This window comes from Pseudoalteromonas sp. P1-8, from assembly GCF_001399985.1.
Lineage (GTDB): Bacteria > Pseudomonadota > Gammaproteobacteria > Enterobacterales > Alteromonadaceae > Pseudoalteromonas.
The window spans coordinates 57,672-115,342 of the sequence record NZ_LJSO01000009.1; the positions used below are offsets into that span (position 1 = coordinate 57,672).

46 protein-coding genes (2 of these 46 cut by a window edge) are annotated in these 57,671 nt (G+C 38.9%); 25 read left to right on the forward strand and 21 right to left on the reverse strand.

What is annotated here, in order from left to right; genetic code table 11:
* On the forward strand, window positions 1-307 hold the 3' end of the coding sequence (locus tag AN213_RS13635) for a peptidylprolyl isomerase (protein WP_374236548.1). It extends 401 nt beyond the left edge of the window; 307 of the gene's 708 nt are visible here — the last part of the coding sequence; its start codon lies beyond the left edge, outside the window; it ends in the stop codon at window positions 305-307.
* 55 nt (window positions 308-362) lie between these two features.
* Here the strand turns inward: AN213_RS13635 and AN213_RS13640 are convergent, their stop codons facing one another.
* A complete protein-coding gene (locus tag AN213_RS13640) occupies window positions 363-776 on the reverse strand; it encodes an MAPEG family protein (protein WP_055198871.1) in 414 nt (137 codons plus the stop codon).
* Window positions 777-942: 166 nt separating this feature from the next.
* On the opposite strand from AN213_RS13640, the gene AN213_RS13645 reads away from it, so the two are divergent.
* The gene (locus AN213_RS13645) at window positions 943-3,828 is read left to right on the forward strand and encodes an insulinase family protein (RefSeq protein ID WP_055198872.1); all 2,886 of its coding nucleotides are present in this window, start codon (window positions 943-945) and stop codon (window positions 3,826-3,828) included.
* 49 nt (window positions 3,829-3,877) lie between these two features.
* On the opposite strand, the gene AN213_RS13650 is transcribed toward AN213_RS13645, so the two are convergent.
* On the reverse strand, window positions 3,878-5,260 hold the full coding sequence (locus tag AN213_RS13650) for a Na+/H+ antiporter NhaC family protein (protein WP_055198873.1): 1,383 nt from the start codon (window positions 5,258-5,260) through the stop codon (window positions 3,878-3,880).
* Here AN213_RS13650 and AN213_RS20230 point away from each other — a divergent pair.
* From AN213_RS20230 to AN213_RS13665, 3 genes are read left to right on the forward strand one after another with little or no spacing between them, the layout of a single operon-like run.
* Window positions 5,145-5,531, forward strand: a complete 387-nt coding sequence (locus AN213_RS20230; protein WP_162491360.1) for a hypothetical protein — start codon at window positions 5,145-5,147, stop codon at window positions 5,529-5,531. The two genes, AN213_RS13650 and AN213_RS20230, sit on opposite strands and share 116 nt — an antisense overlap.
* A gap of 15 nt (window positions 5,532-5,546) precedes the next feature.
* Window positions 5,547-5,951, forward strand: coding sequence for an NUDIX hydrolase (locus AN213_RS13660; protein WP_054563077.1), 405 nt, complete (start codon window positions 5,547-5,549; stop codon window positions 5,949-5,951).
* Window positions 5,952-5,954: 3 nt separating this feature from the next.
* The gene (locus tag AN213_RS13665; RefSeq protein ID WP_055198875.1) at window positions 5,955-6,446 is read left to right on the forward strand and encodes a GNAT family N-acetyltransferase; all 492 of its coding nucleotides are present in this window, start codon (window positions 5,955-5,957) and stop codon (window positions 6,444-6,446) included.
* On the opposite strand, the gene AN213_RS13670 is transcribed toward AN213_RS13665, so the two are convergent.
* Genes AN213_RS13670 through AN213_RS13680 form a run of 3 tightly spaced genes read right to left on the reverse strand, consistent with a single transcriptional unit; the run spans window position 6,429 to window position 9,930 of the window.
* Window positions 6,429-7,040 (reverse strand): membrane integrity-associated transporter subunit PqiC, encoded by a 612-nt coding sequence (locus tag AN213_RS13670; RefSeq protein WP_054563079.1) that lies wholly within the window; start codon window positions 7,038-7,040, stop codon window positions 6,429-6,431. The two genes, AN213_RS13665 and AN213_RS13670, sit on opposite strands and share 18 nt — an antisense overlap.
* Complete coding sequence (gene pqiB, locus AN213_RS13675; RefSeq protein ID WP_055021213.1) at window positions 7,040-8,695, reverse strand: intermembrane transport protein PqiB; 1,656 nt, start codon at window positions 8,693-8,695, stop codon at window positions 7,040-7,042. The genes AN213_RS13670 and pqiB overlap by 1 nt, the downstream gene beginning before the upstream one ends.
* On the reverse strand, window positions 8,692-9,930 hold the full coding sequence (locus AN213_RS13680; RefSeq protein WP_054563081.1) for a PqiA/YebS family transporter subunit: 1,239 nt from the start codon (window positions 9,928-9,930) through the stop codon (window positions 8,692-8,694). The genes pqiB and AN213_RS13680 overlap by 4 nt, the downstream gene beginning before the upstream one ends.
* Window positions 9,931-10,070: 140 nt before the next feature.
* On the opposite strand from AN213_RS13680, the gene AN213_RS13685 reads away from it, so the two are divergent.
* Window positions 10,071-10,847 (forward strand): ABC transporter substrate-binding protein, encoded by a 777-nt coding sequence (locus tag AN213_RS13685; protein WP_236702929.1) that lies wholly within the window; start codon window positions 10,071-10,073, stop codon window positions 10,845-10,847.
* Here the strand turns inward: AN213_RS13685 and AN213_RS13690 are convergent.
* A complete protein-coding gene (locus AN213_RS13690; RefSeq protein WP_055198876.1) occupies window positions 10,836-11,636 on the reverse strand; it encodes a thioesterase family protein in 801 nt (266 codons plus the stop codon). The two genes, AN213_RS13685 and AN213_RS13690, sit on opposite strands and share 12 nt — an antisense overlap.
* 239 nt (window positions 11,637-11,875) lie before the next feature.
* Here AN213_RS13690 and dnaK point away from each other — a divergent pair, with 239 nt between their 5' ends.
* Both dnaK and dnaJ read left to right on the forward strand, forming a co-directional pair.
* Window positions 11,876-13,798, forward strand: a complete 1,923-nt coding sequence (gene dnaK / locus AN213_RS13695; RefSeq protein WP_055021216.1) for a molecular chaperone DnaK — start codon at window positions 11,876-11,878, stop codon at window positions 13,796-13,798.
* A 233-nt stretch (window positions 13,799-14,031) separates the two neighbouring features.
* Window positions 14,032-15,171, forward strand: coding sequence for a molecular chaperone DnaJ (dnaJ, locus tag AN213_RS13700; protein WP_054563084.1), 1,140 nt, complete (start codon window positions 14,032-14,034; stop codon window positions 15,169-15,171).
* A 75-nt stretch (window positions 15,172-15,246) separates the two neighbouring features.
* On the opposite strand, the gene AN213_RS13705 is transcribed toward dnaJ, so the two are convergent.
* From AN213_RS13705 to AN213_RS20185, 3 genes are all read right to left on the reverse strand, one after another.
* Window positions 15,247-16,377: an HlyD family secretion protein gene (locus AN213_RS13705; RefSeq protein ID WP_055198877.1), complete on the reverse strand. Its 1,131-nt coding sequence runs from the start codon at window positions 16,375-16,377 to the stop codon at window positions 15,247-15,249.
* Between the two features lie 3 nt (window positions 16,378-16,380).
* Window positions 16,381-16,725: a DUF3302 domain-containing protein gene (locus AN213_RS13710; RefSeq protein ID WP_054552213.1), complete on the reverse strand. Its 345-nt coding sequence runs from the start codon at window positions 16,723-16,725 to the stop codon at window positions 16,381-16,383.
* A 92-nt stretch (window positions 16,726-16,817) separates the two neighbouring features.
* Window positions 16,818-17,039, reverse strand: coding sequence for a hypothetical protein (locus tag AN213_RS20185; RefSeq protein WP_150114721.1), 222 nt, complete (start codon window positions 17,037-17,039; stop codon window positions 16,818-16,820).
* A 150-nt stretch (window positions 17,040-17,189) separates the two neighbouring features.
* Here AN213_RS20185 and ybaK point away from each other — a divergent pair, with 150 nt between their 5' ends.
* Window positions 17,190-17,651, forward strand: a complete 462-nt coding sequence (ybaK, locus tag AN213_RS13715; protein ID WP_055198878.1) for a Cys-tRNA(Pro) deacylase — start codon at window positions 17,190-17,192, stop codon at window positions 17,649-17,651.
* Here ybaK and AN213_RS13720 read toward each other — a convergent pair.
* From AN213_RS13720 to AN213_RS13730, 3 genes are all read right to left on the reverse strand, one after another.
* The gene (locus tag AN213_RS13720; protein ID WP_055198879.1) at window positions 17,648-18,904 is read right to left on the reverse strand and encodes a Y-family DNA polymerase; all 1,257 of its coding nucleotides are present in this window, start codon (window positions 18,902-18,904) and stop codon (window positions 17,648-17,650) included. The genes ybaK and AN213_RS13720 overlap by 4 nt on opposite strands.
* Window positions 18,892-19,305 (reverse strand): LexA family transcriptional regulator, encoded by a 414-nt coding sequence (locus AN213_RS13725; RefSeq protein ID WP_054552219.1) that lies wholly within the window; start codon window positions 19,303-19,305, stop codon window positions 18,892-18,894. Before AN213_RS13725 ends, AN213_RS13720 begins: the two co-directional genes overlap by 13 nt.
* A 63-nt stretch (window positions 19,306-19,368) precedes the next feature.
* The gene (locus tag AN213_RS13730) at window positions 19,369-19,803 is read right to left on the reverse strand and encodes a MarR family winged helix-turn-helix transcriptional regulator (RefSeq protein ID WP_054563088.1); all 435 of its coding nucleotides are present in this window, start codon (window positions 19,801-19,803) and stop codon (window positions 19,369-19,371) included.
* Between the two features lie 112 nt (window positions 19,804-19,915).
* Between AN213_RS13730 and AN213_RS13735 the strand changes: the two genes are divergently transcribed.
* The 5 genes from AN213_RS13735 (at window position 19,916) to AN213_RS13755 (ending at window position 25,490) form a co-directional block, all read left to right on the forward strand.
* A complete protein-coding gene (locus AN213_RS13735; RefSeq protein WP_055198880.1) occupies window positions 19,916-20,689 on the forward strand; it encodes a siderophore-interacting protein in 774 nt (257 codons plus the stop codon).
* A 67-nt stretch (window positions 20,690-20,756) separates the two neighbouring features.
* Entirely contained in the window at window positions 20,757-21,752 is a 996-nt protein-coding gene (locus AN213_RS13740) for an LLM class flavin-dependent oxidoreductase (RefSeq protein ID WP_055198881.1), read from the forward strand.
* 174 nt (window positions 21,753-21,926) lie between these two features.
* Complete coding sequence (locus AN213_RS13745; RefSeq protein ID WP_055198882.1) at window positions 21,927-22,883, forward strand: patatin family protein; 957 nt, start codon at window positions 21,927-21,929, stop codon at window positions 22,881-22,883.
* A gap of 120 nt (window positions 22,884-23,003) precedes the next feature.
* On the forward strand, window positions 23,004-24,413 hold the full coding sequence (locus AN213_RS13750) for a sodium:alanine symporter family protein (RefSeq protein ID WP_055198883.1): 1,410 nt from the start codon (window positions 23,004-23,006) through the stop codon (window positions 24,411-24,413).
* Between the two features lie 27 nt (window positions 24,414-24,440).
* On the forward strand, window positions 24,441-25,490 hold the full coding sequence (locus AN213_RS13755; protein ID WP_055198884.1) for a patatin-like phospholipase family protein: 1,050 nt from the start codon (window positions 24,441-24,443) through the stop codon (window positions 25,488-25,490).
* An 11-nt stretch (window positions 25,491-25,501) separates the two neighbouring features.
* On the opposite strand, the gene AN213_RS13760 is transcribed toward AN213_RS13755, so the two are convergent.
* From AN213_RS13760 to AN213_RS13775, 4 genes are all read right to left on the reverse strand, one after another.
* Entirely contained in the window at window positions 25,502-27,061 is a 1,560-nt protein-coding gene (locus AN213_RS13760; RefSeq protein ID WP_055198916.1) for a methyl-accepting chemotaxis protein, read from the reverse strand.
* Window positions 27,062-27,264: 203 nt separating this feature from the next.
* Window positions 27,265-32,505 (reverse strand): AAA family ATPase, encoded by a 5,241-nt coding sequence (locus tag AN213_RS13765; RefSeq protein ID WP_055198885.1) that lies wholly within the window; start codon window positions 32,503-32,505, stop codon window positions 27,265-27,267.
* A 163-nt stretch (window positions 32,506-32,668) separates the two neighbouring features.
* A complete protein-coding gene (locus AN213_RS20575; RefSeq protein ID WP_054563095.1) occupies window positions 32,669-32,986 on the reverse strand; it encodes a hypothetical protein in 318 nt (105 codons plus the stop codon).
* 369 nt (window positions 32,987-33,355) lie between these two features.
* Window positions 33,356-33,919 carry a YSC84-related protein gene (locus AN213_RS13775; protein WP_054563096.1) on the reverse strand — a complete coding sequence of 188 codons (564 nt, stop codon included), beginning with the start codon at window positions 33,917-33,919 and terminating at the stop codon, window positions 33,356-33,358.
* A 134-nt stretch (window positions 33,920-34,053) separates the two neighbouring features.
* Between AN213_RS13775 and AN213_RS13780 the strand changes: the two genes are divergently transcribed.
* Window positions 34,054-35,265 (forward strand): tyrosine-type recombinase/integrase, encoded by a 1,212-nt coding sequence (locus AN213_RS13780; protein WP_055198886.1) that lies wholly within the window; start codon window positions 34,054-34,056, stop codon window positions 35,263-35,265.
* Window positions 35,265-36,455, forward strand: a complete 1,191-nt coding sequence (locus tag AN213_RS13785; RefSeq protein ID WP_055198887.1) for a sodium:proton antiporter — start codon at window positions 35,265-35,267, stop codon at window positions 36,453-36,455. Before AN213_RS13780 ends, AN213_RS13785 begins: the two co-directional genes overlap by 1 nt.
* Window positions 36,456-36,490: 35 nt before the next feature.
* Here AN213_RS13785 and AN213_RS13790 read toward each other — a convergent pair whose 3' ends face one another.
* Complete coding sequence (locus tag AN213_RS13790; RefSeq protein ID WP_055198888.1) at window positions 36,491-39,535, reverse strand: FAD-binding and (Fe-S)-binding domain-containing protein; 3,045 nt, start codon at window positions 39,533-39,535, stop codon at window positions 36,491-36,493.
* A gap of 147 nt (window positions 39,536-39,682) precedes the next feature.
* On the opposite strand from AN213_RS13790, the gene AN213_RS13795 reads away from it, so the two are divergent.
* Window positions 39,683-39,892: a PGPGW domain-containing protein gene (locus AN213_RS13795; protein ID WP_054553331.1), complete on the forward strand. Its 210-nt coding sequence runs from the start codon at window positions 39,683-39,685 to the stop codon at window positions 39,890-39,892.
* Between the two features lie 80 nt (window positions 39,893-39,972).
* On the opposite strand, the gene ppsA is transcribed toward AN213_RS13795, so the two are convergent.
* Entirely contained in the window at window positions 39,973-42,348 is a 2,376-nt protein-coding gene (gene ppsA, locus AN213_RS13800; protein WP_054553332.1) for a phosphoenolpyruvate synthase, read from the reverse strand.
* A gap of 152 nt (window positions 42,349-42,500) precedes the next feature.
* On the opposite strand from ppsA, the gene AN213_RS13805 reads away from it, so the two are divergent.
* Complete coding sequence (locus tag AN213_RS13805; RefSeq protein ID WP_054563101.1) at window positions 42,501-43,310, forward strand: pyruvate, water dikinase regulatory protein; 810 nt, start codon at window positions 42,501-42,503, stop codon at window positions 43,308-43,310.
* A 64-nt stretch (window positions 43,311-43,374) separates the two neighbouring features.
* Here the strand turns inward: AN213_RS13805 and AN213_RS13810 are convergent, their stop codons facing one another.
* Window positions 43,375-44,724 carry a class II 3-deoxy-7-phosphoheptulonate synthase gene (locus AN213_RS13810; RefSeq protein WP_054563102.1) on the reverse strand — a complete coding sequence of 450 codons (1,350 nt, stop codon included), beginning with the start codon at window positions 44,722-44,724 and terminating at the stop codon, window positions 43,375-43,377.
* Between the two features lie 434 nt (window positions 44,725-45,158).
* Between AN213_RS13810 and AN213_RS13815 the strand changes: the two genes are divergently transcribed.
* A complete protein-coding gene (locus tag AN213_RS13815) occupies window positions 45,159-46,034 on the forward strand; it encodes a DNA replication terminus site-binding protein (RefSeq protein ID WP_055198889.1) in 876 nt (291 codons plus the stop codon).
* Window positions 46,035-46,092: 58 nt separating this feature from the next.
* On the opposite strand, the gene AN213_RS13820 is transcribed toward AN213_RS13815, so the two are convergent.
* Window positions 46,093-47,307, reverse strand: coding sequence for a hypothetical protein (locus AN213_RS13820; RefSeq protein WP_054563104.1), 1,215 nt, complete (start codon window positions 47,305-47,307; stop codon window positions 46,093-46,095).
* A 768-nt stretch (window positions 47,308-48,075) separates the two neighbouring features.
* Here AN213_RS13820 and AN213_RS13825 point away from each other — a divergent pair.
* The 5 genes from AN213_RS13825 (at window position 48,076) to AN213_RS13845 (ending at window position 56,525) form a co-directional block, all read left to right on the forward strand.
* Window positions 48,076-49,314 (forward strand): AAA family ATPase, encoded by a 1,239-nt coding sequence (locus tag AN213_RS13825; RefSeq protein WP_054563105.1) that lies wholly within the window; start codon window positions 48,076-48,078, stop codon window positions 49,312-49,314.
* A 14-nt stretch (window positions 49,315-49,328) separates the two neighbouring features.
* Window positions 49,329-50,291, forward strand: coding sequence for a hypothetical protein (locus AN213_RS13830; protein ID WP_054563106.1), 963 nt, complete (start codon window positions 49,329-49,331; stop codon window positions 50,289-50,291).
* Window positions 50,292-50,706: 415 nt separating this feature from the next.
* Complete coding sequence (locus tag AN213_RS13835) at window positions 50,707-53,850, forward strand: DEAD/DEAH box helicase (RefSeq protein ID WP_054563107.1); 3,144 nt, start codon at window positions 50,707-50,709, stop codon at window positions 53,848-53,850.
* 229 nt (window positions 53,851-54,079) lie between these two features.
* Window positions 54,080-55,546, forward strand: coding sequence for a DNA recombination protein RmuC (gene rmuC, locus AN213_RS13840; protein ID WP_055198890.1), 1,467 nt, complete (start codon window positions 54,080-54,082; stop codon window positions 55,544-55,546).
* A 1-nt stretch (window position 55,547) separates the two neighbouring features.
* Complete coding sequence (locus AN213_RS13845) at window positions 55,548-56,525, forward strand: hypothetical protein (protein WP_055198891.1); 978 nt, start codon at window positions 55,548-55,550, stop codon at window positions 56,523-56,525.
* A 30-nt stretch (window positions 56,526-56,555) separates the two neighbouring features.
* Here AN213_RS13845 and AN213_RS13850 read toward each other — a convergent pair whose 3' ends face one another.
* Complete coding sequence (locus AN213_RS13850) at window positions 56,556-57,260, reverse strand: hypothetical protein (protein WP_055198892.1); 705 nt, start codon at window positions 57,258-57,260, stop codon at window positions 56,556-56,558.
* 126 nt (window positions 57,261-57,386) lie between these two features.
* On the opposite strand from AN213_RS13850, the gene AN213_RS13855 reads away from it, so the two are divergent.
* Window positions 57,387-57,671: the 5' end (the start) of a DJ-1/PfpI family protein gene (locus AN213_RS13855; RefSeq protein ID WP_055021228.1), read on the forward strand. It continues 291 nt past the right edge of the window; only the first 285 of its 576 coding nucleotides appear in the window; its start codon is at window positions 57,387-57,389; its stop codon lies beyond the right edge, outside the window.

Here is a 57,671-nt window from a genome sequence, read left to right on the forward strand (position 1 = left end):
TGTACAGAGTATGGATGTTTTAGAACAAATCACCTCTTTAGTTCATTGTGGAGAAATCCCAGTAGTAAACCTTAATGAAGAGCAGTGCCCAGATACAACGTCAGGTTTCAGTGGTGAAAACTTATTTTACATTAACAGTGTGACTGTGATTGATGATGATCCTAATTCGTCTGCTTCTTTATCACCAAAAGAGAACACGCTAATTGATGAAGATAACTCTTCAGACAATGATGGTAGTAGCTCAGGCGGGAGTCTTGCGTGGATGCTATCTTTATTAGCTCTTGCAGGCTTTAGTCGTCGTAAATAATTCCAACCATTAATAAGGCGCTAAAAAGCGCCTTATTTCTTTGTATTGATGATTATTAGAAAATTCTAACTAAAATCAGCACCCACATTATTAGCATTATAAAGCTACTGATAACGAAACTATAATAGCGCGCCTTCAAGGTGTTTGAAGTTAAGTGTATTACGCTATGAATAATTCTTAATGCAACATAAACCCAAGCAAGGGCAACAAATACAGTACCTACAGCATTGACTTGCAGAGCTGTTAAACACGCAATAAAAAACAGCACAGGCATTTCGAATTGATTGATAAAGTTACGATCTGCTACGCGAACATTATCCCCAGCCTTTTCAAGCTCCATTGTTAAGAAGTCTTTCATCTCGATGGTTTTTTGTTTTGCAGCACGAAAACGACGCTTACCCATAATGTACATAACAGTAAAAGTCAGAAAGACTTGAGTGAACATTGCTACAATTAGCCACTTTTCCATAGCTCATCCTTTGTTATAGTTATTGCTATTAATCTTAACCGTAAGTATTGCATTTTCACAATGTGTTACAAAGTTTTGCTGTAACTTAGCTGAAAAGCATTGAATTGCGGCGCTCGAAAACACATGATAAATAAAAATTTATTCAATTTCTAATGGATACAAAATAATGAAAAAAATAATGGGACTCAGTGCAATCGCTTTTGCAGTGTTAGCTGGTTGTTCTTCTACTTCTACCACAACGCCTCCATCTGCTAATACTAACCTTATTCCTGACTCGTTAGTTATCAGCCCAAACGACACCCGTGAGTACAAAACATTAAAACTAGATAACGAAATTGATGTAATTTTGATTTCAGATCCTAGTGCTGAAAAATCAGCTGCTGCTTTGAGTGTAGGCGTTGGTTTATTGCACGACCCTATGTCGCAACAAGGCATGGCGCACTACCTAGAGCATATGCTGTTCCTTGGTACAGACCGCTACCCAGACACTAAAGGTTACAGTGATTTCATGACCAAAAATGGTGGCGCACATAACGCTTACACCTGGTTAGATATCACAAACTACATGTTCAAAGTAAACAATGATGCCTACGACGAAGCACTTGACCGCTTTGCTGATTTCTTTAAATCACCAAAGCTTTACCCTGAATACACAGACAAAGAAAAAAATGCGGTAAACGCAGAGTGGTCAATGCGTCGTGAAATGGACTTTTTTGGCCAATTTAAACTGGCACGTCAAATGATGGGCTCACACCCTGCAAACCGTTTCTTAATTGGTAACCTAGAAACTTTAGGTGACAAAGAAGGCAGCAATCTGCATAAAGAAACCGTTGCTTTCTATAACAAATATTATTCATCGAACATTATGAAAGTGGCGATGATCTCAAATCGTCCACTGGCTGAAATGGAAGCAAAAGCTAAACAGTATTTTGCTGATATTGAAAACAAAAAAATCGAAAAACCAACGGTGACTGATAAGTTAGACTTTTCTGTTGCTGGCGGAAAGCGTGTTTACTACTCACCAAATGAAGATGTAAAACAACTACAGTTAGAGTTCACAATTGCTGATAACAGTTCACAGTTTGCGGTTAAACCAAATCGTTTTGTTTCATACCTTTTAAGTAACGAAATGCAAGGCAGCCCAGCACAAATACTACGTGATAAAGGTTGGGTATCAGGTTTATCGTCTTCTGCTTCACCAACGCAATATGGGAACTACGGAAGCTTAACAGTTGATATTGAATTGACTGATGCCGGCATGCAAAACCGCGAAGAAATTGTTGCTATGGTTATGCAATATATTGCACTTATCAAAGATCAGGGTGTTGATAGCAAATACTTTAATGAAATTCGTACATCGTTAAACAATTCGTTTCAATTCCTCGAAAAAGGAGATGAGTTTGGTTATGTAAGTAACTTAACTGATAGCATGCAAAAGTTCCCTGTGAACAACGCAATTAACGCACCTTATTATTATGCAAAGTTTGATGCAGATGCGGTGCAAAATGTCCTTTCGCAATTAAACGAAGATACTTTACGTATTTGGTATATTTCAAAACAAGAAGAGACAGATTCACAGCTGCATTTTTACGATGGTAAATATCGTATTGAAGATATCAGTGAGTCAGAAGTTGCAAGCTGGAATAAACCAAGTGAATACGCGTTAGCATTACCAACAGTAAACCGCTTATTACCTGAAAGCTTTGCAATTAAAACAGCTGAGTTTAAACAACAAGCGCATCCTGAACTGGTATTTGATAAGCAGGGCGTTAAAGTTTGGCGTCAAGCAAGTCAGCAGTTTGCTGAGCAGCCTAAAGGTCTTGTTGAAGTTTACATTAATACGCCAGATGCCCTTGAGAATGTAAAATCACAGGTTCTTTACTCAATTTGGGCTGATCTTTATAACTTACAACAAAGTAAATTAAGCACAGAAGCCGCTGTTGCAGGTATGAGTTTAGGGTTACAGCCAAGTAATGGCCTTGTGTTATCGCTTAGTGGTTTCACTGATAAACAAGATGTACTTTTAGCTCAGGCCCTTGAAAATCTAACCTTAGAGGTGTCTGAAGAAGGTTTTGCCCAAGCAATCGATCGTTTTAAGCGTGATTTACTAAATCAGCAAAAACAGTTCCCATTCTATCAAGCATTCGGTGAGTACTCTAAGCTTACTCGTAGTGGTAAATTTGACACCGAAACCTTGATTGCAGCGGCAGATACACTAACCCTTGCTGATTTCGCGGCTATTAAAAAATCTACACTTGCTGGAAATGATTTACGCGTATTCACTTTTGGTAACTATAACCAAAACGATGTTGAATCTATTGCGAGTAAGCTAACTGCAATTTTACCTAAAGGTCATGAAGCGACTGAGTTTGCCAGAAGCAAAGCTTGGTTACCTCAGACAGGTGAACGTATTGTACTGCAAAAAGATATTGATGTAGCTGATGTAGCAATTATTGATATGGTTGTACACCCAACACCTGGCTATAAGCAAAAAGCGCAGGCACAAATCTTACAAAGCCACTTTAGAACTGTAGCGTTTGATAAGTTACGTACTGAAGAGCAATTAGCTTATGCGGTTGGTGCGTTAGCGCGTCCAATCGAAGATTATTCTGCATTAGGTCTTTACATTCAAACACCGGTCAAAGGCCCTAAAGAGATGCAGGCGCGCTTTGATGAGTTTAAAAAGCAATACGCAGTTGAGCTTGATAACATGACAGAAGAAACATTTGCACAACTTAAAAATGCAACGCTTGTGTCTTTAAAAGAGCAACCTAAGAATTTAAGTGATGAAATGTCGCCGCTTATTTCTGATTGGTACCGTGAAAACTTTAACTTCGATTCTAAAGAAAAGCTTATCGCTGAAGTTGAAAAAGTAACCTTGGCTGATCTGAAAGGTTATTACAAGAAAACGATGCTCAATAGTGAAGCTGCGCGTTTAAACATTCAAATGCGTGGTAGTAAGTTTGCAGACAAGCCATTTGCTGATCTGAAAGACCAAACAAAAGTCGAAAACTTAGAAAGTTTTTATAAAGGCATTAAATTCCAAAACTAATTTAATAGTTGATAAACAAAAGCCCAAGCTATTGCTTGGGCTTTTTAATTTATGCGATAAGCAAAAATCCTATAAATGCAGCAGTTGCGGCAAGTAAGGTATAAGGCAGTTGCGTGATAGCATGGCTGACTAAATCACACCCTGAGCCTTGTGCAGCAAGTACGGTGGAATCTGAATAGAAGCAGGCTTGACTACCAAACGATGACGCCGACAACAAAGCACCAATCACTAAAGGAATATTGGCATCAATTGCGTAAGCCAGTGGCATCACAATAGGGATAGTCACTGCGAAAATACCCCAGCTTGAACCCGTTGCAAAAGCAAGGACTGCCATTGCTAAGAATACTACCGCAGGTAAGTACTGTGCTGTCATATAAGGGCTTAATGTATTAATGACATATTGCGGTAGCATTAATTGGTCACACACATCTTTAAATATAAATGCAGCAACCACAGTCCCAATAGCGGGGATCATGCTTTTAAAACCATCAAGCATACGCTCAACGAGTTCTGACAATGTCATTAACTTTTGTAACATGTAAAAAGGTAAAACAACGGCAAAGTTTGCAAGCAACCCTTTAAATACGTCAATGTCAAAGTAAACAGTAAACGCAACAAGTAAAACTATCGGCACTAAAAAGTTATAGAGTTTGCCGTTTGATGCTGCTGTTTCAAAGTTTTCTTCCGCTGCTTTCACTGCATATTCATCTGCTGTTTGAATATCTGTGTATTGGCTACTTGAGATCTCGATTTGATTATTCATGGCACGTAGTTGTGCTTTTCTCATCGGACCAAAAACAGGGAACACATTTAAGCTAACCAGTAATACCACAATGACTGCAAACCAAGCATATAACATATAAGGGATTGCTTGAATGTAGACGGCAATACCTTGGCCTTCTGGTGCAACATTATTATCAACTAACAAGCCACCAAAAAAAACGGCCCATGTTGAGAGTGGTACAAGCACACAGATAGGTGCAGCCGTTGAGTCAACAACATAAGCGAGCATTTCACGGCTAATTTTAAACTTATCGGTGATACGTTTCATGGTTGCACCGACGGTTAATGCATTTAAGTAATCATCAATAAAAATAATCACACCTAGCACAAAGGTCATCACTAACGATGAGCGCTGGCCTTTGGCAAACTTTAAGGCTAATTCTGCGAAGGCACTTGCACCTCCTGTTCTCACTAATAAAGCGATTAATGCACCAAATCCACCACAGACTAAAATTAGCCAAGCAATGGTTTCGTCTTGCATTATTTTTAAAGAAATATCAGCAAAATCGGCTAACACAGCGGTTGGGCCTAGCATGGCTAAACCAAACAAAGATCCAATTAGTAAAGATAAAATAGGGCGGCGTAAAAATACGGCCAAAACCACCACCAATACTGGCGGCAGTAAACTTAACGCAGAAGGTTCTTGCATTATATTTTTCACACAGTTAAGCAATACGAGATTGCTTAGAGAAATCAAAAGTCTATTGACTCAATTAACTGCTTTACGCGAACACACTTTTATGGACCCTTTAGGGAAAGTGCCTGCGTTGGCTGGCGCCAGACAGTATAGAGGGTATACTGCTTTTGTTTTGCCCAAAACATCGCAAGAAAAAATAATCCTGAATATTAATTTAGTCAATAACAATTTTTATTGGAGTGATAATTACTTTACACTCATCAATAACGTCACTTTTTATTAATTGAGCAAAAGGGTTATGGCTTTTTCAGATACTTACAGACTCAGTAGCCATGCGGTTATCACCAATAACCAAGGTCAGGTGTTATTACTAAAAGCTGATTACGGTCAAAAAAGTTGGGGGCTACCTGGTGGAGCTTTAGATAAAGGTGAAACCATTCATCAAGCGTTGCTTCGTGAATGCCAAGAAGAGCTTAACTGTGATGTAGATATCGCTTATTTAAGTGGCGTTTATTATCACACAGCATTTAACTCTCATGCGTTTATTTTTCGTGCTTATATAGCTGATGACGCTGAGATAATGTTGAGTAATGAGCACACTGAGTATGGCTATTTCGATATTGACGAGTTATCTAAAGTACAAAAAGAGCGTGTTCTAGACTGCCTTAATTTTACCAATGATGTCGTTAGTAAGGTGTTTTAATACATGTTAGATATATATTTACGTGCCGGGCAGCCTGATGATGCGACTTTTATCGTTGAGCTTTTAAACCAAGCAACATTTTTGGAGCATATCGGTAATAAAAATATTAATACGCCCGCACAAGCTGAACATTATATTCAACAAACCTTTATAAATAGCCACCAGCAATTGGGCTGTGGCAGTTATATTGTATGTTTAGCTGATGATACACCTGTTGGAATGGTAGGGCTCTTTCAGCGCGACGCGCTAGCTATTCCCGATTTAGGATTTGCCTTGTTAGCTAAATATGAAGGCAAGGGTATTATTACATCTGCTGCTCGGTTATTGATGGCAAAAAAACACGTATTAGAGCTTGGTGTGCTTGCTGCAATAACCTCGCAAACAAATATTGGCTCACAGAAGGTGTTACAGAAACTTGGTTTTGAGTTTATAGGCGATGTCATCATTAACGATGACAATCAGCCTCTAAAACTCTTATTAAAGAGCAAGCTTTGATACTTCGTTTGCAACCTGTTTGTTGACCTTTAGCCACGTTGACTCAAGTGTTGCGACAAGCCCTTCGTAATCACTGTCTTGTAGTGGTGTAAGCTCATTAAAGTAATTGACCGCCTTTAACTTTCGGCCAGATTCAGGGTTTGTGTAGTACAAACGCCAAAGCCCTGCAATGTTGGCATTGCCTTGCTCATCGCCGTTGAAGTGATGTAGCTCATATTCTAATTCATAGAAACTTTGCTGATCTAAATCGGTGATCACCGGTAAACCTTTTATTACCATCCAATTATCAAGCTCAGTGTAAAGCTGTTGATGGGCACTGGCGGTTAACATTAAATCAGGTGATTCGCTCCATAAATGGTAGTTAGCAGCATTGACTCGGTTGTTGTCGAGAACCATAGCAATACCACGATTATTAAGCGCACCACGTAGCTGTACGGTATTAATTCTGAGCTGAGCTTGTGTATTCTCAGCTAAGCGCTGCATTGCAATAATTGGCTGCGAAAATTGATAATACTCAATAGTCGAGAATGACGTTTGACTGCAGGCCGAAAGTAATAGCGCTGATGCAACTGAAGCACAGAGTTTATAGTTCATTATTGTTTCCTCGGCGTTGGGTCTGCTGGTAGCTCTTTATCAAAGATCAACATATTAGGTTGCTGGTTTAAACCTCTTGTGAGTGGCTGCAGCTCTTCACTTAAACGTTTAAATTCAGATAAAGTTGTTTGCAACTGCTGGTGGAATGTTGAGCCTTGCTCATAACTTGCCATAGTTTTTTCAAATTGTTTCATTGTTTTATCGAACTGTTGCATGCTCTTAGTCATTTCTGCAAAGTTGCGATTAATATCACCCGGTAAGTCTTGTGTATCTTGCTTATTTAGTAGCTCTCTCATGTCATGAGCAAGCGCTTGGTACTCGGCAAAGGTGGTCTGCATTTGTGCCAAGCTATCTTCAATTTTAAGGTTATTTACTTTATTCAATACATCAGAGACTTGGTCGGCTATGACTGTAATACCGCTTGATACACTCGGGAATACGGTATATTCAGCTATCGTCTTTAACTCGGCGGGCTCTGCGTTATCGTAAATATCTAAGTCAACATACACCGCACCAGTGAGTAAGTTACCTGGCTTTAAAGAGGCTCGAAGACCATTTTTGATCCAGCCATCTAAACTTGAATACCAAAACTCGCGTGCTGCTGCACTGTCGTGGTAGAGGCGCCCATACTCAATTTTTATCAGGGCAGGTACTGCGGTGTTATCGGTTCTAAAGTGTGCAGGCTTACCATCTATTATCACACTTGCAGGTGCTTCAACTACACTACCGATGCGCATACCTCGGTATTCGACAGGAGCGCCAGCGCGTAAGCCGCGAATTGATTGCTCAAAGTCGATTAAGTAGTAGTCAAAATCGTAAAAGCGTTCTTCTAAGGCGGCTTTGTAGCTATTACTTAAAGAAAAACTATGGCCGTTACTGGCAACTTCACCGGGCGCTTGTTGCTCAGGAATACCAACAGAAATACCGCCTTTTAGCAATTTACTTAACGAGCCTGTATTAACATTAATACCATCTGCAGAGAGGTCTATTTCGATGCCTGAGTTTACCCAGAAAATAGAGTTTAAGGTGATCAAGTTTTGATATGGCTCATTGATAAAAATGCCATATTTCATCGCTTGATTCTTCCAATCAAAGGTGGCGGTTTCTATTTGGCCAATTTTGTAATCTTTAAAGTAAATACCGGTACTCACATCAAGCACTTCTGCGTTATAACTTAATAGGGTGAAGCGCCCACCTTTTACATCTTTACCAATTAGAGCCGGTTCATCTTGTAGCTCAAATCTTTCGGCCAGCTTTTTACTCTCTCCCGGTGCAAATTCTAAATATACACCAGAGAGTAGGGTACTCATGCCGCTTATGCCGGTATCGTCAATCCGTGGTTTTACCACCCAAATTTTCGCATCATCTGTGAGTAAATCGTCGTAATGTTTATCGATTTGCGCCCGTGCGATGACGCTATTTTGTTTATCTGATAAACGAACATGGTCGATTTGGCCAATCTTCACGCTACGAACTTTTATTTCTGTTTTACCAGCTACAATACCTTCTGCATGAGGCATTTTGATAAAAATGGTGGTGCCTTTATTTGCTTGATACTGGTACAACATCCATGCGCCGATTAATAAGGCAATAACTGGAATGATCCAGATTGCTGATATATTTGGCGCTGTTTTTATTTTAGCGGTTTCGCTCATGCCAAGGTCTCTTGTTTCGCAGTACTTAAGTTATCTGGGTTATCCCACAATAAACGTGGATCAAACGCATGGGCTGCCAACATCTGGCAAATAACCATGGTTGTAAAAAATATTGTGCCAATGCCAGGTGTTACTGACATTAAGTTTCCGAGTTGCACTAAGGCTACTAGAATCGCCACAACAAATACATCGATCATTGACCATTTACCAATAAATTCAGTCAATTGATAGATACGTGTATAGCTTTTAGTTTGTCTGTTTGCTGGCCTCATCACCATAAAACATAAAAAACTTAATATTAGCGCTTTGGCAAGGGGAACAACCACACTCGCTAAAAAGATGATCATTGCGATAGGGTACGAACCACTATTCCATAAAATCATTACGCCACCAATAATAGTTGATGGAGTTTCATCGCCAAGGCTTGTGGTGTACATAATAGGATAGACATTGGCTGGAATATAACAGGCCACTGAGGTTAATAACCACGCTGCGGCTTTTTGCACACTAAAAGGATTACGACTGTAAGTTTTAGAGTCGCAGCGTGAACAGATTTCGGTCGCACACAGTTGCCCACAAACATGACATGCTCTTAATCCTTGATCAATAGCACGCGTGTTTGGCTTTGTTTGCTCTATGTATTCAGGTTCTTTTAATTGTTGCCACAAGGTGTGCTTATTTAATTTTGCTGTGGCTGCCACATAACAAATAACAAAAGCGCTATAGGCCCAAAAGCTTACACCAAATTCAATATCGGCCATCGACATGATTTTTACCATACTGACCATCACGCCAATTAAAAAAATCTCTGACATGATCCAAGGTTCTAACGCAAAGGTGGTTTTTAACAGTCTTTTTCCCCATTGATATGGTAACGCTTTTAGTAAGCCTAGATGTAGTGGAATTATGAGTACTAATAAAAGAAGGGGCAGACCAATAATACTGGTGTCGATGAACAAACCTAAAAAGTCGTTGTCGTAATTAAAGAGAATACGAGCGGCATCGGGTAAGGTGATTGTTTGGGTAATACCACTACTGGTAAAAGACAGGAATGGATAAAACATACTACTCAGTAGCATAACAATAGCACTTAAACTTAGTGCGACCACCATACTATCTTGGTTAGCTTGCGATGCCGAAAGCTTTGTATTGCAATGAGGGCATATTGCCACTTGTTTTGCACTTAAGTGTGGGATCTCAATGACAAGATCGCAGCTAGGACAGGCTGTTTGCAAACTTTGGGTCTCTTAAACAAGAACTTAGTTAAGTTTGCATCAAATAGTGTATAAATTCAAATGCACCTTTGTTTAATATAAGCTAATATTTGTACAAAGCGATTACGCTTTTTAATACATTTAATTCTTTAAGGTGAGCAGTGAAGCAATTATTTATCCTTTTAATGTTGTTTGTTAGTGTTAAAGGTGAGTGTTTATCTGAGCCAAATACGCAAAAAACCATTGTTGTTGCTGCGAGCGCCTCTTTACCTCCTTATGTTATAGAAGACACTAACAGTGGCATTCAACTCGAAATATTGAAAGCTGCTTTCAAATCGCAAGGCATTTCTAATATCGATATCCATTACATGTCTAATAAGCGTGCTGAGCAGCAACTTATGCAGGGCAAGGTTGATATTGCGCTGAACTTTCCACCTGTACTTACTTCACATGTATATAAGAGCGATGAACTTCTCCGCTATCAAAATGTGGCGGTTAGCCTTGCTGATAAAGATCTTAAGATTAGTAGTATCTACGATTTAGCAGGTAAAAGCGTGCTTGCGTTTCAAAATGCGACTAATTTCATTGAAGCACCTTTTAAATCGGTTACTAACATTTTGCGTTCTTACGAAGAAGTAGTTAACCAAGAAGCGCAAGTTGATCACCTTATGAAAGGCTGGGTCGATGTAATTATCCTAGAGCGCCGAGTGTTTTTATACTATCTAGAAAAATACAAACAAAGCGCTGAGGTTAAACCTTTTATTGTGCATGCAATTTTTAAAGAAGCACCAAGACCTGCGTTTTTTTACAGTAAAACCTTAAAAAACACCTTTAATTTGGGTCTTGGTGAGATCATTGAGTCAGGCCAGTACCAAGCAATTATTCGCCTTGATGGGACTGAGTACGCGCAACTTTCAGAGCCTGAGTTACGCGAATAACGCGACGGTTTGGCGGCTCAGTGCAATTAGCTTTCCGCTTTCACTCCAAATACAACCATCTTCTAGCCCATAGCCATCTTTACTATGATGTGTAACTGCTTCGTAGCCAATCCAAGCATCATGGGCAATTGAAGGTTCTTCAACAAATTCTATGTACCACGACATGCTACTTGCAGGTGCGGGTTGCTTATACATTTGTAATAAGGTTGGTGGCCATGCATCTGTTAGGGCGATGATGTGGGCTTCAGTCATTTGCTCTGGTACATGTTTGAATTTCATCCAACCACCTAAATGTGAGGTATCTGCTCCAGAGAATGGCATATTACCGTCTTGTAAACACAGTGCCACATGTTGGAAGAATGCCGGCATCACGCCTTCTTTATAAGGTAGGATGAAACGCTCATCAACCGGTTTTAGCTGCATAGTTTTAGTGACATCTACACTAACATCGGACTGACGCTCAGCCCCAAAACAGGCTTGTGTAATAACACAAACATCGCCATTTTGAATCACTTTTGCTAGTACCTGCGCACTGTTTTTGCCTTCACGTAAGACTTCAACGTCGATTGAAAAATCATTGTCAGCGATTAACGGCCCAACAAAGTTAGTGCTTAAAGATAGTAAGCGGCGAGAGCTATCGATATGCTGACGTATAGCTTGATATAATAAAGCTGCAGATAATCCACCAAACGCTGTGCGGCCTTGGCACCAGTTTTCTGGAAACTGCATTACTTTTGTTTTGTCTTTGCCTAGTTCAGTTGCCATGGCGAGTAATTGTTCAAAATGCATAATTTTCCTTAACATTTATTGTTATGGTGTTTGTTATAGCATAGCCAAAGTCATCAGACCAGTTTGTTTATCCTGCAAGCAGGCTGAGAAAACAGCGCTTTTTGTGGAAAAAACGCCCATTTCGAAAATATTTCAAAAAAAAGTAATTTTTTTTCATTTTTACAGTTGAATTCAGTTTCCTGCACCCCTATCTACTAGTCATCGAACGTTTTAACGAATTTTGAAGTTGGAGAAGATTCATGGGTAGAATTATTGGAATCGATTTAGGTACTACTAACTCTTGTGTAGCAGTACTAGACGGTGATAAAGCACGCGTTATCGAAAACGCGGAAGGCGATCGCACAACACCATCGATCATTGCATATACGCAAGACGGTGAAACATTAGTTGGTCAACCTGCAAAACGCCAAGCAGTAACTAACCCAACTAACACATTATTTGCAATCAAGCGTCTAATTGGTCGTCGTTTTGAAGACGAAGAAGTACAACGCGATATCGGTATCATGCCTTTTAAAATTGTAAAAGCTGATAACGGTGATGCATGGGTTGAAGCACGTGGCGAGAAACGTGCTGCACCACAAATTTCAGCAGAAGTGCTGAAAAAAATGAAGAAAACAGCAGAAGACTTCCTAGGTGAAGCGGTTACTGAAGCAGTAATCACAGTACCTGCATACTTCAATGACTCACAACGTCAAGCTACTAAAGATGCTGGTCGTATTGCTGGTCTTGAAGTTAAACGTATCATCAATGAGCCAACTGCCGCTGCACTTGCATACGGCATGGACAAAAATAAAGGTGAAAACGTTGTTGCAGTATATGACTTAGGTGGTGGTACTTTCGATATCTCTATCATCGAGATTGATGAAGTTGAAGGCGAGCACACATTTGAAGTTCTAGCAACTAACGGTGACACTCACTTAGGTGGTGAAGACTTCGATAACCGTGTTATCAACTACTTAGTTGAAGAGTTTAAGAAAGATCAAGGTATCGACCTTAAAACTGATCCACTTGCAATGCAACGTGTTAAAGAAGCTGCTGAAAAAGCGAAGATTGAACTTTCTTCTGCACAGCAAACAGAAGTTAACTTACCTTACGTGACTGCCGACGCAACTGGTCCTAAGCACATGAACGTTAAAGTTACTCGTGCAAAACTTGAGTCACTTGTTGAAGACTTAGTAACTAAGTCAATCGAGCCACTTAAGCGTGCACTGGCTGATGCTGACTTATCAGTAAGCGACGTAAATGACATCATCCTTGTTGGTGGTCAAACACGTATGCCTCTAGTACAAAAAACAGTTGCTGAGTTCTTTGGTAAAGAGCCTCGTAAAGATGTTAACCCAGATGAAGCAGTTGCAGTAGGTGCAGCGATTCAAGGTGGTGTACTGGCTGGTGACGTTAAAGACGTACTACTACTTGACGTATCTCCGTTATCACTAGGTATCGAGACTATGGGTCAAGTAATGACAGCTCTAATCGAGAAAAACACGACGATTCCTACTAAGAAATCACAAGTTTTCTCAACAGCTGAAGACAACCAATCAGCGGTAACGATTCACGTACTACAAGGTGAGCGTAAGCGTGCAAGTGATAACAAATCACTAGGTCAATTTAACCTAGAAGGTATTCGCCCAGCACAACGTGGTACTCCACAAATCGAAGTAACATTCGACGTAGATGCGGACGGTATCTTACATGTATCTGCTAAAGATAAAGATACAGGTAAAGAGCAGAAGATCACAATCCAAGCTTCTTCAGGTCTAAGCGACGATGAAGTAGAAAAAATGGTTCGTGATGCTGAAGCGCACGCTGAAGAAGATAAGAAATTCGAAGAGCTAGTAGCAACTCGTAACCAAGCTGATGCAATGGTTCACGGTACACGTAAGCAAATCGAAGAAGCGGGTGATGCATTACCTGCAGAAGATAAAGAAGCAATCGAAGCTGCGCTTACAGAGCTAGAAGCGGCGATTAAAGGTGACAACAAAGAAGAGATTGAAGCGAAAACGCAAGCTCTTGCTGAGAAGTCACAAAAGCTAATGGAAATTGCACAAGCTAAAGCACAGCAGCAACAAGGCGGTGCGGATGCCGGTGCTGAGCAATCTTCTGCAAAACAAGACGACGATGTTGTTGATGCAGAGTTCGAAGAAGTGAAAGACGACAAGTAATTGCTTGTTTCGCTTCTGCCTAACGCAATAATGGCTGCTTTGTTTAGCCAATTAAGTTAGGATGAAATGATTGAGGCGCGCCAGCGATTTCGCTTGACGCGCCTTTTGCATGTATATAAACGGTAAATTGATAAGTTGCTAATCATCTTAAATGGTTATGACCATAATACGATTTGTATCAGTCGATTTACCTTACGCAGTGTAGCTGCAGTAAAAAGAGTAGTGTGATAGATATGTCAAAAAGCGATTATTATGAAGTTCTCGGCGTGAGCAAAGATGCCAGCGAACGAGACATAAAAAAAGCGTATAAGCGCTTAGCGATGAAATATCATCCAGACCGTACCGCAGGCGATAAAGACCTTGAAGCTAAATTTAAGGAAGTAAAAGATGCCTACGAAGTACTAACTGATCCGCAAAAGCGTCAAATGTATGATCAGTACGGCCATGCAGCCTTTGAACAAGGTGGTGGCGGTCATGGCGGTGGCTTCGGCGGCGGTCATGGTGATTTTGGTGATATTTTCGGTGATGTGTTTGGAGATATCTTTGGTGGTGGCGGTGGTCGTCGTCAATCGCGTCAACAACGTGGTTCGGACTTACGTTACAACATGGACTTAAGCCTTGAAGAGGCTGTTCGTGGTAAAGATGTCGAAATTAAAGTACCAACCTGGGTTAGCTGTAAGCCATGTGACGGTAGCGGTGCAAAAGCAGGTTCTAAACCAAAAACATGTACTACCTGTCATGGTGCAGGCCAAGTACAAATGCGCCAAGGTTTCTTCGCGGTTCAGCAAACTTGTCCTACGTGTCAGGGCACAGGTCAAATTATTTCTGATCCATGTGACAGCTGTCATGGTCAAGGTCGCGTAGAAAAAACTAAGACCTTATCAGTTAAGATCCCAGCAGGTGTTGATACAGGTGACCGTATTCGTCTATCGGGCGAAGGTGAAGCGGGCATGCATGGAGCACCAGCAGGTGATTTATACGTTCAGGTTTCTGTACGTGAACATCCGATTTTCCAACGTGATGGTAATAACCTGTATTGTGAAGTGCCTATTGGCTTTACAACAGCAGCCCTGGGCGGTGAAATTGAAGTTCCGACACTGGATGGCCGTGCAAAACTGAAGATCCCATCAGAAAGCCAAACGGGCAAGATGTTCCGTATGCGTGGTAAAGGCGTTAAGTCTGTACGTAGTGGCGCTCAAGGTGACTTGATCTGTAAAGTGGTTATTGAAACGCCGGTTAATCTTAATGATCGTCAACGTGAATTGCTTGAAGAACTTGAGCAAAGCATGGGTAAAGATGGCTCTAAAAACCGTCCAAAAGAAAAAGGTTTCTTTGACGGTGTTAAGAAGTTTTTCGATGACCTAACTAAGTAACTCTAGTTAAGTAACTTTAGTTAGAGAGTAAAAAAGGCGCTAATAAGCGCCTTTTTTTATTGGTAATTGCCTACTTTAGTGATCTAAGAATAGGTAGTTTTGCCAACTTTTCATTCTGATCAATACTTTACGCATTACTGATACGTGCTCGAAGTGTTCTGAATAAACAGCGACTTCTGTGCTTGTCCCCTGTGGTAGGTGATATTCACTCATGTCGTCTGTGATTTTTAAGGTGACAATTGCGCGGCCTTGGCGAGCAAAAAACTCAGTGCCCATCAGTGTGCCTTGTGCTTGTACTTGTCCTTCACCAATAGCAGGTAATACATCGATTACTTCACCCGCAAAGGTTTTGCCAGGAATAGCTTTAAAGATAAAGTCTGCTTTGTAGCCTGGTTCAAGTCTTAATAGTGAATTTTGTCTAAATGCAGCGACGTAAACTGTATCTTCTTTGTGCACAAAGGTCATTACTGGGCGTAGTGGCATTGGTACTGCAATCATCCCAGGGCGTAATGTTAGTTGTGTAACATAGCCATCGGTAGGTGCATAAACGCTTGTGCTGTCTAAGTTAAATTGAGCTTGCTCTAAATTAGCGCGAGCTGCGGCAATTTTAGTTTGTTCGCCGTTTATTTCAGACTCAAATGCAAGTTTTTGACGTAACTCTTCGGCCTGTGCTGCTTCGTAACTTGCCTTTGCTGCTAAGTATACACCTAATTTATTATCAACTTGGCCTTTTGAGTAAGCACCGCTTTTTGCGCCTTTTTCATAACGTTCGTATTCTTTCTTACTGCGATCATATTCAGCTTTAGCCATTAGGGCACTGGCTTGTGCTGATTTATAGGCCGCTTCTAAACCGAGGACTGACTGTTTTGCATCTTGTAAAGCGGCAATCGCTTGATTTAGTTTGGCTCGATATAAGGTATTGTCTAGGCGAAACAGTAAGTCTCCTTTTTTAACAGGCTGATTTGGTTTTACTGCAACTTCTTCAACGGTACCGCGTACATTTGGCACAATAGGTGTTGTGACATAGGCACTGCTGGCCATATTTGAATGTGGGTGGTTATAGTTCATTAACAGGATCAAAGCGCCGATCAGCACCACACCACCAAGTACCGCGGTGGGTACCGTCCATTTATTAAGTGGGATTTTAAAAACTTTAAAGATACCAATGCACAATGCGGTATAAGTGAGTATTAATAACAAATCCATAGTTTATTTCTCTTTATTATTCGATTGAGCATTTATTTGTGCTTGTAGCGCTGCCACTGTGGCTGTCAGGCTAGCTACTTTCTCTGCTAAGTCTTCCTGTTCCTTTTGGATCTGGTTAAAACCCCAACCGCGGTCATCACGCCATAATGTCGCCCAAACCCATAAAAACGGCCACAGCACGTGTAGGGTGAATAGGCTAACCCAGCCTGCATAATGGATGGCATCTTGATGAGGGTGATTACGTTTTTTGGCAATTTCGTAGGGAATATCGTGAATGGCAATAACACCATAAAATATTACTACCGTTACAAACACTAGCATGACCAGCGCAAAGTAGTCTAAAAACATGTACTTTCCTTTGTTTAACTTATAATCAATTTAATAATACGTGAAATTTACCTAATTCCTAGTCGGTATTTTCAGATTTAGTTCAGCACAACTTAGTAGTCGGTATCAGCAAGACAACGACATAAAGTCACATCCTCTGAAAATGTAGTGTTTTGTATTCGGCCTTTTTCTAAGCCAAGCGTATGGCATTTGCTTTGACAATCCATGTAGGCATTCCATGCTAGGTATTCGTTGCACACAAAATTCACTGCATACAATAGGGTGAGTATGATAAATAATTGTTTGGCTAGATAGAGCCCTGTGTGTCTAGACATGCTTGTTACCCTGCCCAGGATTCATTACTTTAGTGTAGTCGAATTAGGCCTATTTAGTGTGTTTTGTAGCGGTTTTTCTATTGCCTTATATTCCTTGTTCACGGTATGTTTTATAAAGTGACTGCTAATTAATTAGTTATAGGAAAATCAATGACGCCGGCTATAAACTTACTGAAGAAGAAAGGTATTAGTTTTGATGTGCTTAGTTATCAGCATGAGCCTTCGCAACAACAGTTTGGCCTTGAAGCGGTTGAAAAGCTTAAGCTGCCCGCTGAGCAAGTATTTAAAACCTTAGTACTTGAAGATGCTGACCACCAGCTTTTGGTTGCTATTGTGCCAGTTAGCCAACAAGTTAACCTGAAAATGCTGGCAAAGGCGGCAAAGGTTAAAAAAGTACAGATGGCTCCACAACAAAAAGTCGAAAATACCACAGGTTATATTTTAGGGGGAGTGAGCCCGCTAGGTCAGAAAAAGCGCCTTAATACCTATGTGCATCAATCTGCAGATAGCTTTGACGTGATGTATGTTTCAGCTGGTAAGCGAGGCCTTGAGATTTCGTTGGCCCCTAAGGATTTATGCAGTTTATTAAATGCTAAGCTGGCAGACTTTTAACAATGTATTTTTGGTAGGTTATGCCAGCGGGTTGTGTAATGAGGCGATAAGTACGCGCGTTTCATATGCCAACGGGTCGTAGGAGTTTCGCTGGCTATGGCAAGGGTACCCACGCCATAACGGGTGTTAATGTTATCAAGACACTTCATCAGTTTAGGGTTATCGATAGGCGCTTGAAATAGATCAGGTTGCTGAAATATGTGGCTTGATAACTCAAGAGCACCTACACCACATTTATAAAATCGTACCCCAGGTTTATAGAGATGATCAAATACCTCGCTGATAGCATTGGCAAACACGCAACTATCGGCGGTGGCGACACTAAACTCATAAATATAGGACTTTTTATAATAGCCATCTTGGTGAGGAGAGCTGGCCACAAACATTAATAAACGTTGAGTCTGTGAGCCTTGCGCACGTAGTTTTCTTGCTACAATCACACAATGATTGATCAGTGCTGTTTTCAGCGCTGTGGCGTCAGTGATACGCTCTCCAAAACTACGGGTCGAAAAAATCTCTTTTTTGTCTTGGCGTACTTCATCCCAGGCTAAACAGCTTTTACCGCGTAACTCGTTCACTGTGCGCTCTAATACAATACTAAAAAGGCGCTTTATTTTTCGTGGTTCTTGTTCGGCTAAATCAAAGGCCGTATTGATATTCATTGCTTTGAGTTTTTTAGCTAAACGCCGACCAACGCCCCAAACATCTTGTACGTCCATGGCTTTTAGAATGGCTACCCGTGAAGTTTCTGAGTCAATCACTGCAACGCCATCAAAGCCGGGGAGTTTTTTCGCTGCATGATTGGCGGCTTTGGCTAGGGTTGCTGTTGGGCCAAATCCAACACCGACTGGCAGCTTTGTTTCGCGCCATACGGTACGGCGAATATCATGGCCATAACGATGCCAATCGTGAATAAGCTTGTTGAAACCAGTAAAGTTTAAAAATGATTCATCAATAGAGTATATGTGCTGATTATCGCAAAAGCGGCCAATCACGTTCATCATCCGCTCGCTTAAATCCGCATACAGCTCATAGTTAGATGAGCGGATCACCACTTGGTTATCTTCGAGTATTTTCTTTACTTGAAAATAAGGCTGAAATTTTGGAATAGCCAGCTTTCGTGCAATAGGGCACACGGCACAAATACAGCCATCGTTGTTAGTAAGAACCACAACCGGTTTACTACGAATAGCCGGATCAAATACTTTTTCGGCGCTGGCATAAAAGGCAACCGCATCGACTAAGGCGTACATGCTAATAGCTCTTTACTACTGCGATGTAAGCGAATTGAGCGAGTGACTACGCCTTCTAATTGAAATTCATCAGATTGGCGTAGTTGCACTGCGGGGTATTTAGGTGAGGCTGATAATAACTGGGCATTGTGTTTATCTAATAGCTTACAAACAAATAAACCATTTAGATTCGCGACAATGACATCGCCATTTTTAACGTCTTCGGCGCGATCAACCAGTAATAAATCACCATCAAAAATCCCCACACCTTGCATTGATTCGCCAGAGGCAATACCAATAAATGTTGCATCAGGGTGTTTAATCAATAGCTGATCTAATGATAAGCCTAGCTCTTTGTATTGTGCTGCCGGTGATTCAAAACCACATACGCCAGCTTCGATATAAATAGGAATAACACGCATAACAAAACCACTATACTGTACGTTTGTACAGTATAGTGGTTTGTGGTTATCTTGCCAATAAGATCACGGGGTGTTGTGATTGATATTTTCGATCATGGTTGTGGCAATAGCGATAAAATCACGTACTTGCTGATCAGTTAAACCGTGGCAAAGTTTGGCATCAACCTCTTGCTCTGCAACTTCTAAACGCGAGAATAGGGCGTTACCTTGATCAGTAAAGGATAAAATTAAACAGCGCTTATCGTTTTCGTCGGCACATTTAGAAACCAGTTCAAGCTTTATAAGCTCTTTTACTAAGCGTGCTATTTGTGCTTTATCACGACCAGTTTTGGCAACAATATCATTGGCAGTACAGTGCTGTGTTTCGGCAATAATATGTAAACAGCGTACATGCAGTGCGTTAAGACCAAGCTCGTTGGCGTTAATGGCTTCGCGTACAGTGACACGGTAACTTTGTGCCAGTGTAAATAAAGCTGAAGAAAGAGAGGTTTGTGGCATGATTCACCTAAGTTAAGCAAGTTTGCATTAGTTGACAAAGTCAATTAAAAGCGTATAGTTGACTATATCAACTATTGGGGCGTTGTGCAATTTAACCAGCTAGGAGACTAAGATGGCTAGAAAAGTTCGTCGTGCAAACGTATTAAGTACTACACGTATTTCCCCGCATCTACAAAGAATTGTTGTTGGCTCAAACGAGTTTGCCGATTTCCCACAAGATGCAAAAGGTGCGTACGTAAAGGTATTACTCCCGCATGCCGGTGAATCTAAGGTTGAACTTGATTTACACGCTGAGCACCCAGCATTAATGCGCTCTTACACTATTCGTGATATCAACCCCATTAGCGGTGCAATTACCCTCGATTTTGTGGTTAACCAGCATCAAGGTGTGGCAACCAACTGGGCACAAAATGCATGTGTAGGCGACGAGGTAGGTATAGCAGGCCCAGGCCCTAAAAAACTCACTGATTTTACGCAAACACATTATTTAATGCTGGCAGATTTAACCTCTGTAAATGCGATCAATGGCTACTTACAAGCCCTGCCACAAGATGCCACTGTCGATGTCATTATTCATGTTGCTGATAAAGCCGACATCATTGAACTTGAGCAAATTAAAACACATACCCAACACAGTGTTGAATGGTTAGTTACAGATGAGCCAGAAACAGATTTACTCGACCAAGTAACACGCTTATGTGCTGGCTATAACACGCAACCTATGGTGTTTATGGCATTAGAAGCAAACTTGGTGAAGGCAATTCGCCGTTTAATAACAAGCAGTTTTGAAATTGATCGTGAACACATTGTTGCATCAGCTTATTGGAAGCGTGGTATTGATGCCGATGGCCTAAAGGTGGAAAAACAGCAACAAAGCCGTGCCTAATTAGCATTTGAAAAATAGCCATTCGCTCTCATTAACTAATTATAAAGAGTTAAATTTTGGAGAGCGAATGTCAGATCTTAGCAACACACCATTTTCATTGCTTGAATTGAGCCCAATGAAAGAGCACGAAACCGTTTCGCAAACACTAGCTAACACTGTTACCTATGCACAAACAGCCGACAAACTGGGTTTTAATCGGTTTTGGATGGCAGAGCATCATAATATGCGCGGTATCGTGTGTGCCGCAAGTTCAGTACTGATAGGTCATATCGCAGGTAAAACTCAGAATATCCGCGTAGGTGCAGGTGGGGTGATGTTACCTAACCATCCACCGCTGGTGGTTGCTGAGCAATTTGGCACCCTAGAGAGTTTATACCCCGGTCGCATTGATTTAGGTTTAGGCCGAGCCCCAGGTAGTGACCCAATTACCAGCCGTGCTTTACGCCGTGACGAACAACGCGCTGAACACTTCAATGATGAGGTAACGGAGCTGCAAGCTTTACTTGGCCCATATAAAGGTGACTCTCCAGTACGCGCAATCCCAGGTGAAGATACAAATGTACCAATCTGGTTACTGGGCTCAAGCCTTTATAGTGCTGGGCTTGCTGCTAAAAAAGGTTTGCCATACGCATTTGCGGGTCATTTTGCGCCGCGCTTTGTTGAAGATGCCATTGCATTGTATCGCAGAGAATTTCAACCATCTGAGCTATTAGATAAGCCATACGTCATGCTTGGCTTACCTGTTGTTGCAGCTGACACCGACGAACAAGCACAGTTTTTAGCAACCACAGCGAAACAACGTATCTTAGCACTTATGCGCGGCAAGCCACTTTGGCTTAAAGAGCCTGTTGCAACAATGGAAGGATTGTGGACAGCGCAAGAAAAAATGCAAGTTGAAAGCTTTTTAGGGCTTTCTGTTGTTGGCGGTCAAGCGAGCGTTAAGCATAAGCTGAGTATGATTAAACAAACGCTACAGGTTGATGAGTTTATTTTTACAAATGACCTGTATGAATTGAGTGACAGACAACATGCGCTGGAAATATTAGCAAGCATCATGCACTAATACGGTTTAGCAAATAGTGAATGCGTGTAATGAGTTTTTATGCGCATTGCTTAAGCCCTGACACTCATTTATTAAACGGTTTTATAGATTAAATCAATTTATATAATCCGTTTTAAGGATTGAAATTAACTTAATACAATACATATATTAACCATAACCCTAGGAAGGTGCACCGTGAAATCTCAAACAATTGCCGCAGTAGAACCACAAACAAAAACAGCATTAATCGCTGAGGGTGGTGGGCAACGAGGGATTTTTACCGCAGGTGTGCTCGATGCATGGTTAGAAAATAATTACGATCCATTCGATTTATTCATTGGCACATCGGCAGGCTCACAAAACTTAACAAGTTATTTAGCGCGTCAAAAAGGCTATGCAAAACGTTTGATCAGAGGCCTTTCTCGTCATAAACGTTTTTTCCAACTTGGCCGCGGGCTGTTTGGTAAAAGCATTGTTGACCTTGATTGGTATTTTGATAAAACCAAAGAGGTAAACCGTGCCCTTGATTTTAAAACAGCAACGCAAAGCCTAGGTAAACGCGAACTGTTGATCACAACTACAAACGCGGCTGACCGCAAACCGTATTATTTGAGCCCAAATGGTGAAGATACGCAATGGTTGGCCTTGTTAAAAGCATCAAGCGCATTACCCTTTTTATATAAAGACGGCGTTAACTTAACACCTTGGTTAACAACAAAGGCCGCAAACGATGCCATTATTCAAAGCTCTAATACTGATTTAGTGCATGATATGTATTTAGATGGTGGTTTAGCTGCACCTTTACCTGTGAAAGAAGCCTATAACCGTGGTGCTCGTGATATTGTGGTTATTAGAACTGTTGATGAAAACTTTCAAGTACAATCTGAATGGGTAAATAAGATAAAGTCACTAGTTTGTGTATCAGGTTATTGCCCTAAAACCATTGATTACTTGGTTCAACACGAACAAGCTTATAAAGATGAACTCGATTTCATTGCCAACCCACCAAGTGATGCCCGTATCACACAAATTTTTGCAGGCGATAAATTACGCAGTAAGCTACTGGGTAGTACAGATTCAGATCTGCGCTATGATCACAAATTAGGTTTAGCGGCAGGTCGTGCCTTTTTACAGCAACAACTGCTAAATTAGTTGGGAGCAGGCTCGGGCAATTAATCCCATTGCCTACTTGAGATATTTGTAAATAGAGTTAAAGTGGTTAGCTATTCACTTTTTGTGATTTTTTATCTACAAGAACAATAAAGGCTTGCCATGTTTAACAGTGCTGTATCGACAATCAATGGTCTTCTTTGGGGAGAAGGCCAAATTCTTATCTATATTCTTCTGTTTGCTGGCATCTGGTTTTCGGTCAGGTTAAAAGCGATTCAATTGGTTAAGTTTCGCCATATGTTTAGCCTGTTGAAGTCGAGTAGCAGCACCGATAAAAACTCAATTAGTTCGTTTCAAGCTTTATGTACAGGTCTTTCAGCACGTGTAGGTACTGGTAACCTTGCAGGGGTTGCCGTTGCAATTTCGTTAGGGGGCAGCGGTGCAATATTTTGGATGTGGGTGATTGCCATTTTGGGCATGGCCACTGGTTTTGCCGAAAGCGTACTTGGGCAAGTCTATAAAGTTAGGGATGCCAATGGCGAGTTTAGGGGCGGGCCTGCTTATTATATTCAGCAAGGCTTGGACAGCAGAGCGCTTGCAGTGTGTTTTGCTTTTTGCTTGTTTCTTGGTTATGGCTTTACGTTTAGTGCCATGCAAACGAATACCATTACCGACGCCCTCAATTACGCATTTGAAATTCCAACACTCTATTCAGGTATTGTGATCACGATACTAGCAGGCTCTATTATTTTAGGTGGCTTTAAAGCTATTGCCCGCTTTGCTGAACGCATTGTGCCAGTTATGGGCATATTATTTGTACTCGCAGCCATCATTATTACTTTATTGAATATCGGTAAAGTGCCTGTGATGATTGAAGATATTTTACTTTCTGCCTTTGGCTTACAAGAAGCAGGCGCAGGGGCAATGGGCGCCGCAATTAAAAATGGTATTCAGCGAGGGCTTTATTCGAATGAAGCCGGAGCGGGGAGTGTGCCACATGCATCTGGCTGTGCATCACCCGTACCAAATCACCCAGTCACTCAAGGCTATATTCAAATGCTAGGGGTGTTTTTCGATACCATTGTGCTGTGTAGTTGTACGGCGGTGATTATTTTATTGGCTGATATTGATATTAGCGGCGAAATGGAAGGGATCCGCTTAACTCAATCTGCGATGACAGCGCATATGGCTGCTGGTGGCATTTACTTTGTAGCGGCAGCAATTTGTTTATTCGCGTTTACTTCTGTGGTTGCAAACTATGCCTACGCAGAAAGTAACCTACATTTATTTAAACTAGATAATAAACTCGGCCGAGGTATTTATACCTGTTTATATTTATCAATGATGATTTGGGGTGCATCGGCCACCATTAAACAAGTGTGGGATCTTGCAGACATTGCTTTAGGTTTAATGACAGTGGTGAACGTTATCGCTATCATACGCTTAACGCCAACCATCTTATCTGTGACAAAAGACTACCATAGTCAACGTGAAGCAGGGCAAGAACCGAGTTTTGATTCTGAAAAAGTGCAGGTTCAAGGTCAAACAGAACAAGGGATTTGGCGCAAATAATCAAAAACAATAACGAGAAAAGTGACCATGATAGATATTTACGCAGGGCCTAGTGCTGCAAAAGTAATTCAAGAGCAAGGCCTGTCTGCCGATTTGTTTAATACCTTTTTAGGAGCAAGCGGCGGGCCCAAGTGGTTTACATTATTTGGTTTGGATAAATATCTATTTGGTGAATTTTTTAAAGACCGTACCACACCTTTAAACTTATTAGGGTCAAGTGCTGGGGCATTTAGATCTGCCTGTTTTGCACAAAATGACCCTATTGCTGCGATATCTCGATTAGCAAAGTCTTACTCTGAAACACGCTATTCATCGAATAAAGCAAAACCAGAAGAAATAACAACAAAAGCGCGAGAGTTATTAAGCACAGTTTTTGCTGAAAATGGTATTCGAGAAATCATTAACAACCCTATTTTCAAAGCCCACTTTATAGTTGCAAAATCGAATGGCTTTACAGCATCAGAAAATAAAGTGATGCAGTTAATGGGGTTATCTAAAAGCTACTTAGTCAATCGAATGAATAGACGCTTGTTAAGTAAGCAATATGAACGTTATGTATTTCAGCCTGCGGATAGTCAGTTATCTTTTTCCGATAATAATACCTTTAATACCCATACTATTGAGCTAAGCGAAGATAATTTAGCGGATGCGTTACTTGCTTCAGGTTCTATTCCATTAGTCATGCAGGGTATTAAAAATATAACAGGAACACCGCCTGGTATGTATCGCGATGGCGGTATTATCGACTATCACTTTGACTTAAGTATTCATAATGACGGGCTTATTTTATATCCGCATTTTAATAACAGCCCTAAAGCAGGTTGGTTTGATAAGAGCCTAAAGCGTGGAATTACCCCGAGTAACTATGATAACGTAGTGATGATCACTCCATCAGCTGACTTTGTTGCTTCATTACCTTATGGCAAAATCCCTGATCGTAAAGACTTTACAGAACTTGATGCTGATACACGCATTAAATATTGGCAGCAGGTATTCAAAGAAACAGAACGGCTAGCAGAAGCATTCGATGCGGTGTGTACTAATAAGCACACACCGAAAATAAACCTTATTAAATAGTATTGCTTTCGCTACTTAAACTGATTAATCAAGGAAGTTTGCTCTGTCACTTTACTGAGGAGCGCTTCGCAAAGTTGCTGCGAAGTATGGCCAAGCTCTGTACACTCATGAGCAAAGTCTTGTGCTGACGTTAAGTTGGTAGCAATAACTTGGCTTGCTGTTAGTTGTTCGTTCATTGCATGCGCTATGATGCTATTGAGTTCACTTAGTTTGATAGACTGAGCTTTAATATGGTCTAAACTATCACCACTTTGATGTGCAAGCTCAACACTTTTAGCCGACAAATTAAGTCCATCTTTCATGGCAAGTTGTGCTTGTTTCGAAGCGTGAGTGAGCTGATTTAATACATTGTTTATTTCTTCTGTAGATTGCTGAGTTCGTGAGGCTAATGCACGTACTTCACCAGCAACAACGGCAAAGCCACGGCCATGATCACCCGCACGGGCAGCTTCGATGGCCGCATTTAAAGCAAGTAAATTAGTTTGATCAGCAATCGCATTTATCTCAGATAAAATTGCCACAATGTGTTGATTGCCTTCAATTAAGTTTTCTACTTGGCTACTCGCTGCTTTGAGTTTTTCATCAAGCTCACTGATTGAAGTTACCGTTTGCTTGACCGCAAGTGAGCCTTCTTCGGTTGCTTGGTTTGACTCTTCAGCAGCTTGATTAGATTGCATTGTGCTAGATGAAAGCTCATTGATTGAGGCCGTCATTTGCTCTGTGGCAACAACAATTTGAGAGACTTCATCTGTTTGTTTATTTAAAAGTTCAGTCACGTTATGACCAGACTCAGCACATTGTTGCGCGTTGTGATTAACGCCCATAGTCACATCATTTACACGACCAACAACCGCTTTTAATTTAGCTTGTTGCATCTCTAAGGCAAGATGTAAAAAGCCAGATTGGTCATTAGTACCAGAATACAGATAAGCCATTAAAGGGTTATCAAAAACTTGTTTTGCTTTGCTTATAAGCGCTAAATATTTTTGACGCCAAAAATACATAAGCCCATTAGCTGATGCTAAAAATAGAACTAGTAGACAATTAAAAATATCAAACCCAGAACTAAAAGCGGAAGCCAGCGAACCTAAAAAACTTATGAATAATAGGGCACTTATGTACAGAGTGGCATCGAACTTAGCTGCTGTAGCATGAGATTTTTGATTATTGTTTATTTTTGCATATTCAGCGGTAGCTCTTTGTACGACCTCATCACTTTGTTTAGTTCTAACTGATTGGAACTCAAAAGTACGACCACTTTTATCTTTAATCGGTGTTACAAAGGCATTAACCCAATAATAATCACCATTTTTACAGCGATTTTTAACAGGCCCCATCCAAGATTGACCATTTTTGAGATGTTGCCATAAATCTGCAAAAGCCAGTTTCGGCATATCAGAGTGGCGAACAAGGTTATGAGGCTTACCTACCATTTCGTCTAGCGTGAAACCAGCTATTTTGCAAAATTCATCATTGGCATAGGTAATATGGCTTTGCAAATCAGTAGTCGATAGGAGGATGTCAGATTCAGAAAATTTAACTTCGGTATCGGTATTAATTCTATGTTTCACGTTAAAATCACCCAAGTACAGCTTTAAATTCAGAAAGTAAATTAGCGGAATAAAAACAGTCTGAACCAGAAAGAGGTAGTGTTAATTTGATCACTAATGTTTATAAACAATTTAGCGATAAATTCGTGAAAAAGAACTAGGAAAATTCAGGTTTTATGTTAAAAAAGTTAATACCTTTTAACTGAAATAAGCTAGATGGCGGGTTAAAGGTTAGAAAAAATTGTAAATTTAGTGCCATTTCCAACCTCAGAGTGACAACTGATTGTACCTTTTAGCTTCTGAACGATAAGGTTATAAACAATATTCATTCCAAGACCACTACCGCCAGCCCCACGTTTAGTCGTGTAGAAGGGTTCAAATATCTTACTCTGTACTTCTTTCGTCATGCCTTTACCATTATCTTGAAAATCAACTCTAAGTTTTGAGCCTTCAAGGTCTGCAGTAATCGTTATCTGACCTTCTTGTGTATCTTCAAAAGCATGTATTAAAGAGTTTAAAATAAGATTGGTGAATATATGTGCGATAACACCAGGGTCAACCTTGATCACTAAGTCATCGCTACAATCAATTTGGATAGTATGATGACTCTTTTTAAGAGCAGGAGATAAACTGCTGACTAAATCTGTTAAGTATTCTTTTAGATTAATTTCACGCTCTTCATCGTTACTGGTATCAACAGCGACTAATTTAAAGTTGGCAACCAGTTCGGCTGCTCTATTTAAGTTACGGTAAACAATAGAACCTGCCTCATTGATATTCGTAATACTAGAGACAAAATCTTTTCGAGTCAGAGTTTGTGCTTCGAAAGCGATACGGAGTTGTTCGATTAATTCAAGTAGATTTGAAGAGGCTGTGACACTCACACCTAAAGGGGTATTAAGTTCATGGGCAACACCTGCAACTAATCGACCTAATGAAGCCATTTTTTCTGATTCGACTAAATGATTTTGCGTTTGTTTTAATTGTTTTAGTGATTCTTCTAAATCATTAGTTCGTGCAATGACCTTTTCTTCCATTTGGCTATACAGGACTGAATTTTCGATTGAGATTGCCATTTGACCAATCAATAAATTGAGCATGTCTAAATGGTTTTGGCCAAAGGCATCAGTAGTGAGTTCATTCTCTAAATAGACAATGCTGTTGATTCGATTCTTGTAGATAAGTGGTAAGCATAAAATAGATTTTGGTTGATGCTTCTCAATGTAAGGGTCGTTGGTGAAAACCGAATCGACAGACACATTACCAATTAAAGCCATACTTTGTGTGCGAATCACATATCGTATAACACTAGCAGGTATATCAGTGGATTTAACGTAAGGTGAAGGCTCAAATTGGTAATTTTGATTATTCAAAATACCAATATTTTCTACCCACCATTTTGAATTTTTCTTAAGTAATAAAGCAACTTTTGAGGCGCCAGAAAACTCCATAACAATGGCAATTAATTTATTCAGTAATTTATCTATAACCATTTCTTCTGAAAGTACATTAGCTGCCTGCATCATAGAATGAAGCGCAATTGAACTAGTCGACACTTCTAAAGATGCATTAGTGGGTAGCATAGAAATTCCATCGTTTATTGAAGATGAGTTTGCTGTTTTTACATTGACTGATAAATGATTATATATAGTCTGAGAATTTTGCTGGTGGTGCATGACATATTCAAGTTTACTTTGCTTCATTAGGTAATTTGCGAGTAACTCATTTGCTAATGCCTCAATCAGTTTGTAATCGGTAGCTTTAGCAAGCTCGATTGCTTGATGGTAAAGAGCAAATACCTCATAGAAAGGTAGGTTATTCAAACTTGCTAATTCAGCCTCTATCAATTTTACCTTATGAAGAAAGTTACCTTCACACGAGTAACTCCACGTTTTCAAGCGTTCAAACATGTGCTTAAACATGCCCTGATATTTACTCGAATCTAAATAAGTTTCTGGTTTAGCGAGCAGAACTAAACACGAATAAAAATAAGCTTCAGGTGTTTTTATTTGTCCTGGCACACCCATTGGGATGATATGAATATGGTCAATAATTGCTAGAGCTTCGTCATATAGGCCAATTAAATAGAGCGCTCTGATTTTTGCATAATAATACCAAGCTTGAATAATCGGTGAGTCTTTGGCATAAAGTTGGTGTTCCTGTTCATCAAAAACATCACAGTCAAAGCTATTATGGCTATCACATTTACCCATTAAGTGCAGTAATGGGACATATGCACCAGGTATGAAAAAGCTTTTAGTTGATTCTTCATTTTTTTCTTTTAAAAAACTTAAGTACTTATTGGCTTCCGTTAAAACGTCATCACAGGGCAGGCCTTCTATTATTAAGTTTGAAATAATATTAACTGCTGCGTAGCTTGCGTATGTCCAATCTCCAGCTTGACAACTGAATTGATAGCTTTGCCGAAAGCTTTTAGTAGAGAAGGAAAGATGATTACTCCAATGGCAAATTGTTAAGCCATACATAAAGTACACTTTGCCGCGTAACGCTAGGTTTGGATAGTTATCAGCAATTTTTAGTGCAACTTTGCCAAATTCATCCGCTTTTTTGAATTCATTCAGCCGATTAACACAAACAAAACCATAAAGAATATAAGCAAAGGAAGATTGTTCGCACCTACCATGTTCAAGGCAAAGGCTACACATTTTTACTGATGCCCATTGCACAACATCCTCATCAGATAATAAATATGCTGTGATCCAAAGGCTGGTCAGAATATCGAGTAATAATAAAATCTGTTCATCTTCTAAGTTATTAGAATCATAGAGACTATCAATAGAATGCTGTGCAAGGTATGTATCTATGAGCGTAATCTCGTTAACAATTTGAGCATCTAAGTTCTCTAACTCAGAAGGCGGCGTTAGATTTAATACTTTTAACGCTAGATATTGTGTATCTAGCGCTTCTTGATAGAGACCTTGTTGGTGGAAATCATCCATTTTCACCAGCAGTACCCGCGCATGATCTAAAGCTGTATGTTTATATTTTAGTAATAGAGTATAAAATTCATCGGATTCATTATATTTATTTAAAATACAATTTACTTTACATAACAACAGTAAGGTCTCAAACGTTACACTATAGTTAACTTTAAAATTTTCTATTTTTAATAATCTCTTAGCAAAGATAAGATAATTATAAGCGGAGCTATATGCCGCCGAGTCAAACGCTTTTCTTGCAGCTAAATAGTTGACTTCAATAACTTGCTTTATTTCAAGAGGGTTACATATAAGCTCTATTGCTTTATTAAATTGGTTTGCTAGATCAAATAAACTTTTATCTAGAATGTTATTGTTAAGTGCATACTGATAAAGCAGTCTGGCAATATTAATATGAACTTGCTGACGCTCATTTTCAGGGATAAGTGAGTATGCGGCTTGCTGCACACGGTCATGTAAAAATTTTAATTGCACATTTTCATCAACGGCCACTTGTGAAGGAATGACATGTGAAATCGATTGCGGAGTTAAAATAAGTTCTCTATCGATAGCAGGGATCAAATTATTAATTATCTGCTTGGCTGTGTATTGATTATCAGAAAGCGCTACTAACATATTAGTGTCGAATGTATTACTAACACTTGCAGCATACTTAAGTAAATCACAGGCTTGATTTGGTAGCTCATTAATTTTTTCTGCCATAAAATCAACAACATTATCGGTGATGTTTTCTGCCAAAATAGTTTCTTTATCCCAGCACCAACAATCTTTTTCTAGGTTGTGATATAGAAGACCTTTTTCATATAACTCTGTCGTAAATTGTAAAACAAAAAAGGGGTTTCCTAATGTCTTCTTAAATATTAGTTCACTTAAAGGAATACATTCTATTTCAGGGGTGTTTATTGTGTCACTGATTAGAGTATTTATTACATCTTGTGGTAAGTTATTCAAAAAAGCCTGGTTTACAGGTACGTTTTTATCTTTAATTTCGGTGATAAATTTAGTGAATGGGTGTTGGGTGTCAACCTCATTATCTCGAAATGCTTGTATTATTAATAAATGATGTAATTTTACATTATCAAATAAAGATGCTAATAACTCTAAAGATGCTAAGTCAGCCCATTGCATATCATCTAAAAATAAAATTAAAGGGCGGTTTCTACTGCAAATTGCAGTCATAAGGCTTAAAAATAAACTGTGTAATAGACTTTTATCTATGTTTTTTTTCGGTATATCTACATCTTTAATTTTCAGAATTTGGTTTAAGTCAGAAATTATATTACACAAATATACTGCTTTATCGGTGAGGTGGTTGTTAAAAATATCGCGCCAAAGAATTAATTCATCATTAGGTTCTGTTAAAATGTAACGACAAAATTTATTTAAGGCATCAGTGATGGCAGAATAAGGGATATTTCTCTGATACTGATCGTACTTACCAGAACTAAAATATCCATATTCTCCAGTCATTGGTTTATAGACTTCTTTCACCAGAGCAGACTTTCCGACACCAGAATAACCAGATACTAAAAAGATTTCACAACTACCTTGGGCGACTCGCTCGAAAGACTGCAATAAATCATCTATTTCTTTGTCACGACCATATAACTTCTGCGGAATATTAAATTGCTCTGATGCTGAGAAGTTTACATTTGGTAATTCAAAGTTAGTGAGAGATGGATCATTCTCAAACTGAGCTGAAATTAGTTTCAAATCTTTAGCTAACCCCCAAGCTGATTGATAACGATCTTCTGCATTTTTTTGAAGTAGGTTACTAATAACATCAGCAATAACATCGGGAATGTTTGTATTAATTTTATTAACTGGCACAACTTTTTTAGCAATATGACAGTGCACAAGTGCTAGTTGATCCTGTTCACTAAAAGGAGGTTTACTAGTTAGCATTTCATAAAAACTGGCGCCTAAAGAATAAAGATCACTGCGGCAATCTATTTTTCGATTAATACGCCCGGTTTGTTCTGGTGATAAATAAGCGAGGGTACCCTCTAAAACTGCTGGGCTAGTTAAGTTTTGTGAAGACTTCGAAAGTGAGGTCGCAATATGTAAACCAAATAATTTAAAGCTACATAAATCATCACTAATCAAAATGTGATGGGGGTTAATATCTTTATGAATTAATTTTTTAGAGTGCAAATATTTGACTGTTTCTGCCAGCTTAACAGCTAATGGCAGAAACTCATTTACTGAAATAGGGGCTTTTTGTAAAAGTTTAGAAAGAAGTTTGGCAGGAAAATATTCATAAATGATGGCTGTACAGTCATCTTCGTTAATGAAATTAATAGGTTTTAAAATATTAGGATGGTCTAATTTATCTGAAAATGCATGCTCAAGTAAGAGCTTGTTTATTGTATCTTTGTCTCTACTTACTTCTTTTAGTGATTTTATAAGAACTAAGTCACCGTTTTTTAGTGACTTAGCACTATGAAGTAAGAAGTAACCACTATTGTCGATACAATCAACTAAACTATATCCTGGAACCGGCAAGAGAACTCCTTACTAAAAAGAAACAAGCTACATATAGCTACTACTAATTTAGTATAGTCAAAACTTACCTATCTTCCATCTTATTTATTAGGCTGATTCATGTGTTAAATCAACAAATTAGTGTATATAAAAAACTACTATTTCACATAAGGATTTATACAATCTAATCACGTAATATGAAATCACTCTGGCAGGGGGCTTCTCCAGGGCTTTGATCTAATTTTGTGTTAGGGCAATTTTTAGTAAAAAATAACGCTTCTTCTAGAGAGTTCATTTGGCTGCAATATTGACGGCCATCACATTCATACTCTGGCTTTTCATAATCAGATATTGTGATATCTCGATTATGGCTATAATTTGATTTTACGGGATCAATAATTTTTGTTTGAAGCGTTTGTGTTGGTGAGATACCCCCATAATTTACTGCATAATAATCCCATGCGAAGTAGCCAATTATGATGATTAGAAAAAACTTCCTCATGATGAATCCTTGTTATTATTGTTTAGACTAATGTGAATCGTGAGCGGTATTGAGGCCTAAGCCTTATGGCCCAACCCGAAAGTCTTACTATAATAAGGTGAAGAAATAATATTAAGTAAAATTAGTGGCTTATGAATGAAATACGAAATTTCTGATAGCGAAGATAAATCAAAAGTTTGAAATGAACAGAAGTTTTAAGTATTAAATTATTAGAGGTGTAGATTAGAAAACTAGCTAATTTAATAGTCTATACTTAAAGATTAAAATATAACAACTACCCATAAATTACGTTATGTTAAATTAGTTAAAATAATTAAAAGTGGGAGTTAGGTTGCTAACTAGCCCACTTTTAGAAGGGTTTTAAGTAGCTTAATTTAGCTCAGAATCTACCCAAAACTTAGTGCCTTTCAGTACCGCTTGTAGTGCAAGGCCATTTTCGGTCAAAGAGTAAACAGTTACTTGGTCGGCAATAGCTTCGGCAACTAAAGCGCCACCTTTATCTTCATATTTTGCTGCTGCATCTGCATTTCCTCCGAATGCCCAACCATGTTCAATAAAGCGATTTACTGCTGCTTGGTTATGAAAAACCATCACAACATTAAAGTCTTTAACACCTAAACCTAGACCTAAACCCGCTTCACCCATATTCATGTAAGTTGATTTACCGGTTAGGTTGTTTTTAACAACACCATAACCACCGCCAAAACTGGCTAAAACAACATTTACATTGGCATTATCAAAAACCGCATAACCAGCAGAGTTAGCAATTTGTTGTTTAACATCAGGTTTTTGAGTGTAAAGCTCACTTAATGTATTGTTTTTCATGCTTTGTACTAAAGCACGTTTTTCATCGGGAGATGCACTGCCTGTTGTAGCACAACCGGTTAAAATTGTAGTGATTAAAACTAAACTAATAGCGATAAACTTTTTCATACATATTCCTTGAATATTAGTATGGCAATCTAGTTAATGCTGCTAATACTATAGATATATTAAGTCCAATACTAGACAGTATCGGACTTTATGGTAATCTTATAACTAGTTATTTTACAAGATATTACATCATTATGCTCGTTGCTCTCGTTGATACACTTAAACAACTGCGTTACCAAATTGCCCATCTTGAAGATGATACTCTTGCAACAGAATATCCAGAACTTGATAACTTTATACATCATGTTGGATTGACTGTTGCTGAATCAAAAAATGACTTAGGTTTTCTTTATCAGTTTTTATATGTGTATGGCCGAAAATCAGAAGCTACATTTAATCGATTTCGAAATGAGCTTGAGCGGTTCTGTTTATGGTCATGGTTAGTTGCTGAGAAATCAGTTTTTGATCTAAAACGTGAAGATATTGAAGCCTATGTTGATTTTATGGTTGAACCAGATTCGGCCTGGTTATCAAGTTCAGTGCAATGGCGTTATAAAGATGAACAAGGCATAAGACAGCTCAATACAAATTGGCGCCCTTTCATCAATAAAGAAAATATAGCTAGCCAACAAACACTCGCCGCTATGTTTACAGCGCTCAATGTTTTTTATAAGTTTGCAATTTTAGAAGAAAAAACCTTTGCTAACTTTGTACCGGTTGTTAAAAAGAATAGCCCTTACTTAGTTGTGCAATCGCAAATTAAAATCCCCGATACACTCAGTGATATTCAATGGGAGTATGTATTTGGCGTTACTCGAGATTTATGTGAGCAACAACCTGATTTAGAAAGAAATTTATTCACTCTCGCTTGCTTAAAAGGATTGTATCTACGAATTTCTGAGTTATCCGAGCGCCCTCAGTGGTCGCCGGTTATGTCACATTTTTGGCAAGATAATGATGGTTTTTGGTTTTTAAGAATTATGGGTAAAGGTAACAAATTACGTGATGTTACCTTAAGTGAAGATTTTATATCTTATCTAAAACGTTATAGGCTTTACCGAGGTTTACCTGCCCTGCCCCGTGTTGATGAAGCTGAGCCGCTAGTTCACAAAATTCGTGGCAAAGGGGGAATGACTGTTCGTCAAATTCGTCGTTTGGTACAACAAAGTTTTGACTTAGCAAAACAATCTCTTTTACAAGACGGCTTTAAAGATGATGCAGAACAACTTGAAGCAGCTACTGCTCACTGGTTAAGGCATACTGGTGCAACACACGATGCTCAAACAAGACCGCTAAAACATTTATCTGAAGATTTAGGTCATGCAAAAATTGCTACGACAGATCAAATTTATATTCAAACAAATATAAAAGAACGTGCAAAGTCTGGAATAAAAAGGAAAGTTTAATGGAATATACAATACTGGCGTTAGTCGGTTTAGCTTTATTATTTTACTCACTGACGATTCGGCAATTAGAACGAACAGAAATTACCGGGCCAATGTTTTTTGTGTTGGTCGGAATTGCAATGTCTTACTTTTTGCCGAGTGAGTTTAAGTTAGGCGAAGCCGGACTCAGTGACATTTTACCTTTGGTTGAATTAACCTTAAGTATTTTTTTATTTACCGATGCCGCAAAATCAAAACTTCCCGTATTAAAACATAGTTATCAGTACCCTAGCCTGTTACTTTTTGTGGCTTTGCCGATGACATTAGTGTTAGGTGTAGCTGGTGGGTTGTTTTTCTTTTCGGAGTTATCACTTTTTCAATCTGCCTTGATCGCGATTATTTTAACACCAACGGATGCTGCGCTTAGCAAAGGAATTTTAGAATGCACATCGGTTCCAGAGAAAGTTCGCGAAGGAATAAATACGGAAAGCGGGTTGAACGATGGCCTTTGCGTACCTATCTTTTTAATTTTACTTTTATTAGCTCAAAATCCAGAAAGTGCTGTAACGACAATTGATACTTTACTTGTTTTTGCAAGAGAGTTAGGTGTTGCACTTGTTATTGCAGGCGTGTCGATGGCCGTGTTTATTCCATTTTTAAAAATAGCATTAGCACGTCATTACTTTGCAAATAATAGCAGTCCATTTTTATTGATTGGATTAGTCATGGCTATTTTCTCTTTAACACAAAATTTTCATGGCAGTGGTTTTATTGCTGTTTTTGTTGCGGGACTCTTATTTGATTATTTAGCACCTAAAAAAATACGTTCAACATTAGTTAAAGACTCTGAGCATATCGCCGAATTTGTTGCGCTACTAATTTGGTGTTTATTCGGTTTTGTATGTGGTCACTTAATTGTGAATGATATCACTTGGCCAATTGTTTTTTATGCGTTATTAAGTGTGACGATTTTTAGAATTGTGCCGGTACTACTTTCACTTATGTTTACTAATCTAAATTTTAAAGACAAGTTAACTTTTGCCTGGTTTGGCCCAAGAGGTTTGGCGTCTATCGTTTTCACTTTAATGGTGATGGATACAGCAATTGCAAACAAAGAACAAATTGCCACGGTAACATTAACAACCATTTTATTTAGTGTTTTCATTCATGGCATGAGTACCAAACCCATCGCAAAAAGTTACCAAAAATAAAGGCGCGTTAAGCGCCTTTATAATTTTCAAAAAAATTAAAGTAACTCTGCAATTAATTGCAGTGGGTGCTTTGGTTTAAATTTTTCATAGCGTTTCACTTGGCTACGACAAGAAAAGCCAGTTGCTAAAACAGTTTCAGGTTCATTATCAGAAATAATTGGTTGCCAACTCATTTCATAAAGAGCCCGTGAATTTTCTTGGTTTTGCTTTTCGTGGCCGTACGTTCCTGCCATACCACAACAACCCGTACTGGTAGTTTCAAGCTGTAAATTTAGATCAGCAAAAATGGTTTGCCAAACTTTAGAAGCATTCGGCATTGCTGTTGTTTCAGTACAATGACTTAACAATTTAAATGGCGAACTCGTTTTAGTGTTAAGAGTAACTTGTTTAAAGTTTTGCGTTTGAAGCCATTCATGAGCTAATTCAACTTTAAAGTCACCACGCTCATCTTTTAATATTGAGACATACTCATCTCTGTAACACATAACCAAAGATGCATCGAGCCCAACTAAAGGAGCGTTAATTTCACTCAGTGAATTTAAAAACTCAGCTGCATTTTTTGCTGTTGTTTTAAATTCATTTAAAAAACCTTTTACATGCTGAGCTTTACCATTTGGTTTGAACGGTAATAGCATTGGTTTTTTGCCTAGCGCTTTAATCACTTTAATAAAGCTTTCTACTAATTCAGCTTCGTAAAAACTAGTGAATGGATCTTGAACTATTAGTACATACTCGGCTTGTTGTTCTTTTGAAAGCGAATTAAGTAATTCAAAATTAAATTGCTGATCTTTAGAAATACGTTTAGAAAGTTGGGGTACGCTTAAGCTTGGCGTATCCACATAACCAATGGTATTTTTAATTAAACCTGAAACAAGCTTTGTATTTACAATTGGATTTACCACTTTAGCAAACTTTGCCATCACCGGCGCAGTTTGTTCGATGCCTGCAACTAAGTAATCTTTAGCGGGACGAGCATAATAACTGTGGTAGAAATTTAAAAAGCGTGAACGGAATGTTGGTACATCAACTTTAATTGGACATGCAGTAGTACATGCTTTACAAGCTAAACATTCATCCATTGATTCTTTCACTTCGTGAGAGAAGTCATAAACACCTTTTTTCTTATCGCGACTATGTTGATAGCGCTCCCACCAAGTGATTACTTCACCATTAACTAATTCTTTTTCGACATTAAGTAAATCAATATTTTCAGACTCTTGAAGTCGCAACCATTCGCGCATTAAACTTGCGCGACCTTTTGGTGAATATCGGCGGTCACCTGTTACTTTATAAGATGGGCACATTGGTGATTTTTCATCGTAGTTAAAACACAGACCATTACCATTACAGGTCATCGCGTTATTAAATTCTGTTTTAACATCGATAGAAATTTGTTTGTCGAACCAGGCACGCTTTTGATCGTCAACAGAAACGAGAGAGTCTTTACTTTCAATTGGCGTACAGATTTTACCTGGGTTTACTCTGTTATTTGGATCAAATGCTGCTTTGATTTTTCGAAGTTGTGTAAATAAATGCTCGCCGAAAAACTCAGGGCCATATTCACTTCGATAACCTTTGCCATGCTCTCCCCACATCAATCCGCCATATTTTGCAGTCAGTTTAACGACTTCATCTGAAATATGGCGAAGCAATTTTTCTTGTTCAGGGTCACACATATCTAGTGCAGGTCGTACGTGTAAAACACCAGCATCAACATGGCCAAACATACCATATTGAAGGTTGTGGTTATCGAGAAGTTCACGAAACTCGACTATAAAATCTGCTAAGTTTTCTGGTGGTACTGCAGTATCTTCAGCAAAAGCTAAGGGCTTTTGACTGCCTTTTACATTACCTAAAAGGCCTACTGACTTTTTTCGCATTGCATAAATTTTTAAAATATCAGCTTTGTCATTTGTTAACTGATAACCGATCACCCCATTAGTTTGTTTTTCAACACATTCATCGAGTAGCTTACAAAGAGTGTCTACTTTATCTTTAATGTCTTCAGGTGAAACCGCATTAAACTCAACCATGTTGAGCCCTTGCATATCTTTATTCTCAACATCGGTTATTAAGTCCGATACTGAATGCCAAATGATATCTTCTCGAGCAAGGTTAAGTACTTTGCTATCGACTGTTTCTACAGAAGTTGCATTTGCTGCAACTAGAAATGGTGAATGACGAAGTGCAGAATCAAAGCTATCGTATTTAATATTTATTAATGTTTTAAATTCAGCAATCGGCGTAATATTTAGTTTTGCTTCAGTTACAATACCTAATGAACCTTCAGAACCAGTAATTAATCGGCTCATATCAAAGGTTTGTAAATCATCAGAAAGAATATGTTCTAAATCGTAGCCGGTCAGAAAACGGTTTAAACGTGGGAATTTTTCTAAAATAGCGTCTCGATTCTCAAGGCCAATATCAAGAACTGTTTTATATAACTTACCTACAGTCGTGTTTTGTTCAGCAATTACTTTTGCTTTTTCAACAGGCATAGGGGTTGTTGACATTTCAGTGCCATCAACAAGATAAGTTGTTAGGCCTAAAACGTGATCACTTGTTTTGCCATAAACCAAAGAGCCTTGACCTGATGCATCTGTATTTATCATTCCACCGATTGTTGCACGGTTACTTGTTGATAAATCGGGCGCAAAGAAAAAACCGTAAGGACGCAAAAAGTCGTTTAATTGGTCTTTTATTACACCCGTTTGCACGCGCACCCAGTTTTCTTCGACATTGATTTCTAAGATTTCACGCATGTAGCGAGATAAATCAACAACTATACCCGGGGTTAGCGATTGTCCATTAGTACCTGTACCGCCTCCGCGTGGACCAAAAGTCAGTGATAAAAACGGATCACGAGAAGCAATTTGCATAGCAAGTTGTATGTCTTTTGCTGACTTTGGAAAGATGACACCTTGAGGTACCTGTTGGTAAACGCTGTTATCGGTCGATAAACTTAAACGTGTAGAAAAGCTTGCATCGGTATCACCACTAAAACCTTGTTTTTGTATTGTATCTAAGTAATTAGAAACGAGTTCTGTGGTGGCTTGTTGTTGGCTTATTGTTGCTATCATGACGGTGATAAATTAAGGCATTTTGCAAATTATATCATGCTAATAGCTAAGATAAATTGAAGATTTTACAGTTTGTAACACTCTTTTTATCGATTTCGGGGGCAATACTTTTATACTGTGTATGAAAGCAGCAAATGAGATAGTCAGATGAAAAAAATTGCATTAATCAGTTTAGGTGCCTTGTGCATGTTATTGGGTTTAGTTTTTGTCATTATTCCCGGACCGTCGCTGATCTTCTTTATTGCAGGACTTTTCTGTTTATCTTTTTACTATCCTAAAGCGCGTGATTATTTAACCTTGTGCCAAAAGGCTCTGACTAAGTCATGTGCTTATATCGATAAAAAACTTGCTCGCTGATTTCTAATTGAGTTACAAAAATGCCAGCTAAGTGCTGGCATTTTTTATATCAGAATCTTTATTTTAATTAAATAAAGTACTTAGTCGGCTAATTTCTTAGCAAGATATAACCAAGTTTCTAATACTGTATCAGGGTTTAGAGAAACAGAATCAATGCCCTGCTCAACTAACCAAGCTGCAAAGTCTTCATGATCTGAAGGACCTTGACCACAAATACCTACATATTTGCCTTTTGCTTTAGCAGTTTGAATAGCCATTGATAATAGTTTCTTGATTGCAGGGTTACGCTCATCAAATAGATGCGCAATTAAACCTGAGTCACGGTCAAGACCTAATGTTAACTGAGTTAAGTCGTTTGAACCGATAGAGAAACCATCAAAATATTCTAAGAACTCATCTGCAAGTAACGCGTTTGATGGTAATTCACACATCATGATTACTTTCAGACCATTTTCGCCACGTTTAAGGCCATGTTCTTCAAGTAATTCAATAACGCGCTTACCTTCTTCAAGCGTACGAACAAATGGGATCATGATTTCAATATTAGTCATACCCATTTCGTTGCGAACACGTTTAATCGCTTCACACTCTAACGCGAAACAGTCACGGAAATCTTCAGAGATATAACGTGCTGCACCACGGAAACCAATCATTGGGTTTTCTTCTTCCGGCTCATATTGCTGGCCGCCAACAAGGTTTGCATATTCGTTTGACTTAAAGTCAGACATACGAACAATTACACGCTCAGGTGCAAACGCACAACCTAGTGTTGCAATACCTTCAACAAGCTTAGAAATATAGAATTCTACAGGTGATTCATAACCTGCCATCATTTCTGAGATTTCAGCTTTTAGCTCGTCAGATTGAGCATCAAAGTTAAGAAGTGCTTTAGGGTGAACACCAATCATACGGTTGATTACGAATTCAACACGCGCAAGGCCAACACCTGCATGAGGTAAGCGTGCAAAGTCAAATGCACGATCAGGGTTACCTACGTTCATCATAACTTTCATTGGTAACTCTGGCATTTCATCAACACGTGAAGTAAGTACTTCGTAATCTAAAATACCTTCGTAGATATAACCTGTGTCACCTTCGGCACACGATACAGTTACATCTTGGCCTGCTTTAATTAAATCAGTTGCATTACCACAACCAACAACTGCAGGAATACCTAATTCACGAGCAATGATTGCCGCGTGACATGTACGACCACCACGGTTTGTAACAATCGCAGCGGCACGTTTCATGATTGGCTCCCAGTCAGGGTCAGTCATGTCAGTAACTAGAATGTCGCCTTGTTGTACTTTGTCCATTTCATCAATTGAATCTAGTACGCGTACAGTACCTGAACCAATCTTGTGACCAATTGCACGGCCTTCAGCAACAACTGTGCTTGTACCATTTAATTGGAAACGCTCCATAACGTTAGCGTCTTCGTTTGAACGAACTGTTTCTGGACGTGCTTGAACGATGTAAAGTTTACCGTCGTTACCGTCTTTTGCCCACTCGATGTCCATTGGACGACCGTAGTGCTTTTCAATAATAACAGCTTGCTTTGCAAGTTCTTGAACTTCAGCATCTGTGATTGAGAATTTGTTTGAAAGTGACGAATCTACGTCAACAATTTCAACTTGCTTACCATGTGATTCATCCGCTGAGTAAATCATTTGGATTGCTTTTGAACCAATGTTACGGCGAACTACCGCTGGTTTACCGTTAGCAAGAGTTGGTTTATGAACATAAAATTCATCTGGGTTTACAGCACCCTGTACAACCATTTCACCAAGACCATAGCTTGAAGTGACAAATACAACATCTTCAAAGCCAGATTCAGTATCAATACTGAACATAACACCTGAAGCTGCTTTATCTGAACGAACCATGCGTTGGATACCAGCTGAAAGTGCAACACCACGGTGGTCATAACCTTGGTGAACACGGTAAGAAATAGCGCGGTCATTAAATAGTGAGGCAAACACGTGTTTGATTGCAGTCATTACAGAATCAATACCACGTACGTTTAAAAACGTTTCTTGTTGTCCTGCGAATGAAGCGTCTGGCATGTCTTCTGCTGTAGCAGATGAGCGAACTGCAAATGAAACATCTTGTGATGCGTCGCCGTGTAGTTGGCTATATGCGTCGCGGATGGCTTGGTCTAGGTTTGGTTGGAATGGTGTATCGATAATCCATTGGCGGATTTCGGCACCGACTTTAGCGAGTGTATTTACATCATCCACATCCAATGTGTCTAAAATATCGTGGATTTTTGAGTTTAAACCAGATTGCTCTAGAAACTCATTGAATGCATCAGCGGTTGTAGCGAAACCACCTGGCACTTGAACACCAGCGTTAGCTAGGTTTGAGATCATTTCACCTAGTGAAGCGTTTTTACCGCCAACACGAGGAACATCTTGCATACCAAGCTCTTGATACCAGAGAACGTATTCTTGCACGGATCTTTCTCCATAAACAAATTGTAGTACTAACTGTGAGAGTTAAGAAAGAAAACCTTCTAAAAAGGTCATAGTCATTCTACACTGGCAACAGACCTCACGTAAACCGTGAAGCCCCTATTTTGCAGATAAAGGTAATAAAAAGGTTAAATATGAGAACTGCATTTTATATTTCTGATGGAACAGCAATCACCTCTGAAGTCTTTGGTCATGCGACCTTATCTATGTTTCCTGTTGATTTTAATCACAAAACAATTCCTTTTGTTGAAACAGAAAAAAAAGCAACTGAAGTTAAAAACTTGATTAATTCAACAGCTCAACGTGATGGTGAACAGCCACTCGTGTTCTTCACTTTTGTAAACCACGAGCTAAGTGAAATTATTAAATCGTCTTGCGCGGTGTGTTATGACTTTTTATCTCAATACAGTGATAAAATTTCTCAAGAGTTAAAAGTTGCGCCGGTACCTAAGGTTCATAGAACGCATTCAATGCACGAGAAAAGTTATGATTTTCGTATTGATGCGGTTAACTATGCGTTGACCAATGATGATGGCGCTAACATTAAAAACTACTCTGAAGCCGACATTATTTTAGTGGGTGTTAGCCGAAGCGGTAAAACACCGACTAGTTTATACCTTGCATTACAATATGGTATTAAAGCTGCCAATTACCCGCTAACAGAAGATGATTTAGAAAGAGGCTCCCTGCCTGAGTGTTTAAAAGCTTACAAACATAAACTATTTGGTTTAACGATTGACCCTGTTCGCCTTGCCGATATTCGCCAGCGTCGAATGGCAAATTCAAAATATGCGTCTTTAAAACAGTGTCGTATCGAAGTGCGTGAAGTAGAAATGCTTTATAAAAAGCAGAAGATTCAATTTTTAAATTCAACTCATCATTCAGTAGAAGAAATTTCTGCAAAGATTATATCTGATACTGGACTTGAAAGACGTAAGTACTAACTTATTTTAGTATCGGACATTAAAAAAGGCTGCAATGTGCAGCCTTTTTTTGGATAACTTAGTGTTACTTACGAGCGTCTTTTAATAAGTCAGCAACTAAGAAACCTAGTTCTAAAACTTGATCCGCATTTAAGCGTGGGTCGCACTGTGTGCGGTAGCGTTGTGCTAAATCTTCATCAGACAAGCCATACGCACCACCAGTACATTCAGTAACGTGCTGGCCAGTCATTTCAAGGTGAACACCACCTGGGTATGAACCTTCAGCTTTGTGTACTGCGAAGAACTGGCTAATTTCACGAAGAATATTATTAAAGCTACGTGTTTTATAACCTGAGCTCGCTTTCTCAGTATTACCATGCATTGGATCTGAGCTCCAAATAACTTTACGGCCTTCTTGTTGTACTTTACGTACAAGTGCCGGTAGTTTCTCTGGAAGAACATCAGCGCCCATTCGTGTAATTAACGTTAAGCGTCCTGGAATGTTATCTGGGTTAACTGCATCAATAAGTTTGATTAGCTCATCTGGGTCCATACCTGGGCCAACTTTCACACCAATTGGATTTTTAATGCCTTTAAAGAATTCGATGTGTGCATGATCAAGTTGACGTGTACGTTCACCAATCCAGACAAAGTGTGCAGAACAATCGTACCAATCACCTGATAAGTGGTCACGGCGTGTTAGAGCTTCTTCATAGCCTAATAACAACGCTTCGTGTGATGTAAATAAGTCTGTTTCTTTTAAGCTCGGCGCAACGGTTGAGTCGATACCACACACTTCCATAAATTCAAGAGCATCTTGAATTCTATCAGCTAGCTGTTGGTATTTCTCTTTAAGTGGATTTGCAGCAACGAAGCCCATGTTCCAGCGATTTACTTGATGTAAATCGGCTAAACCACCTTGCGCGAATGCGCGTAATAAATTTAGCGTTGCAGCACTATGATGATATGCAGTCATCAATCGCTGTGGATCAGGTACACGGGCTTGCTCTGTGAATTCAAAATTATTGATGATATCGCCACGGTACGAAGGTAATGAAACACCATCGATTGTTTCGTAATCTGATGAGCGGGGCTTAGCGTACTGACCTGCCATACGCGCAATTTTAACTACAGGGCATTTACCACCATAAGTTAAAACAACGGCCATTTGTAAAAGTGTTTTAAATGTATCGCGGATATTTGCGGCATTAAAGTCACTAAATGACTCTGCACAATCACCACCCTGTAATAAGAAGGCTCTACCTTCACATACAGCTTCTAGTTGTTTGTATAAGCTACGCGTCTCTTCAGCAAATACCAAAGGTGGTGCGCTTTTTAATTGCCCTTCAACAGATTTAAGGGCTTCTTGATCTGGGTACTCTGGCTGCTGAAGTATCGGCAGTTTTCTCCAGCTGTCTGGGTTCCACGATTGCATGTTCTTTCCTCATTCCTAACATAGACCGTTAACGAAAACTAACTTATTGCACGTACTAAGTTCAAGGACAATATTCAGCTATTTACGATTATTTCGTTATTTGATAAATAGTTTCGATATTAACAATTAGGGTTTCAATGTTTTATTGTTTCAAACCAGTCAGTTACACTTTTTTTACCAGCTAATTCGTTACCGCACAGCTTAAGAACACATCTTACCTAGTTAAAGCGTTACTGTAACCTCAGCTTTACATACTTAAAATATACTTTTTAAGTCCTACATTGATCAAATTAAAAACTTGTACTACTAGAATACAAGGAACACATCATACTTTGTTTAACTATAGGGTGAGGTCAGCAAGCTAAAGAAAATTTACTATTAAAGAACAGGAGATAAGGTTACAATTGTGCCAACAATAAGTAAGATGTGTTCCTATGAGTACAAAATTAGAAATACGCAGTCAGTTTGATTTAGTAAGTGAGTTAACTCATTTGTTTTGTGAAGAATTAAAGGAAGTGGGTTTTCGTAAGGCATCATATTATCAATTGCCAGATATCGATATAAACGACGAAAAGAAAGTCCCTTCTTCAATTAGTGTACAAAAAATTGAAGGTGATGATGCTCATAAGTTAATTCTAAATTCATTTGGTGATTTTTATAAAAAGACAGGATTAAGTAGTCGAGTATTAAAAAGACATCCAGGTTTATTAGTTTTAAAAGATGTCGATAAGCAACATTTCATTGCAAGGATAAATCAGTTAAATAAAGCAAAAGCTGATTTTAAAAATAGTGTAATAGCTATCGATAATAATGATGCGCGATTTGAAGCGGTTCATAATGCTGTGCCTAATCTCATTACACTTGCTGCATATCGTAAGATCCATTTTGAAACTGAATCGCCCTACTCTGTTCGTTTTACTTGGATGCACAAACACGCAACTAAAACGCTAACTAAAAAAATGGCCTTAGCAATGCTCGATAAATCGGCTAGTTATTCTAATCCAAGAATGATAGACCAACACTCTTGGCAAGCACTAGTTGCACAAGAGCAAAGTCGTGTTGCAAGTTTAGGTGATAAAGAAAAATTACGAATTCGTAGACCAACAAGAGTTAGTCCACAAGTTAATGTAAGGTATACAGCTCAAAACCGATATCATGTTAGTGCTGCTTTACCTTTTATTTTGATAAACCCAGAACCAGATGTAAAACTTGGTACATTATCTGATTATCAAAAACCAGAAAGTCATCCTCGAAAAAGGGAATATGATTTTTTAGTTGATAGACTTTACTTAGAACAAGTAACAGATTGATTATGTTAAAAAGGCCACATATGTGGCCTTTTCTTTATAGTTAGCAGTATTTAAAAATTTAGTCTTCTACTATTTCTTCAATTTTATCTTCATCGATTAAAACAGCATTTTCAACAATGCGCTTACCACCTTGAATTTCGATTCGTTTGTTATGCTTATTAAGCGTAAGAATCTCATCACAAAATTGATCAGATGGATGCATCTCATATGTGTAATCAATAATATTACCCGTTTTGTCATCTTTGACATTGGTAATGTTATATTCAGAGATTGCACCTTTCTCAATTAAGTCTTTCATTGTCGTTGTCATATCACGACGCAAAGCTTTTAATTTATTCTCGGTAATTTCGTCTGTTGAATAAATAGAGCCATATTTTTCCATAATCGATAATAGTCGGAAATGGTAGGTCTTACCCGGTGCCGCATAACGCCATAAATGATATAAACGAAGCATCATCCAACGAGATAAACCACGTTTTAATTCTTGAGCACTATTAAAGTAGTAACCTTTGTATTCAAGATTATCGATCATGTTATGAACGAAGGCATTTAAACAAGCTACACATTTTACGTTACCACCCTGACCTTTTTTGCCACTAAAATGAAGTGACGATAAAAAGTTCATGTTCGATTCGTAAAATGAGTCATCAATATCAGAGTTACGCGTATCTGTTGCTGAATATTTAAAAGAAAGCTTAGAACCTTGTAATGCTTCTAATGATTCTTTGATTTGCGGATAAGGCATCGACTGGCCAACAGCTTTCAGCTCTTGTGCTAATTCATTCATTGAAAAAACAACTGCGTATTGAATACCAGACTTAAAATTGATTTTTACAATTTTCCCTTTAGAGGCTAAACGAATTAAGGCACGTTCAACCTTTTCTTCACGATCCGATGGCCAAACAAGATATTCAACATCTTCACCATCTTTTCTTGTGCTTACTACCGCAGGTGTAATTTTGATTTCACCATCATATAGAATGCCGTCTACTTTTTCAGAGATTTTTCGTGTAACGATGGTTTTCTTTGGTGCTTCTTCAACCGGAAGCTTCTTATGACCAGAACGGACAAATCGTCCCCATAGATCATAATGATTAAATGTATTTGAGTAAGCTCTCAAACCATGTGCAGCATTTTCAATTGAAACACGCACATCTTTGTTGTCTGTAAATAGTGCAAGACTTTCATTATCTATTGCACTTTCCACCCCGTGGATCTGCCCGCGTAATGTATCGGGTAAGTTATCTACCGAGATGTTGACCTTTCGGCTCATTGTTCTTATTTCCAATTTTTCTTCGACAGTTAATAACAACACATAAAACTTCAAAAGTTAAATGTTTAAGTTAGTATAAACTTGATCCGATCATAATTTATTTCTTCGGATCAGTTTTATACTAACTGTTTCGTAATTGCTGATTTTCAGATCAGATTTTTACTAAGTTATAGTTGATAGGTCGCGATTTTACTAACTCATTTCAAATTATGTCGCGTTAATCACCTTTTTAAAGCGATTTAACACGACATAAATCGCTTTTTTAAAATCCATGTGGATAAACAGCTCTTAAGTTAGCATAGATCTGATCTGTACCAACTATAGATCAGATCCATACTAACTTATTGTGCATTTTAGTCATGCTCTCGGTGCATAACTTTATAATTTAGTTAGTAAAAAGTTGATCTACACCACTATTTTTGTGAGTAAAGCAGTGGTTAAACTGTGCATAAGTCGAAAGCTCATTTTTTGCTTAGTAATTGGCTGATCTGCGAGTCATTAAAGATCTGATCTTTACCAAGTAAAAACACGATCTGGCTTTTTAGTAAATATTCAATGAAATCAGACATATATTTCACTATTTTAGCATCTTAGCCTTATATACCTATATACTTAACCGATATTAAACTTACTTATTTATACTTAGCATCAGTAAAGTTACAAATTTTTATTAAATGTCTTATAAATAAAAGGTATGTCGCCTTAAATACTTGTTTACAGCAATTTGAATGGACATTATACTTAAAGCATAACTTTGAGGAAGAAAGTATGTCTATCAATAATAATGCGCTAGCCACTTATAGGTTACTAAAAGCGACAGCAGAAGTTGCTGAAAAATCGCTAGAAGGACGTATTCAACATTATCGTGCCCATTTAAAGTCTGAAGAAAAAGAACTTCGTACTTATACGCAAAAAGCAGCCGCTGACTTATTAGGCTGTAATAATCGTACCTTAAAACGACGTCATGATAATGGTGACTTTGATGCACTTGATATCAAACGTGGTGCAAATGGCCACTACGCTTATACCTTGGTAAATATCTTTGCTATGGCTGATATCATGGATATTAAGCCTGACCACCGTACAGTTCATGATAAATTACAAGTTATCGTTATTAACTCGTTAAAAGGTGGTTGTGGTAAAACTACCAGCATGGTAAACATTGCCGCTGCACTTGCTACTACCAATATTAAACGATACAGAATTGGTATTATTGACCTTGATCCACAAGGTTCTTCATCAAGCTTTTTCCCACCTAGTGAGCCAGACCCAATTACTGTGGGTGACTTAATGCGTGACTGTATCGAACTCGATGAAAACGAAACCTGGGATGAGTTAGTATCGAACTCTTTCTTACCTACCCATATACCTAATATTCGTATTTTGCCTTCAGGTATGGATGATTTTTACTTCGAGCATGAAACTGCAACTTTATTAAAAGATAGCTCTAGTTATGATAAAACACGTCATTATCATAAATTGCTCGAAAAAGTTATTGAACCGGTAAAAGATCAATTTGATATTATTCTAATTGATACAGCTCCTTCTCTTAACTTTATGTTTTATAATGCATTAATGGCTTCTACGTCGATGCTTATTCCAGTTCATCCTGAAGCTGTAGACTTTGATGCAAACAATAAATACTTAAAGCGATTAGGCGAGATTTACCATACAGTTGCTGCCCTTGGCCACCAAGGTTGGGACTTCATGCAATTCTTAGTAACTAACTATGTTAAAGGGAATCATTCACAGCGCGACATCGTTAAAGACGTTCGTAGTGCATTTGGTCGTCAAGTAATGAGTTACCCAATCAATCATAGCTCGGCAATTACCGCCAGCTCATCTTCTTTTAATACCATTTTTGATCAAAAAACGTCAGATAGCTTAGCTAGTCGTGAGTCACTACTTCGTGCGCAAGAAAATATCAAAGATGTTGTTGATGAACTTGAAATGCTGATCCGTTCTAATTGGCAGTCAACTCAATCGTCTCTAAATACAGCTAAGTAAGGTAATTAATAAAAATGGCTAAAAAACGTAAAAATGATACCAGCTTAGACCCTTTTTCAACGTCTATCGAAAGTAGCAGTTTAGATGCTTTGCTAGAGCAAGCTTCAGCTGGTGATGTTATCAGTATGCCTGCTCCAAGCGATCCTACACGTCAAATTACTTTGGTGTGTAAGGTTATTCCAAGCTCAGAAATTGAAGCTAAAACAAAGGTCTATGGTAAAAACCGCCGTGTACAATCATTACTAAATGAAAAGTCAGTTGCCGATATCCTTCCTGCAATTGCCGAAGACGGCCGTAACCAGCACCCTGCCCTATGTTGGGATAAAGGTGATGAAATGCTTGTATTAGCAGGTTCTCGTCGTCGAAAAGCATGTATCTTAAGTAACTCTGATTACTTAGTTTTAAGCTCTGAAGATTTCACAGATCAAGATGCTAAAATTCTTGCTGTATCATCTGATCAATACATTGCCCCAAGTCTATGGGAGCTAGGTCAAGCATATCAACAGACCCGTGATGAGCTTATTGCTGATGGTAAAAAAGGCTCTTATCGTGAGATTGCGGCAATTGAAGGTGTATCACACACTGCGATTGCTGACGCTATCAAAGCTTATGAGAATCTACCTTCTGAGGTTTTAAGTCTTTACCCTACTGCGAATCATGTTGGCCGTGAAGTAGCTAAAAAGCTTATCAGTGCCAAAGAGCGTGACGAGCAGCTGTTTACCAAGCTTGTAAATGACGTAAGTAGTGATAGCGAAATAGCGCAAATCAGCAGCGATGATAAACGTGCTCTTGCAATTACCAAGCTATTAACTGCTGAGCCAGCAGCGCCAAGCCGTCGTGAAGCCCTTATTGATAGTGAATTTGTGAGCGTACAACGTAACATCAAAAGCGGTGATTTATCTGTGAAAATCGATAATAAAGTGATGACAGACAAACGCTTAGAGCAGCTAACTAAGCTATTAAATAGCTTTAATTAGTTAGTAAAAGAATGATCTCTCACGCTTTTACTGTTAGTAAAAGCGTGATCTCCCCTTCCCTTTCGTTAGTAAAATAGTGATCTATTACCAGTAAAATTGGTACTTATTACACTCTCAGATCAGTTTTTTACCAACTAATAACCCCTTTACAGGGTTTTTCGTTTCATAATTAGATTGCTTAGTAAAAAATTGATCTGTAAAGCCCCTACCTTGTTATTAACCTGTTTATATCTTGTGCGATTGTTGTTTGTTAAATGCTCAGTATGTCAGTTTTCAGCTTTGATTTTATTTTAAAGCAGATTTTTACCAAGTTATCAGCTCCAACCAGTCCAATATTGCTCAATAGTGCTTTAGCTCTGGGCCGATAGATCATATACTGGCAGAATTATTTTTTGTTTTTACTGCCAAAAGCGTTATGTCTGCTAACTTATCCAAAAATGACTTATTAGCTATCTTTGAAGAAATCAAACAAGAGCAAGAAACTCAGTTTCCTCTGTCTGAGCGCTTCATCAAACAGCTATTTAAGCCGCATGTGTTAAGTAAAGCAAAAGAGTATCACCAGAACGGCCAAATCAACTGGTTAGAACATAACAGTGATTTTAGCGTTATTGATGCATCTATGTTTGGTAACGAAGGAAATACCTTTACTCAGCATATTGAGATCAGTAAATTACCAAGTGGTTTTTCGGTCGATTCGCATTGTACTTGTGGTTCTAAAACTAAATGCCGCCATATTGCAGCTGTGCTCCTAAAACTCAAAATTGAACATTCAGGTGACTACGGCGAAGACTACATCATTAACGATTGGTTTAGTGAGCTAAAAACCCTTAAGCAAGTTACTAATGACAATGCCAAACAGGTTCTATTATTTGTTCTTGATGTAGAGAAATCTGTTGTAACCCTTACCCCTAAAATAGCTAATTATGACGCTGAGCATAACTATACTCTTGGTCGTAACCTTACCGAGCAGCAATTAAATAGTTTTGTAACCCCTACTGATTTATTAGAATCTGACTTTCGGTTATATAGCTGGATCCGTTCTCAGAATGCCCTTGGTAAACTAGAGCTTAAAGGTCAATGGGGCTTTGCAGCACTACAGCAATTAATTGCCACCCAGCGTTTGTTTTTAGGCCGTTCGCGCCAAGCAATTAAAGCTGACAGTATGCAAGCGTTAGAGTTTGATTGGAAACAAAACAAAGACTTAACGTCATTGAGCATGACGCTTGCTGGGCAAGATAATTGGTTATTGTTAAAAACAACACCCCCTACTTACCTTGACCCTGAGAAGCTAAAAGTAGGCCGAATTCGTACTCCGTTAACGGCTGATGAAATAGCGTTACTTACCAATATGCCTGCTATTCACACAGAGAACTTTGACCGCGTTTATCAACAGCTGAATGATAATTTTGGTGAAGGTGTGATCCCTCATGCATTTAAGGAAAGCAAAAAAAGCCTAGCTCGAACTGTATTCCCTGTCATCAGTATCAATAATGACGAGGGCACAATCCGCTTAGGATTGCAGTTTAATTATCAAAACTCTTTGTATGATTTAAGCCAGGCGCCAGCTGAAATACTAAACCAATCATTAGAAAATACCGTTGTAAATGAATTAACTAACCTTGGCTTTGAATTATGTAAAGGGGCTTTACAAACAGAGTTTATCTTTAATAAACAATCAGTTATTCATGAACATTGGTTAAAGTTTGAAATAATTCCAAACTTATTAAAACGTGGTTGGAAAATTAATGATGAGTTAGCTGTCGGCAAAGTCCTTAAACAACTTTCACTGCAAATTGAGCGTGGTAAAGGTCATCAGATAGTTAGTAAAATCGTGATCTCTGGTGTTAAAACTCAACAATTGTTTGTTACTGATAACAATACTTATCAATCGCTTAATCGACAAAGTGAGCGCTTTTATTACTTTACTGTAGGAAAACGCTTTGCTGTGGTTGAAAAGGCCGCGATGATGCAGCTTAATGATTATCGTGAACGTTTTGAGCATATTAAAACCCGTGACGAAATCTTAATGCCTTTGTCGTTTTTGCCTAAGCTCATCGAGCAAAAAGCAATTAAGGTTAATATTGTTGACGATGCTCTAGATGCTTATCTATCGGAATTAAATAGCTCACAACAGCTTATTAAAAAGTCCGATATTCAAGGCTTAAACCAGGGTGTGCAATTGCGTGAGTATCAACAACACGGTGTTGATTGGCTTAACTTTTTAAAACGTCACCAGCTTGGTGGTATTTTGGCTGATGACATGGGGCTAGGTAAAACCCTACAAGTTATTGCCTTTTTAGCTAATGCCAAGCAATCACCACAAGCAGGCCCAACGTTAATTGTTTGCCCAACCAGCTTGGTTGGTAACTGGCAAAGTGAAATTAATAAATTTGCGAGTAACTTAAAAATTACCACCGTCTTCGGTGCTGCGCGCAGCGACCAATTACAACAGTTGTCGCAAGCAGATTGTATTTTAACAACTTATCCTCTATTGAAGCGTGATATTGCCTTTTATTCGCCGCTGTATTTTGAAAACATCATTCTTGATGAAGCGCAATATATTAAAAACGACGCTGCGCAGGTTTCACGCTTGGTTAAGCGCCTTAATGCAGACTTTAAGCTCTGCTTAAGCGGCACGCCTATAGAAAATAACTTATTTGAGCTTAAATCTTTGCTCGACTTTGCAATGCCTTCTTTACTTGGTTCGCAAGCACATTTTAAGAGCTATTTTCAAACGCCTATTGAGCGTGATAACGACGTTGCCCGAGCTGATGAACTTAAGTCGTTGATCATGCCATTTATCTTGCGTCGTACTAAAGCACAGGTAACGCAAGAGCTCCCAGAGAAGACTGAGCTAGTTAAAGAGTTTGAATTTGAGAGCAAACAAAAGGAAATTTACACCGGTATAACTGAATCTTTAGAACAGAAATTAGTCGACCTATTTGCACAGCAAGGTGTACAAAAAAGTAAGCTAGCCTTTTTAGATGCATTATTAAAGCTCAGACAAATCTGTTGTCATCCAAAATTGATCGACCCTAGTTCACAGGCTGGCAGCGCCAAACTTGAATGGTTATCTAAGCATTTGCCTATCATGCTTAGCGAAGGTCGTAAGGTGATTATATTCAGTCAATTCACCATGGCACTTGATGTCATAGCAGAGCGATTAAATGAATTAGGTATCAGTTTTAGTATGCTTACCGGGCAAACAAGACACCGCGACCGTGTTATCGAAGAGTTTACTCAAGGTGATACATCCGTATTCTTAATTAGCCTTAAAGCCGGTGGTACAGGGCTAAACCTAACTCAAGCCGATACTGTGATTCATTTTGATCCTTGGTGGAACCCTGCTGTTGAGAAACAAGCGACAGATCGTGCCTACCGTATTGGCCAAACTAACCCTGTGTTTGTTTATAAATTGATTATGGCTAACTCAATTGAACAAAAAGTATTTAAAATGCAGCAGCATAAGCAAGCTCTTGTTGATGCATTATTTACAGAAAAATCAATGAGTTTTACTCAATTTGATGAAGAGCAAATGCTTGCTCTGATAAAAAATTAAATTTTTTTAAAGTTTTTTTGAACTAATCAAATTTTGGGGCGTCTATTATTATGCTTGTTGTTAAATTGCAGTTTACATAAGCATTATGTTGATTTCCCATTTGGTTACTAAATTTTAGTAATGTTAGAGCCAGCTCACTTTGAGCTGGCTTTTTTTATGCCTAAACCCCCTACTCTGCTGAGCACTAATTCGTTATGATGATGTGTCTTTAAGTTATTGAGTTTTCGTTATGATTACAGAGCTGATTGCACAGATTAATTGGCAAAGTGGCGTGCTTGGTGCTGCTGTAGGTGCTGTTGCAAGTGGTGTTATTTTTGCCTTACAAAAAAGTCGCTTAAAAAATCAGTTAACCGAACTGCAAAATAGTCAGCAAATCCAGCAAAATCATTTAGAACAAAAGCAGCTGCAACTTGAACAAAGCCAACTTACGCTTGCGCAGTTACAGCAAGATTACGCTGAGCAACGTGATGAGTCTCAACACTTTAAAACCCGCTTTGTAGAACAAGAAAAGCAAGCACAACAATACAACCAGTTTTGGCGTCAAGTTGAAGCTGAGCTTGCTGATACTAAAGCTGCACTTAATCAGCGCGATGTTGATTTAAGTACCTTACGAAGCACTATAGAGCAAAAAGAACTGCATTTTAAAGAGCAGCTTAGTCATATCAAAGAAAGCAAAGAGCAACTCAAAAAAGAGTTTGAAAACCTCGCTAATCAAATCCTTGAAGAAAAATCACAACGTTTCAAAACCTTAAACCAAGAGAGTATTGAGCAACTTTTAAAACCGGTTCAGGGTGAGCTAAAAGGCTTTCGCGATAAGATGGAATTGATCCACGTGGAAGATCTAAAGCAGCGTGCAGCACTAAAAACTGAGTTATTGCATTTACAGGCTAAAAGCCAAGCCATCACCGAACAAGCTGATAGGCTGAGCACCGCATTACAAGGGCAAAAGAAAACCCAAGGTAATTGGGGGGAGTTAATGCTTGAAAATGTACTAGACAGCGCAGGGCTGCGTGCTGGAGTGGATTATCAACGTGAAGTGTCGTTTAACACCGAAGATGGCCGTTTACGCCCAGATGTTATGGTGTATTTACCTCAGCAACGTCATTTAGTTATCGATGCTAAAACTTCTTTAAACGCGTATACGCGCTATGTAAATGCCGATACAGAGCTTGAGGCGGAGCAAGCGCTTAAAGAGCATGTCACTGCGGTGCAATCACGTATAAACGAGTTAGCAAGCAAAGCCTACGACAGACTACCCGGTATTAACTCACCTGAAGTGGTGATCATGTTTGTACCAATAGAGTCAGCATTTGTTGAAGCGCTTAAGTACCAGAGTGATATCTATCAGCAAGCAATCGAAAAAAATATCTTAGTTGCAACTCCAACGACCTTATTGACTAGCTTGAACATCGTAAAACAATTGTGGCGTTTTGAAGAGCAAACTAAATACTCAAAAGAGCTTGCCGCCCGTGCTGAGCGTTTTTACAACAAGCTCAATGGTTTCCTAACCAGTATGGAAGGGGTTGGTAAGCAATTAGACCGCGCCAAAGAAAGCTATGATAAAGCGTTTTCTCAGCTGTACCGCGGTAAAGGAAACTTGATTAAGCAGGCCTCTGAGTTCAAAGAGTTGGGGGTTTCTGTTCAAAAAGAGTTACCCGCGGAAACTGTTGAAAAGGCCCAATTAGAGTTAGATTAATATGCAGGTTTTAAAGCGCATCGGGTTTGTTGTCCTTGCATATGTATGTTTTGCAAGTACTGTCAAAGCTGCAAATTATGATTACGGCAGCCAACTTAATAAAGCGTTACACGCTAATAAACTCGTTGCAATTGGTGATGTTCATGGCAGCGAGCATGTTGTTACTAGGCTTATTAAATACTTAGATGAGCCTAGTAACTGGCAGCAGCTTGATGATCTTGTCGTTGAGTTTGGTAATGCGCGGTATCAAGATTTAGCTGATCAATATTTGTTGAGCAAACAGAATATAAGCATTGATGACGTAAGGCACATTTGGCGCGACACCTTGTATTTTATGGCATGGCAATATGATGTTTATGAGCAATTAGTTTTAAAGTTAAAACAGCTTAATAGTACCCGTGAACATAAAGTTCGTCTTGTCCTTGCTGAGCCTGCAATGAACTGGCAAACCCTCTCTAAAGAGGATTGGCAAAAGGTAGAAAGTAGCCGTGAAACTGGCTATTTAGAGGCAATAAATCAGCATGTTGTCGCTAAGCATCGCCGTGCAATCTTACTCTTTGGTGCATTTCACACGTTTAAAAAGCCGGTAGTTATAAGCAATCAAACTTCGCCTTTTAGTTCTGTTATTGCATTACTTGAGCAGCAAAAACCGGGCTCCACATACACTGTTTGGCCAGCGATGAAAAACGATGGTATTGCATCATCATACCCTGCGGACAGCTTGATCCCTTTATCGGCTAATAGTTCGTTGAATATGCCCTTAGCGTCAATGTCTAAGCGCTTTGCGGCAAATAACAATGTAAGCCTTGCGGATGTTGCAGATGCTTATTATGTGCTAAAAAACACAGATAGAAATGCACCATTAAGTGATGCGGCTTTAAATGATCTGACGTGGCATAAAGAATTAAAACGTCGTGCTGAAATAGTGTCACCAAGAAGTGCTAAACAAATCCACTCTTGGCTTAGCCAATATAACTAATAAAAAGCCAACGTCATGTGGGCTTTTTTATTAGTTAATAAGTTCTGCTGAAACAATATCGTTGAGCATCAAAAAGTGGTTAAGTACAGACTCTTCAAGTTCGAATACCTGCGCTAGTTTTTCGCCACTTGCTGACATCCCTGTTTGCGCACCAGCAAATTCAATATGTAACCCTAAACGCCTCAGGGTTTGAGCGTCGTAACTATAAATAGCAGAATCACGTTTCTCTGTAATACCAGGCATCATACCTATGATAGTAACCGCCTGTTCAACATTAATGATATCGAAGAATTGTCGCTCTGCTGCTTGCCATTTTGCTATATAGCTAGCGACCTCAGGCGGTTGCTCCATGGGCACGTATAATAGCTGTAATGAGCCCCCATGCCAGCCGATAACGGCTTGCTCTTCAACGAGGACATGTGGGCTTGCGGTAAGTACATAGTTGGCACAAGACGATGCACAAAGCTCGTGTACCACAACATCGAGTTGATATTCATGAACCAAGCCACCTAAATGTAAACCCGCCATTACATCACCACCTTGGCTATTAATAACCAAGGTGTTGATTTGTTGATCGCTACTTACTAATAACTGTTCGAACTTTTCAACATTTTGCTTTGATGTTTCGCCCTGAAAATAAATAGTGCCCGGCGATACTTCACTAATTTCAGCAACGCTTTGCTGTGTTGTTTTACAACCAACCAGCAGCACGCTCAATAAGAATAAAAAACGCATTAACAATGCCTTGAAGTTTTGTTTGTATACAGTGCGCAATTTAATAATATGTCATTAACGAACTGCAAAAATGGCATAGTACGTTTTTTTACTTGAGAAATAAATCCACATAATAGGAACAATTGTATGAATATTGGAATTTACATCTATGATGATGCCGAAGTACTCGATTTCTCAGGTCCGTTTGAGGTGTTTAGTACAGCCAAGCGCCTAGCGAATAATGATTGGCAAGTGAGTTTAATTGCCGAAAGTGATAGTCCTGTACTTGCCCGCGGCGGTTATAGTGTAAACCCCCATTACAGCTTTGCTGACTGCCCTTCGCTTGATCTCCTTGTTGTGGTTGGTGGCGACCATACACGAGAGCTAGAAAAAGCAGAGGTTATTACTTGGTTAAAACACACAGCCACTAAC

What these genes read in the sequence shown, in the direction of transcription:
- AN213_RS13640 (WP_055198871.1), bottom strand. Translation starts at nt 776, where the DNA reads ATGGAAAAGTGGCTAATTGTAGCAATGTTCACTCAAGTCTTTCTGACT.
- AN213_RS13645 (WP_055198872.1), top strand. Translation starts at nt 943, where the DNA reads ATGAAAAAAATAATGGGACTCAGTGCAATCGCTTTTGCAGTGTTAGCT.
- AN213_RS20230 (WP_162491360.1), top strand. Translation starts at nt 5,145, where the DNA reads ATGGCTAAACCAAACAAAGATCCAATTAGTAAAGATAAAATAGGGCGG.
- AN213_RS13650 (WP_055198873.1), bottom strand. Translation starts at nt 5,260, where the DNA reads ATGCAAGAACCTTCTGCGTTAAGTTTACTGCCGCCAGTATTGGTGGTG.
- AN213_RS13660 (WP_054563077.1), top strand. Translation starts at nt 5,547, where the DNA reads ATGGCTTTTTCAGATACTTACAGACTCAGTAGCCATGCGGTTATCACC.
- AN213_RS13665 (WP_055198875.1), top strand. Translation starts at nt 5,955, where the DNA reads ATGTTAGATATATATTTACGTGCCGGGCAGCCTGATGATGCGACTTTT.
- AN213_RS13670 (WP_054563079.1), bottom strand. Translation starts at nt 7,040, where the DNA reads ATGAACTATAAACTCTGTGCTTCAGTTGCATCAGCGCTATTACTTTCG.
- pqiB (WP_055021213.1), bottom strand. Translation starts at nt 8,695, where the DNA reads ATGAGCGAAACCGCTAAAATAAAAACAGCGCCAAATATATCAGCAATC.
- AN213_RS13690 (WP_055198876.1), bottom strand. Translation starts at nt 11,636, where the DNA reads ATGCATTTTGAACAATTACTCGCCATGGCAACTGAACTAGGCAAAGAC.
- dnaK (WP_055021216.1), top strand. Translation starts at nt 11,876, where the DNA reads ATGGGTAGAATTATTGGAATCGATTTAGGTACTACTAACTCTTGTGTA.
- dnaJ (WP_054563084.1), top strand. Translation starts at nt 14,032, where the DNA reads ATGTCAAAAAGCGATTATTATGAAGTTCTCGGCGTGAGCAAAGATGCC.
- AN213_RS13705 (WP_055198877.1), bottom strand. Translation starts at nt 16,377, where the DNA reads ATGGATTTGTTATTAATACTCACTTATACCGCATTGTGCATTGGTATC.
- AN213_RS13710 (WP_054552213.1), bottom strand. Translation starts at nt 16,725, where the DNA reads ATGTTTTTAGACTACTTTGCGCTGGTCATGCTAGTGTTTGTAACGGTA.
- AN213_RS20185 (WP_150114721.1), bottom strand. Translation starts at nt 17,039, where the DNA reads ATGTCTAGACACACAGGGCTCTATCTAGCCAAACAATTATTTATCATA.
- ybaK (WP_055198878.1), top strand. Translation starts at nt 17,190, where the DNA reads ATGACGCCGGCTATAAACTTACTGAAGAAGAAAGGTATTAGTTTTGAT.
- AN213_RS13720 (WP_055198879.1), bottom strand. Translation starts at nt 18,904, where the DNA reads ATGTACGCCTTAGTCGATGCGGTTGCCTTTTATGCCAGCGCCGAAAAA.
- AN213_RS13725 (WP_054552219.1), bottom strand. Translation starts at nt 19,305, where the DNA reads ATGCGTGTTATTCCTATTTATATCGAAGCTGGCGTATGTGGTTTTGAA.
- AN213_RS13730 (WP_054563088.1), bottom strand. Translation starts at nt 19,803, where the DNA reads ATGCCACAAACCTCTCTTTCTTCAGCTTTATTTACACTGGCACAAAGT.
- AN213_RS13735 (WP_055198880.1), top strand. Translation starts at nt 19,916, where the DNA reads ATGGCTAGAAAAGTTCGTCGTGCAAACGTATTAAGTACTACACGTATT.
- AN213_RS13740 (WP_055198881.1), top strand. Translation starts at nt 20,757, where the DNA reads ATGTCAGATCTTAGCAACACACCATTTTCATTGCTTGAATTGAGCCCA.
- AN213_RS13750 (WP_055198883.1), top strand. Translation starts at nt 23,004, where the DNA reads ATGTTTAACAGTGCTGTATCGACAATCAATGGTCTTCTTTGGGGAGAA.
- AN213_RS13755 (WP_055198884.1), top strand. Translation starts at nt 24,441, where the DNA reads ATGATAGATATTTACGCAGGGCCTAGTGCTGCAAAAGTAATTCAAGAG.
- AN213_RS20575 (WP_054563095.1), bottom strand. Translation starts at nt 32,986, where the DNA reads ATGAGGAAGTTTTTTCTAATCATCATAATTGGCTACTTCGCATGGGAT.
- AN213_RS13775 (WP_054563096.1), bottom strand. Translation starts at nt 33,919, where the DNA reads ATGAAAAAGTTTATCGCTATTAGTTTAGTTTTAATCACTACAATTTTA.
- AN213_RS13780 (WP_055198886.1), top strand. Translation starts at nt 34,054, where the DNA reads ATGCTCGTTGCTCTCGTTGATACACTTAAACAACTGCGTTACCAAATT.
- AN213_RS13785 (WP_055198887.1), top strand. Translation starts at nt 35,265, where the DNA reads ATGGAATATACAATACTGGCGTTAGTCGGTTTAGCTTTATTATTTTAC.
- AN213_RS13790 (WP_055198888.1), bottom strand. Translation starts at nt 39,535, where the DNA reads ATGATAGCAACAATAAGCCAACAACAAGCCACCACAGAACTCGTTTCT.
- AN213_RS13795 (WP_054553331.1), top strand. Translation starts at nt 39,683, where the DNA reads ATGAAAAAAATTGCATTAATCAGTTTAGGTGCCTTGTGCATGTTATTG.
- AN213_RS13805 (WP_054563101.1), top strand. Translation starts at nt 42,501, where the DNA reads ATGAGAACTGCATTTTATATTTCTGATGGAACAGCAATCACCTCTGAA.
- AN213_RS13810 (WP_054563102.1), bottom strand. Translation starts at nt 44,724, where the DNA reads ATGCAATCGTGGAACCCAGACAGCTGGAGAAAACTGCCGATACTTCAG.
- AN213_RS13815 (WP_055198889.1), top strand. Translation starts at nt 45,159, where the DNA reads ATGAGTACAAAATTAGAAATACGCAGTCAGTTTGATTTAGTAAGTGAG.
- AN213_RS13820 (WP_054563104.1), bottom strand. Translation starts at nt 47,307, where the DNA reads ATGAGCCGAAAGGTCAACATCTCGGTAGATAACTTACCCGATACATTA.
- AN213_RS13825 (WP_054563105.1), top strand. Translation starts at nt 48,076, where the DNA reads ATGTCTATCAATAATAATGCGCTAGCCACTTATAGGTTACTAAAAGCG.
- AN213_RS13830 (WP_054563106.1), top strand. Translation starts at nt 49,329, where the DNA reads ATGGCTAAAAAACGTAAAAATGATACCAGCTTAGACCCTTTTTCAACG.
- AN213_RS13835 (WP_054563107.1), top strand. Translation starts at nt 50,707, where the DNA reads ATGTCTGCTAACTTATCCAAAAATGACTTATTAGCTATCTTTGAAGAA.
- rmuC (WP_055198890.1), top strand. Translation starts at nt 54,080, where the DNA reads ATGATTACAGAGCTGATTGCACAGATTAATTGGCAAAGTGGCGTGCTT.
- AN213_RS13845 (WP_055198891.1), top strand. Translation starts at nt 55,548, where the DNA reads ATGCAGGTTTTAAAGCGCATCGGGTTTGTTGTCCTTGCATATGTATGT.
- AN213_RS13850 (WP_055198892.1), bottom strand. Translation starts at nt 57,260, where the DNA reads ATGCGTTTTTTATTCTTATTGAGCGTGCTGCTGGTTGGTTGTAAAACA.